The following is a 55,403-nucleotide window of genomic DNA, read 5'->3' on the forward strand; positions in this document are numbered from 1 at the left end:
GACAGGCTGCGCGCCCGCATCGCCCTCGCCTTCGCCGCCCTGTCGCTGCCGGCGCCCGCATCGGCGCTGCGCGGCGCCACCCGCAACCTCGCCGAGGAACTCGACCGCCAGATCCTTCCCGATGGCGGCCACATCTCGCGCAACCCGATGGCGGTGCTGGAAATCCTCGCCGATCTTTTGCCGCTGCGGCAGACCTACGCCAACCAGGCGGAAGCGCCGCCACAGGCACTGATCGGCGCCATCGACAGGATGCTGCCGGCGCTGCGCTTCTTCCGCCACCAGGACGGCAGCCTCGCCCGCTTCAACGGCATGGGCGCCACCATCCATGACCGCATCGCCAGCATCCTGCGCCACGACGACACCGCCGGCTCGCCGCTGCTGCATGCACCGCATTCGGGCTATGAGCGGCTGTCCATGGGTGGCGTCACCGTCATCGCCGACACCGGCCCGCCGCCGCCCGTCCACGTCTCCAATGCCGCCCATGCCAGCTGCCTTGCGTTCGAGCTGTCGTCGGGCCGCCAGCATTACATCGTCAATGCCGGCATCGACACCTATGGCGCTGCCGAATTCCGGCCCCTGGCCCGCGCCACCGCCGCGCATTCGACCGCCACCATCAACGACACCTCGTCGGCGCGGTTCAGCCATTCGCTGCGCATCAACGATCTTCTGGGGTCGCCTTTGATCGGCGGCCCGCAGCATGTGCAGTGCAAGCGTATCGACCAGAAGGGCGTTCAAGGCTTCATCGCCCGCCATGACGGCTATATCCAGCGCTTCGGTTTCCTGCACGAGCGCGAGCTGAAACTGTCCTCGAACGGCAATGTGCTGACCGGCAGGGACCGCTTCCAGCGTCCTGGAGGTGCGGCGATCCGCAACAATGGCCGCGATTTCATCACCGTGCGCTTCCACGTCCATCCCGACATCAACCTTTTGCAGGACGAGCATGACCGCCTGGTGCTGACCGCCGAGCAGGCCGACAGCTGGGTGTTCACCTGCACCGAGATGGTGCCGGAGGTCGAGGAATCGATCTACTTCGCCGGTCTCGGCGGCCCGCGCCGAAGCCGGCAGATCGTGCTTGCCTTCAAGCCGTCCGACATCGCCGAAGTCCACTGGCAGCTCACCCGCACCTCTATCGCCGGCTATTCCGAAAACAACTGACCGCGCCTGCGCTGACCGAGCTTGCGCCTTGATTTCCTGATCTCATATGATACGGCGCGGGCCTGCCCCTCCAGCCGTGAAAGCACGCCCATGGCCGTCGCCGCCAAGAACATTCCCGCTCCCGACCTCGTTCCCGTGCGTCGCGCGCTGCTCTCCGTCTTCGACAAGACCGGCCTCATCGATCTCGCCAGGGCGCTCGCCGCTTCCGGCGTCGAGCTGGTGTCGACCGGCGGCACGGCAAAAGCGATCGCCGATGCGGGCCTGGCGGTCCGCGACGTCTCCGAGCTCACCGGCTTTCCCGAGATCATGGATGGCCGCGTCAAGACCCTGCACCCGTCGGTGCATGGCGCCCTGCTCGGCGTTCGCGATGATCCCGATCACGCCGCGGCGATGCACAAATATGGCATCGAGCCGATCGACCTGGTCGTCTGCAATCTCTATCCGTTCGAGGAAGTCCGCCGCTCCGGCGCCGACTACGCGGCGATCGTCGAGAACATCGACATTGGCGGCCCGGCGATGATCCGCGCCTCGGCCAAGAACCACGCCTATGTCGCCATCGTCACCGATCCCGGCGACTATGCCTCCGTGCTCAATGCGCTGGAGATGAATATCGGCTCGCTTTCGCTGGATTTCCGCAAGAAGCTCGCGGCCAAGGCTTTTGCCCGCACCGCCAGCTACGACGCGGTAATCTCGGGCTGGTTCGCCGAGGCGCTGGAGATCGAGCACCCGACCTGGCGCGCCTTCGGCGGCAGGCTGGAAACCGTGATGCGCTATGGCGAGAACCCGCACCAGGGCGCCGGCTTCTATGTCAATGGCGACAAGCGGCCGGGCGTGGCCACGGCGCGCCAGCTCCAGGGCAAACAGCTTTCCTACAACAACATCAACGATACCGACGCCGCCTTCGAGCTGGCCGGCGAGTTCGACCCGGCGCGCTCGGCCGCCGTCGCCATCATCAAGCATGCCAACCCGTGCGGCGTCGCCGAGGGTTCGACGCTGAAGGCCGCCTACGCCAGGGCACTGGCCTGCGATCCGGTCTCGGCCTATGGCGGCATTGTCGCTGTGAATCGCATCCTGGACGCCGAGGCGGCCGAAGAGATCGTGAAGACCTTCACCGAGGTCATTATCGCGCCCGGCGCCACCGACGAGGCGGCAGCGATCGTGGCCGCGAAGAAGAACCTGCGCCTGCTGGTCGCGGGCGGCCTGCCGGATCCGCGCGCGATCGGCACAACCGTCAAATCCGTCGCCGGCGGCCTGCTGGTGCAGGGCAGGGACAACGCCGTCGTCGACGACCTCGAGCTGAAGGTGGTGACGAAACGGGCGCCGACGCCGGCCGAACTGGCCGACCTGAAATTCGCCTTCCGCGTCGCCAAGCACGTCAAGTCGAACGCCATCGTCTACGCAAGGGACAGCGCCACGGTAGGCATCGGCGCCGGGCAGATGAGCCGCGTCGATTCCTCGCGCATCGCTGCCCGCAAGGCACTCGACGCTGCGGAAGCGGCGGGCTGGGCCGAGCCGCTGACCAAAGGCTCTGTCGTCGCCTCCGACGCCTTCTTCCCCTTCGCCGACGGCCTGCTGTCGGCCATCGAGGCCGGCGCCACGGCGGTGATCCAGCCCGGCGGCTCGATGCGCGACGACGATGTGGTTGCCGCCGCCGACGAGCATGGCATCGCCATGGTGTTCACGGGCGTGAGACACTTCAGACATTGAGCGCCTCACCCTCCCCCTTGTGGGGAGGGTCGGCGAGCGATGTTTGCGAAGCAAAGCTCGTGAGACGGGGTGGGGCCAGCGCCGTCCCCCACCCCGCTCCGCTTCGCGGATCGACCCTCCCCACAAGGGGGAGGGTAAATCACTCCGCCGCCCGGTCCGCCGGATACGGCGTCCTGATCAGGATCGCCATGCCTATGGCCAGGAACAGGATGATAACCGCCATGCCGAGCCGCGCCGAATCGCTCACCGCCGTGATGGTCGCCACCAGGAACGGCGCCAGGAAACTGGTCGCGCGCCCGGCCAGCGCATAGATGCCGAAATAGCGGCCGGATTCCGACGCCGTAACGCTGCGCGCCATATAGGACCGCGATGACGCCTGCACCGGCCCGAAGGCGAGCCCGATCAGCAATCCATAGAGGATGTAGGCCTTTTCCGCGGCGGTGCCGAACAGGCCCCCGGAATCGGTGGTCGAGAGCTGGATAAGCCCGAGCAGCGTGAAGCCGGGGCCGGTCGAGACGACGCCGATGGTGGCGACCGAAAGCATGACCAGCGCGATCATCACCACCGCCTTGGAGCCGAGCGCGGTGTCGAGCCGCGCAGCGATCCAGCAGCCGAAGATGGCGACGACGTTGAGGATGATGCCGAACATGCCGATCTCGGTGATCGACCACTGGAACATGCCGGCCGCGAAGGTGCCGCCGAGCGCCAGCAGCGCATTGACGCCGTCCTGATAGATCATGCGGGCGACGAGGAAGCGGAAGATGCCGCCGCGCCTGCGCACCTCGACCAAGGTCGACTTCAGCTCCGACAGGCCTTCGCGCACCGCAGGCTTGATCGGGATGCCTTTGATGGCATCGGGAGTGAAGAGGAACATCGGCAGGATGAACAGGAAATACCAGCCGGCCGACAGCGGCCCGGTGGCGCGGGCATCCTCGCCGAGCTTCGGGTCCAGCCCGAACAGCGGGTCGAGGCCGATGATGGTCTTGCCGGTCTCCTGCGATCCGGCCAGGAACAGCACGACGAAGATCAGCGCGATCATACCGCCGAGATAGCCAAGCCCCCAGGCCATGTTGGAGATGCGGCCGATCTCGCTCTTCGGCACCAGGCGCGGCATCATGGAATCGTTGAAGACGGTGGAGAATTCAGCCGCCACCGAGGCCAGCGAGAACAATGCCACGATCAGGAACAGGTTCGAGCCGGGCGCGGCGAGCCACAGCAGCGCCAGGCTGGCGATCTTGATCGCCGCGAAGAAGGCGATCCACGGCTTGCGCGGCCCGGTCTGGTCGGCGATCGAACCGAGGATCGGCGACAGCACGGCGATGACCAGTCCGGCCGCGGCGATGCCGTAGCCCCAGACGGCCTGGCCGGTGGTCGGATCGCTGGCCATGCGCGAAACGAAATAGGGGCCGAAGATGAAGGTGGTGACGACCGTGAAGAAGGGCTGCGCCGCCCAGTCGAACAACATCCACCCCCAGATGCCGCGCCCGGACGCCCGCTGCACTGCTACTTCGGCCATGTCCCCTCCGGTCGCCTTCGTTTCGTTGGGCGGTTCACCCCATGTCTGCATGTTTTCCGCTGGTCATGCAAACGAACACGAGTCGCGCGGCCGTTCTTTGGCTTACCCGCCTTCATTCCGACGAGAGCAAGGGCGCCGACCCTAGCTCCCCCTTGTGGGAGGTCGGACCGAAGGTCCGGGTGGGCGTCCGGCGCCGCCCCTCCCCGCTGCTTCGCAGGGCACCCGCCTGGGAAGGGTACGTCAGGCGATGGCTCACATCCCTGTCAGATCGCTCATCAGGCCCGATGCCACCGACAGCCGCGACACGGTGATGTCGCCGCCCTCGGTCAGCGCCTGCAGCCGTTCGCGGGTGCGGCCGATCCTCTCCCCGCCGGCCTCCAGCCACGCCGCCACCGGGTCGGCTGCCCCGGCGTGGTTCACGAGTGCCGCCACCGCGATGCCGCGCCGCGCGGTCCCGATCGTGTCGGTGGCGCGCGACAGGGCGAGCTGGTCGTAATAGTCCGCCGGTGTGATGGAGCGGGCCGCCTCCTCGACGCGCGGAATACGGAAGGCGTCGCTGACCGCGAAGAAGGCCTTCGCCGCGGCGACGATGTCGGCGCCTGCCGTTCGCGCCGTCAGCGCGATGTCGGGGATCAGCTCCGCCACATCGGCCAGCGCCAGTTGCGCTGCCAGCCTGTCCGGCGCCCCGGCCTTGACCAGTCCATGCCGCTTCTCGTCGATCCGTTCGCGCGAATAATCGGGGAGCAGCGAAACGAGTTTCGGCTCCAGCGCCTTGCGAGCCTCCCGCAATTCGGCGATGCGCTGGGCAAGCGGCGCCGTGCCGGCGTCGTTCTTCAAGTACCAGCCGCTGGTCACGTAGATCAGCCGGCTGACCGCCTGGTAGAGATCGAGCTGCATCTGGCCGTCGATCTGATTGTCGAGTGCGTCGATCTCGCGGTAAAGCGCCGGCAAGGCAAAGCCGTCGCGCACCACGGCGAAGGTGCGCACCACGTCGGCGGCGGTGCGCCCCGTTGCTTCCCGCAACCGGTTGACGAAGGAGGGACCGCCGCGGTTGACCAGCTCATTGGCGACGACGCGGGCGATGATCTCGCGGCGCAGGCGATGGCCGTGGATCTCGGCGGCATATTTCTTCGCCATCCGGTCGGGGAAATAACCCATCAGGTCGCGGTCGAAATGCGGCTCGTCAGGCACGTCGCTTGCGACGATGTCGGAAAACAGCACGATCTTGGCATAGGCGAGCAGCACGCCGAGCTCGGCCCTGGTCAGCGGCTCGCCGCGCGCCTCGCGCTCGGCAAGGGCCGCCGGCGAAGGCAACGTCTCGACCGTGCGGTCGAGCAGGCCGCGCGCTTCCAGCGCCGACATGAAGCGGGCCTGGTGGGCGATGTCGGCGAGGCCGCGCTTGCGGGCGATGGAGAGCGCCAGCGTCTGCTGGTAGTTGTTGGACAGGACCAGCTCGCCGACCTCGCCGGTCATCTCGGCGAGAAGCTTGTCGCGCTCAGGCCGGGTCAACGACCCTTTGCGCATGGCGGACGCCAGCGCGATCTTGATATTGACCTCGACATCGGAACAGTTGACCCCGCCCGAATTGTCGATGGCGTCGGAATTGCAACGCCCGCCATTCATGCCGAATTCGATGCGCGCGCGCTGCGTCACCCCGAGATTGGCGCCCTCGCCGATCACCTTGGCGCGCACGTCGAGCGCGGTGATGCGGACGGCGTCGTTGGCGCGATCACCGACCTCGGCGTTGGTCTCGGTCGAGGCCCGCAAATACGTGCCGATGCCGCCGAACCACAAGAGGTCGACGGGCGCCTTGAGGATGGCGCTCATGATCTCGACCGGCGTGGCGGTCGTCTTGTTGAGGCCGATCGCAGCAGCAGCGGCGGCCGGCAAGGTGATCGATTTCTGGCCGCGCGAGACGATGACGCCGCCCTCGGAGAGCTTGCTCTTGTCGTAGTCCTGCCAGCTCGAACGGGGAAGAGCGAACATGCGCTGGCGCTCGGCCATCGATGCCGCCATGTCGGGATCGGGATCGATGAAGATGTCGCGGTGGTCGAAGGCTGCGATCAGCCTTGTCTTCGGTGACAACAGCATGCCGTTGCCGAACACGTCGCCCGACATGTCACCCACCCCGACGACGGAGAAGGGCGTGGTCTGGATGTCGCGGTTCATCTCGCGGAAATGCCGCTTGACCGCCTCCCACGCGCCCTTGGCGGTGATGCCCATCTTCTTGTGGTCGTACCCGGCCGAACCGCCGCTGGCGAAGGCATCGTCAAGCCAGAAGCCATGGCTTTCGCTGATGGCGTTGGCGGTGTCGGAGAAAGTTGCCGTGCCCTTGTCGGCGGCAACGACGAAATAGGGGTCGTCCTGGTCGCGCCTGACAACGCCGGCCGGCGGGATGACGCCGTCGAGGCCGATATTGTCGGTGATCGACAAAAGGCTGGAAACGAAGTTCTTGTAGGCCGATGTGCCGGCTTCGAAGATGGCGTCGCGGCCGGCGCTCATCGGCAGCTTCTTCGGATAGAACCCGCCCTTGGCGCCGACCGGCACGATGACCGCGTTCTTGACCTGCTGTGCCTTGACCAGGCCGAGCACCTCGGTGCGGTAATCCTGGGCGCGGTCCGACCAGCGCAGGCCGCCGCGCGCCACCGGACCGAAGCGCAGATGCACGCCCTCGACCTCAGAGCCGTAGACGAAGATTTCCCGCCACGGTCGCGGCTCGGGCAATCCGTCGACCGAACGCGAATCGAGTTTGATCGCCAGCGACTGGCCCTTGGCTTTCGTATCGGCAACGAAATGATTGGTGCGCAGCGAGGCTTCGATGAGATTGAGGTAGCGGCGGATGATGGCGTCGTCGTCGATGTTGGGAACGTCTTCCAGCGCGTCCCTGATCTTGGCCTTGAGATGCTTTGCCGCCACCACGCCTTCCGTCTCGGCTGTCGGGCCGAGCCGGGCGATGAACAGCGCGTGCAGGCCGCGTGCGATCTCGGGATAGCGGTTGAGGGCCGCGGCGATGAAATCCTGGCTCTGCGGAATTCCGGCCTGCTGCAAATACCGCCCATAGGCGCGCAGGATGGTGATTTCGCCCGACCACAGGCCGGCGGTCTGGGCAAGGCCGTTGTAGCCGTCATTGTCGACGTCGCCGCGCCACACCGACAGGAACGCGTCCTCGAACAGCGCGCCGCCATTGCTGAGGTCGATCGGCTTTCCGTAGCTGTTCTCCAGCTCCATGTCGTGGATGAAGACGGTGCCGGGCTGATCACTATTGATCATGCCGGGCTGATCCCTATTGCCGGCCTTGTCGTCGCTGACCTCGAAGGTGCGCTCGCTGATGACGCGGAAGCCGATATTTTCCAGCACCGGCACGCGCCGCGACAGCGCCACCGGGCTGCCATGGTGATAGATTTTCAGCGCCGCCTGGTGCGGCTTCTGCTCGGCATGGCGATAGTAATCGATGGCGATCGGATTGCTGGCGCTGATCCTGGCGATACGCCCGGCATCGACCAGCGCCACACCGGCGCTGAAGGAGTCCCGGTAGCTTTCCGGAAATCGTGCCGCGATCCTCTTCAGCGCCGGGTCGCTGCCGCTGGTTTCCGCCGCCTCGGAAAGGGCGTCCTCCCAGGTGCGCACGATGTCGCGGATCGCCGCCTCGATCGTTGCCTGTTCGACCTTCGGCGTCTTGCCGCCGGAGCGGCCGATGATGAAATGCACGCGCGCCAGCCCGCCTTCCGGGAAGGCCGGGTAGTAGGCCGACAGCCGGCCTTCGAACACCGTCTTAAGGTAGGTGCCGACCTTCTCGCGCACGACGCTGTCGTAACGGTCGCGCGGCACGAAGACGAGGATGGAGACGAAGCGGTCGAACTGGTCGGCGCGCACCAGTGCCCGCACGCGCGGCCTCTCGACGAGGCCCAGAATGGCCGCGGCATGCTTCCTCAGGATCGGCACCGGTACCTGGAACAGCTCGTCGCGCGGATAGCTCTCCAGCACGTTGATCAGCGCCTTGCCGGAGTGGTCGTGCCGGTCGAAACCGGATTTGGCGATGACGGTTTCGGCCTTCGACCTGAGATAGGGGATCTTCATCACCGAGCGCGTGTAGGCGGTCGATGTGAACAGGCCGACAATGCGCAGTTCGCCCGCCAGAGCGCCCTTGGCGGTGTAGGTCTTGATGCCGATATAATCGAGATAGATGCGCCGGTGCACGGAAGATTTGGCATTGGCCTTGGTGACGATCAGCGGCTCCGGCCCATGCAGGAAGGCTCGAATCTCCGGCGTTGTCGTCACCGCTTCGGTGCCGCGCCGCAGCACCAGCACGTCCAGGTCGGACAATATGCCCAGGCCAGGCTTGTCGGCACGCTCCAGCGTGCCGCTTTCCTCGCCGCCGACATATGTGAATTCGCGCATGCCGAGGAAAGTGAAATTGTCGTCGCGCAGCCACTCCAGGAAGGCGATCGCCTCGGCCACGCTCTTCTTGTCCAGGGGTACCGCCGAATAGCGGAATTCCGAGATCGCCTGGTCGAGGCGGGCCAGCATCGGCTTCCAGTCGCTGACGGCTGAATGGACCTGGCCGAGTATCTTGCGCAGCCGCTCGGCCAAGCCGTTCGCCTGCTCCGGGGTCAGCCGGGGAATATGGACGTGAATGACGCTCAGCCGGTCGTGGCTGCCGTCGTCCCTGGCGAAATTGCCGTCGCCGAGAATTTCCTCGACGCCGTCCTTGCCATGGCGGACGGTGATGACGGGATGGGTGACCAGGGTCGGCTCGCCGGCACTCTCGGTGATCTCGCCGAGTATGGAATCGAACAGGAAAGGCATATTGTCGTTGACGACGGTGACGATCGTGACGGGTCGGCCCTCGCGAACGACGCCGGAATCGGTGTCGACGGCGACGGCGCACGCGCCCTTCTTGTGACCGGCGACCGCGCGGCCGGCGAGATCCGCGGCACGTTCGAGGTCGGCCACCTCATAGGCGGCAATGTCTTCCGCCGGCGCGCGGGCGAGCAGGTAGTCGGCAAGCCTGGCCGGCCTTTCCTGCGTCTTCGGCATCGCCGTGGCTTTCTTCTTCGACCTACTCGCCGATTTCACGCTGGCCATGACGCTTCTTTCCTCCCGTCGTATGCTTTTGCGGACTATGTAGCAGATGACCGCTATTTGGCGACAAAGGTTTGACGGCGTGCCAAGAATTATCGCAATTCGGCGGCAGCCGGCGACAAACGAGGAGGAATGCCCATGACCGACAAGATCACCGCGCTCGATCTCGCCGCTGCTGAGCTGAGCGATGCGACCAGGACCTATTTCGCCAAATGCGAGGAGAAGCTCGGCCTGATCCCCAACGTGTTGCGCGCCTATGCCTTCGACGACAAGAAGCTGCGTGCCTTCACCGACATGTACAACGATCTGATGCTGGGCGATTCAGGCCTGTCGAAGCTGGAGCGCGAGATGATCGCGGTCGCTGTCTCCTCCATCAACCATTGCTACTACTGCCTGACGGCGCATGGCGCCGCCGTGCGGCAGCTGTCGGGCGACCCTTCGCTCGGCGAGATGATGGTGATGAATTTCCGCGCCGCCGATCTTTCATCGAAGCAGGTCGCGATGCTGGAATTCGCGGTCAAGCTGACAGAGGAGCCGGCCAAGATCGTCGAAGCCGACCGCGCGGCCCTGCGTATGGCCGGCTTCACCGATCGCGACATCTGGGACATCGCCTCCACGGCCGCCTTCTTCAACATGTCGAACCGGGTGGCGGCGGCAATCGATATGCGCCCGAACTCCGAGTACCACGCCATGGCAAGGTGACGAGCAGGGCCTGACTCGGCAGTATATTAGCTATCGCTCATTCTCATTGCTTGTATGTCGGTTTGGTCCGATGATCGCCGGGCGGCATGACCGCATGCCGGTTCGATGCCGCCGACAAGGGAGGAGAACATGGCGAAATTTCTCTATGTCTATCACGGCTCCGGCAAGATGCCGACCGAGGAGGCCGAACGCAAAGCCGCGATGGATGCCTGGAACGGCTGGTACGGCAAGCTCGGCTCGGCCGTGGTCGACGGCGGCAATCCGGTCGGCATGTCGAAGACGGTGCTGCCCGACGGCAAGGTCGAGAACAATGGCGGCAGCAACCCGACCGCCGGCTACACGATCGTGGAAGCCAGGGACATCGACGATGCCGTCGCCAAGGCCAGGGATTGCCCGATCCTGATGAACCCGGCCTTCAGCGTCGAGATCGCGCCGATCATCGAAATGATGTGACGGTCACGAGCGCGCCGCGATCGCCGCGGCTGCACCGGCCATGGTGGTGGCGCTGACGCGGTTGGCGATTCTCATGGCGCGCTTGCTCTTCAGGAGCTTGCGCGCCTGGGCGGCGGCAAGCACCCAGGCAAGGTCGATCACGACAAGCACCACCGCCATGGTCGCCGTCAGTTCGATCCAGCCAACCACCGTCACCGAAGCAAGGTCGATGATGGTCGGCAGCAGGGCCAGGTAGAACATCATGATCTTGGGGTTGCCGAGCGTCACGGCCATGCCGGCGAAGAACAGTTTGCCGGGCGAGTCCTCGCGCGGCATCTCGCCTTCTTTCGCTTCGACAGGCGCGGTCCACATCTTCCAGGCGAGGTAAGCGAGATAGGCGACGCCGACCCATTTGACGATGACGAAAGCGAAATGGAAAGTCTGCGCCACCACCGCCAACCCGAACACGGCCAGCGACAGCCAGATGCCCTCGCCGATCCACATGGCGAGCAGGAACGGGAACACGTCGCGAAACCCCTTGGCGATGACGCGGGCAACGAGTGCCGCGATCGAAGGGCCCGGCGAACCGGCGGCCACGAAGAGCGCGGCGGCGAAGATCAGGAGCGAGGTGAGGTGCATGGCGAGGATCTCGGCTTGAAAACCTTCAATGCCAGACATTAGCGCAAGCGATCGAGTTTCGGTAGCATCAACATGCTTGCCGGCCCGGCATCACGCGGCTAGATAGATCGCCGCGAAACAATTTCGAGCTTCACTTTGCCTACGTAACCGCCGGTCTCGTCAACTCCCCGACACAATGCATGGCGCCGCCACAACGGTGCCTTTTTCCATTTCATGTGTTCCTCTGGGCGGCGGTTCGAGACCGGTTTGGCACTGCTGAACCGCTGTCGCATGCGCCGCGACGCCTGATCCCAAGAACCGCAGCCTACCGCCACGCCGCGCCCGCCTGGGCATCTCGACATTGCCGACCTGATGAACTTCCCGACGGGAAGGGCTTATCGGCATGTCTTCTATTCTGCGCATCCGCTGGACGGTCGCGCCTCAAACCGCACCACGTCCCCTGATCACCTGCAATCGCTGCGGCGACATCAAAGCCTATCGCAGCAACGGAAAGTTCCGCGTCAACGCCAACGGCAAGCGCATTGACGTCTGGCTGATCTATCGTTGTATCAACTGCGACAATTCCTGGAATTTCGGCATTTTTGAGCGCCGCAACCGCCGCGACATCGAGCCGGCGCTGCTGCGGGCGCTGGAGAGCAACGATGCAGCACTTGCCCGGCGCCAAGCATTCGATGTGACCGCACTGCGCGGCCAGGTGGGGCGTGTCGAGGAGTTTCCCGACGTCGACGTGCACAAGACGGCGCTTGGCGGGACAAGCGAAGCTGCAAGCGTGCTGGAGCTCCGGCTCGGGCTCGAAATGCCGATATCGCTGCGGCTCGATCGTTTGCTCGCCAACGAACTCGGCATCTCACGGTCGCGACTTCAAGCCCTGGAGGAGAAAGGCCTGTTGGTTGTCGATTGCGACGGGGCCAAGGCTTTGCGCAAGCCGGCACGCGACGGGACGACGGTCCGCGTCGATCTGGCCGGCGAACCCGACCGGCAGGCCATCATATCTGCCGCCAGGGGATGAACGGCAGAGGGGCGAAGCACCTGGTGCTCCGCCCCTCCCGGATACGATCAGAAAGCAGAAATTACGCGGCGCCGACGGCCTTGGACGATTTCTCGAAGCGCTTGCGCTCGTTGGGATCCAGATAAAGCTTGCGCAGGCGGATGGTCTTCGGTGTCACCTCGACCAGCTCGTCGTCCTGGATCCAGGCCAGCGCGCGCTCCAACGTCATGCGGATCGGCGGTGTCAGCTTGACCGCCTCGTCCTTGCCGGCGGCGCGGATGTTGGTCAGCTTCTTGCCCTTCAGCACGTTCACTTCCAGGTCGTTGTCGCGGGAGTGGATGCCGATGATCATGCCCTGATAGACCTTGACGCCCGGGTCGATGACCATCGGGCCACGATCCTCCAGGTTCCACATGGCGTAGGCGACGGACTCGCCCTGCTCGTTGGAGATCAGCACGCCGTTGGTGCGACCGGGCAGTTCGCCCTTATAGGGCTCATAGGCATGGAACAGCCGGTTCATCACGGCGGTGCCGCGCGTGTCGGTCAAGAGTTCCGACTGGTAGCCGATCAGGCCGCGCGTCGGCGCGTGGAAGACGAGGCGCTGGCGGTTGCCGCCGGAGGGGCGCAATTCGACCATCTCGGCCTTGCGCTCGGACATTTTCTGCACGACGACGCCGGCATGCTCCTCGTCGACGTCGATGACGACTTCCTCGACCGGCTCCAGCAATTCGCCGTTCTCGCCCTTCTGCATGACCACGCGCGGCCGCGACACGGCGATTTCAAAGCCCTCGCGGCGCATGGTCTCGATCAGCACGGCAAGCTGCAATTCGCCACGGCCCGACACGAAGAAGGAATCCTTGTCAGGCGATTCCTCGATCTTGAGCGCGACATTGCCCTCGGCTTCGCGCAGCAGGCGGTCGCGGATGACGCGGCTGGTCACCTTGTCGCCTTCCGTGCCGGCCAGCGGCGAATCGTTGACGAGGAAAGACATGGTCACGGTCGGCGGATCGATCGGCTGCGCGTGCAGCGGCTCGCTCACGCTCAGGTCGCAGAACGTGTCGGCGACGGTGCCTTTGGACAGGCCGGCAATGGCGACGATGTCGCCCGCCTGCGCTTCCTCGATCGGCTGGCGCTCGAGGCCGCGGAAGGCCAGTATCTTGGAAATGCGGCCGGTTTCGATCTGGGTACCGTCATGATGCAGCACCTTGACCGCCTGGTTGGCCTTCAGCGTTCCGCTCTCGATGCGGCCGGTGATGATACGGCCGAGGAACGGATTGGCTTCCAGGATAGTGCCGATCATGCGGAACGGGCCGGGATGCACGGTCGGCGCGGGCACATGCTTGAGGACGAGGTCGAACAGCGGCGACAGGCCCTGGTCCTTGGGACCTTCCGGATTTTCCGAGACCCAGCCGTCGCGCCCCGAACCATAAAGGATCGGGAAGTCGAGCTGCTCGTCGGTGGCGTCGAGCGCGGCAAACAGGTCGAACACCTCGTTGACCACCTCGACATGGCGGGCGTCCGGCCGGTCGATCTTGTTGATGACGACGATGGGCTTCAAGCCGACCTTGAGCGCCTTGCCGACGACGAACTTGGTCTGCGGCATCGGGCCTTCGGCGGCGTCGACCAGCACGATCGCCGAATCCACCATCGACAGGATGCGCTCGACCTCGCCGCCGAAATCGGCGTGGCCGGGGGTGTCGACGATGTTGACGCGGGTACCCTTCCAGTCGACCGAGGTCGCCTTGGCCAGGATGGTGATGCCACGTTCCTTTTCGAGGTCGTTGGAATCCATGGCGCGTTCGGCGACGCGCTGATTGTCGCGGAAGGCGCCGGATTGTTTCAGAAGCTGGTCGACAAGGGTGGTCTTTCCATGGTCGACGTGCGCGATGATCGCGATATTGCGGAGGTTCATGATCTGGTCTCGGGAGCGTTGCAGGCAGCAGGCCAAAAGGCGCCGCCTCTTTCGTGTTGCGCGGCTCATACAGGGTTTTTCGCATTTGCGAAAGAGGAAGCGCGACACCAAATAATCATCAAATCTTAAGCATCGCCATGTGAAATGGTTTTGTTAACCAAGGCGGGAACCTTTTGCGGGCCCGGGCAGTTCGAACACCATGACCAACGCAGTCGTCAAATTTCGGCCGATTCTCGTAACTGCGGCTCTCGCCGTGCTGCTGGCTGCCGGCGCCGCCCAATCCGCGGCGACGCTCAAGGAAGCGCGGCCTGCTCTGCCGAACGATGTCCCGAGCGCCGAACAGGTCTTTGCGGATGCGCCCGATGGCGTCGATCCGGTGGTGACGGGGCCCGTCAGCGCGGCCTTCAAGCAAAGGCAGGAAAGCGCCAATTGCGATAGCGCGGTTTGGCCCAACGTCCCGTTGGTCTGCTATCCCGACTGATCGGCTGCGCGCCGTCGGCGAACTGCCGATCTCCCCCTTATTGAAAGATCGCCAATCTGACCGACGGCACACTCGTTCGAAGGCGCACTATGCCGCTTGCGGCTCCGGGTCGAACGCCGGCCGGCTGGTGTTGATTAGGAGCGAGATACAGGCGGCGGCAATCGCGGTCATGCCGGCGATCAGGAAGGCCAGTTCGTAATTGCCCTGCAGTTCGCGCATGGTGCCGCCGAAGAAGGCGGCGGTTGCCGCGCCCACCTGATGGCCGGCGACGATCCAGCCGAACACGATCGGGCCGCTGCGGTCGCCGAAGGCTTCATTGGCGAGCCGCAGCGTCGGCGGCACGGTGGCGATCCAGTCGAGACCGTAAAGCACGGCGAAGATGATCAGACTGGTCGCCGAAAAGCCGGAATAGGGCAGATAGATCAGCGACAAGCCGCGGATCGCATAATAGACGCCGAGCAGCTTGCGCGGATCGAAACGGTCGGTGAGCCAGCCCGACAGCGTGGTGCCGATCAGGTCGAAAATGCCCATCATCGACAACAGGCCAGCCGCCTGCACCTCGTTGATGCCCATATCGCCGCAAAATGCGATGAGATGCGTGCCGACCAGCCCGTTGGTGGTGAAACCGCAGACGAAGAAGGTGGCGAACAGGTACCAGAAGACGCGCGTGCCGGCGGCGCGGCGCAGCGTGGTCAGCGTGTGGGTCAGGAAATTGCCTTGTGCCGCCGGCGGTACCGGCGGCACGTCGTCGGCTTCCGCGCCGTAGCGCACCATGCCGATCGATGCCGGGCGTTCCGGCACCAGCAGCAGCACCAGCGGCACCAGACAGGCCGTTGCGACGGAGATGGCGGTGACGACCGGCTTCCAGCCGCCTGACTGCGCCAGCGAGGCCAGCAGCGGCAGGAAGACCAGCAGACCGGTGGCGCTGGAGGCCGACATCAAGCCCATGACGAGACCGCGGTTGGTCTTGAACCAGCGGTTGACGATCGTGGCGCCGAGCACGGTGGCGACCGCGCCGGAGCCGACGCCGGAAAACACGCCCCAGGTGATCAGCAGATGCCATGGCTTGGTCATCAGCAGGCTGAGCGCGGTGGAGGCCGACATCACGACAAGCGCGGCAAGCAGCGTGCGCCGCAGCCCGATCCGCTCCATCAGCGCAGCGGCAAACGGTCCGGTCAGGCCGTAGAGGAAGATGCCGACCGCGGCAGCCAGCGACACCACGTCGCGCCGCCAGCCGAAACTTTCCTCCAGCGGCAGCATCATGACGGCTGGCGCGGAGCGCAGGCCGGCCGCGATCAGCAGGCAGAGAAAGATGACGGCGACCACGACGAAAGCGTAGCGCTGGCCAAATGGACGGGATTGAGCTAGCATGTTACTGACCGGTACGTTGCAGGATGGAAACATGTATACGTACCGATCGGTAACAGTGTCAACCGAGACCGCGAATGCCACCAGACAATAAAATTGAACCGTCCATCAGCAGCGCTCACGCGTCGGCTCCGCCAAAGGCGGCGGAAAAGATACTCGGCGTGGCGCGCGATCTGTTTTACCGGCAAGGCATCAGGGCAATTGGCGTCGATGAGATCGTCAGGCGCGCAGGGGTCACCAAGCCCAGCCTCTATCGCAGCTTTCCCTCCAAGGACGAATTGGCCGCCTCTTATCTGCGCCGATACGACCTCGAATTCTGGGAACGCTTCGACGAGGCGGTGAACGCCCATCCCGGCGATCCGCGCGCGCAAATCCGAGCCTTCCTGACCCGCGTCGGCAAGCGCACGCAGAAGCCTGACTATCGCGGCTGCGGCATGACCAATGCGGCCGTAGAATATCCCGAGCGCGGCCATCCGGCGCGCGTGGTGAGCGAGGACAACAAGCAGGAACTGCGCCGCCGCCTGCGCGCCATGGCCGCCGCGATGAATGCCGCCGACGCCGACACGCTGGGCGACGGTCTGCTGCTTCTGATCGAAGGCGCCTATATCAGCGGCCAGTTGTTCGGCGCCGGTGGCCCGGCGGCGTCGGTGGCGATCAACGCCGATCTGCTGATCGAGGCGAGCTTGAAGAAATAGTGTTTGGCGATAGGCTGCTGCGACCTTCAACGGAGATGTCCGCGATGCGCAGCCTGGTTCTTCCGCTCGTTCTCGCCAGCGTCTGCCAGGCAGCGCATGCCGGCGAGATATCGAGCGCCTACACCGATCTTGACTGGAAGAACGACTGCGTCACCTATGCGCAAGCCGGGGACGGCGATGGCGACTGGGCCGACCTCGCCTGTTCGGGCTATCGTGGATATCCGGTGCTGATCGCCTATGACGATGCGCGCGAATCGCTGTTTTATGGTTTCCCGCCCGGCGGCGACATGACATCGGTCTGGGAAAGTTTCTCCGGCTTCAATTCCTCAGGCGCCAGGATCGAGTGGCGCATCGAGACCGACGGCGACAAGGCGGTGCCGTTCGCGGTCATTCACCGCCGCTCGATCAGCAATCCGGAAGACGAGAAGAAACCCACCGACGTGCTGCTCGTCTCCAAGGTCGCGCAAATGGATGCGCGCGACGGCTGCACGGTCGCACTGGTGCTGGCTACAGGAAATCCTGCCGCCAACGATCAGGCGCGCAAGCTTGCCGACGAGAAAGCACGGTCCTTCGCCTGCGGCAAGGACCGGCGCACCGTCATCGGCGAGGTACCGGCTTTCGGGCGCGTCGACAATTGAAGGACAAGCGTTCGCCGCTCGCCGACGTGTCAAATGCTTCTGTTTTCACGCGCCCTCGTCATCACCGTTGAGGAACAGCAATGTCTCGGAGCGCGCTGGTCTGCTTGTTGTGGGCTCAGCCGTAGATCTGCTTGTGGACCTGATAAAGCATTTCCGAGCGGTCGGCGCGCATGTCGGCCAGATCGCGGCTGGAGAAGCTGTCGATTTCAGCGACGAGGCGGTTGTAGTTCTTGCGCTTGGCGATGCTGCTGCGGGCGCGGGTCAAGAGGCTGTCGAGGATCATAGCGAGTTTCCTTCTGGGCCGCATTTGGCGGCCGGTTTCTTCCTCCCTTGATCGATACGGAGCATGACATAGGAATGGTGCATCGCAAAAAGAAGATGTTGCAATGCACCATTGCGCTATGTGCATAGCCGGTTAATGGCGCCTGAACGCCACCCCCGGCGCCGGCGCATTGCCCTTCCGTGATGGGAATGCCGGTTCCTGTCGTTTTGTCTTACAAATTGCGGAAATGTCATCGCCGCCGACCTTGCCATATCGATCTCCTGCTGGCTTGATCGCCGCCGGATTGCCAACGTTACCGGGAGGAAAGAATGGCCGCCGCCGACTACGAAATTCTCGATCCGCGTTTTGCGCGGCTGTTCAACGGCAATGCGCAAGTGGATAAGCTCTTCACCGGCTGCCGATGGGCGGAAGGGCCGGCCTGGTTCGCCGCCGGCCGCTATGTCGTCTGGTCCGACATCCCGAACAACCGCATGATGCGTTACGACGAGACCGACGGCAGCGTCAGCGTGTTTCGGCAGCCATGCGGCAATTCCAACGGCAACACCGTCGACCGGCAGGGCCGGCTGGTGACCTGCGAGCATTCGGGGCGCCGCGTCAGCCGCACCGAGTTCGACGGTTCGGTCACCACCATTGCCGCAAAATGGAAGGGCAAGCGGCTGAATTCGCCCAATGACGTGGTGGTCAAGTCGGACGGCTCGATCTGGTTCACCGATCCAACCTACGGCATCGACACCGATTACGAGGGCGACAGGGCCGAGAGCGAGATCGGCGCCTGCCATGTCTACCGGGTCGATCCCGGTACCGGCGATGTCGAGGCTGTCATCACCGACATGGTCAGGCCGAACGGGCTGGCTTTCTCGCTCGACGAGAGCAAGCTCTATGTCGTCGACACCGGCCGCACGCATGGCGCGCAGAACCCGGCGCATATGCGGGTATTCAATGTCGGCGAGGGCGGCAAGAAGGTCTCGGGTGAAAAAGTCTTCGCCGACTGCACCGCAGGCCTGTTCGACGGCTTCAGGCTCGACGATGCCGGGCGCATCTGGACCAGCGCCGCCGATGGCATCCATTGCTACGATCCGGACGGAACGCTGATCGGCAAGGTCAAGGTGCCCGAGGTGACGGCCAATTGCGTGTTCGGCGGCGCCAAGCTGAACTGTCTCTACATTGCCGGCACCACCTCGCTCTACATGGTCCGGCTGATGGTGAACGGCGCCAAGACCTACTGAGCTGAATTAAAGGGAGGATCGTCATGCCATTCGTCAACATCCGCATCGTCAAGGAAGTGATCGCCGCCGATCCGGCCGGCAAGAAAGCCGACATCGCCAAAAAAGTCACGGCGGCGATCATGGACGCCACCGGGCTCGGCAATGACGATGTCTGGGTGGTCTTCGAGGAGGTCAACGCCCGCGACTGGTACGTCGGCAAGACCGATGTCGAGACGCTGAGAAAAGGGTAGGCGCTAACGCGCGCGAATGAAATCCGCGAAAGCGGACAACGCATCGCGCGTTGCCAACGCGTTCGCCTGCTCCCCCAGGACGGCCTCCACCTCAGCTGGCTTCTTGCCGAGCAGCCCGATCTCCAGCCCGCCGTCATAAAGCGCGAAGGACATGGTGCGCATGATCTCCGCCAATGCGGCGCGGGCATAGAGCGAGCGCGGCGAGGCGTGCACCAGCATGGCCGGCTTGTCGACGGCGGCATCGCGCGACACCAGCCAGTCGAGCGCATTCTTCAGGCCGCCCGGCACGCCATGCGCATATTCCGGGCATGAGATGATGACGCCGTCGGCGGCGGTGACGGCATCGATCAGCCTGGACGCTTCGGACGGCGTCCGCTCACCCTCGTCGTCGGGGTTGAAGATCGGCAGCAGGCCGAGTCCTTCATGGATGGCGACGCGGCAGCCCTCTGGCGCGTTCCACGCCAGTGCCGCGACCAGGGCCGAATTGGTGGAGGCCGCCCGCAGGCTGCCGGAAATGGCAAGGAGGTTCAGCAAGGCGACGCTCGGACGAATCTTCCGCGCACGCTACCACATCGTTTGCTTGTATTCGTCGTCCAGCCAGCGGTCGGTCGCCTCGGCCGAATCGGCGAGCGCCAGTTGGTCGCGCAGGATCTGACCGAGCGTCGGCAGCGTGGCGCGGTCGTACCAGCTGTTGGGCTTCCACAAGTCGGAGCGCATGAAGGCCTTGGCGCAATGCATGTAGGCGGCCTTGACGGCGACCACGACGACGCTCTGCGGCTCCTTGCCGTCGACGGCCAGCCGTTCGCGCAAACCCGCGTCGACGGTGATGCGGGCGTCGCCGTTGACGCGCAGCGTCTCGTTCATGCCGGGAATGAGGAACAGCAGCCCGACCGACGGGTTGAGCAGGATGTTCTCCAGCGTATCCAGCCGGTTGTTGCCGGGCCGGTCGGGGATGGCGATGGTCCTGTCGTCAAGCACGGCGGCGAATCCTGGCTTGTCGCCTTTGGGCGTCACATCGGCATTGCCTTCGCCGTCGGAGGAGCCGATCAGCACGAAGGGGCTCTTGCCGATGAAGGAGCGGCAATGGCCGTCCAGCGCCTTCAATTCCTTGCGGATCGAACCATCCGTCGGACGCGGCGTCTTGTAGATCGTCCGCAGCTCTTCGCGCGTGGTAACGAATTCCATGGCACTCCCCCCAATTTGCAGGCCTTACTTGCCGGCCTTCTCTTCGCCGCCGGTCTTGTCGTCCAGCGAATGGCGCAGGATCAGCGGCATCTGGCTGAAGGTGAACAGAAGCGTGATCGGCATGATGCCCCAGACCTTGAAGGTAACCCAGGCATCGGTCGAAAAATTCCGCCACACCACCTCGTTGACGAGGGCCAGGAACAGGAAGAACAGACCCCAGCGGAAGGTGAGTTTTCTCCAGCCCTCGGCATCAAGCCTGAAGGCGGAATCGAAGACGTAGCCAAGCAGCGATCTGCCGAAGAACAACCCTCCGAGCAGCACGCCGCCGAACAGCGTGTTGACGATGGTCGGCTTCATCTTGATGAAGATGTCGTCCTGCAGGTAGAGCGTCAACGCGCCGAAGATGAAGACGACGACGCCCGACACCATCGGCATGATCGGCAGGGTGCGGGTGAGTAGCCACGACGCGACCAGCGCGATCGCGGTGGCGGCCATGAACAGGCCGGTGGCGACGAAGATCGGGCCGCCGAATTCAGCCAGCGCCGGGAATTTCTGCGTCAGCCATTCGCCTCGCGCATTGGCGAAAAAGAACACCAGCAGCGGCCCTAGCTCGAGAACGAGCTTGAGCAGCGGGTTGACGCCTTCCTTCTTCTCTTTCTGCGGGTCGGACGGATCGCGTTCGAGAATGGGTGGGTTCATATCTTCCTTCTTACGCACGATCCGGTTGAAGCAATCTTCCCCGGGATCATGCCGTTACGCAACGCCAGCGATCGCCCTGGCGAATTCGCTTGCCGAGAACGGTTCGAGGTCGTCGACCTGTTCGCCGACGCCGATGAAATAGACCGGCAATCTGTGTTTTGCCGCGATCGCCACCAGAATACCGCCACGCGCCGTGCCGTCCAGCTTGGTCATCACCAGGCCGTTGACCCCGGCGACATTGCGGAAGATCTCGACCTGGTTGAGCGCGTTCTGGCCGGTGGTGGCGTCGACCGTCTGCAGCACGGTGTGCGGGGCTTCCGGATCAAGCTTGCCCAGCACGCGCACGATCTTTTCCAACTCGGCCATCAGCTCGGCCTTGTTTTGCAATCGGCCGGCGGTGTCGATGATCAGCACGTCGGAACCCGCTTCCTTCGCCTTCTCGAAGGCATCGTAGGCGAGGCCGGCGGCATCGGCGCCGAGCTTGGAGGCGATGACCGGCGATTTCGTCCGCTCGCCCCAGATCTTGAGCTGCTCGATGGCGGCGGCTCGGAAGGTGTCGCCGGCGGCCAGCATCACCGACAGGCCGCCATCGGTCAGTTTGGCCGCCAGCTTGCCGATGGTCGTGGTCTTGCCGGTGCCGTTGACGCCGACCACCAGGATGACATGCGGTTTGTGGCTGAGGTCGAGTTCCAGCGGCAGGGCGACGGGGGTCAGCACCTTCTCGACCTCCTGCGCCATCACGGTGCGGACCTCGGCGTCGGAGACATCCTTGCCGTAGCGGCTGGCGGCCAGCGAATCGGTGACGCGCAAGGCGGTCTCCAGCCCGAGATCGGCGCGGATCAGCACGTCCTCCAGGTCCTGCAGCGTGTCGTCGTCGAGCTTGCGCTTGGTGAAGACGCCAGCAATGTTGCCCGACAATTCGCGCGAGGAACGGGCAAGCCCGTCCCGCATGCGCTGGAACCAGGAGCGCCGCGGCGCCGGCTCCGGCGCCTTCTGCGGCTCGGCCTTCTGCTCCACTTTTTTGGCGACCGTCACCTTGACGGGAGCGGGCGTGGGCTTGGGCGGCGCGGGAACTGCCTCAGGTTCCGGCGCGATCTCGGCGCGCACAGGCTGCGGCTCGATCGGCGCAGGCTGGCGAATTGGCGGCGAGATTTCGGCGGCAGTTTCGGCACTGGGTGCCAGGTTCTCGACAGGCTGGCGCCCCTCACCCTTACCCTCTCCCCATGAAGGACGGAGAGAGGGAGGCGTTGGCGATGGAACTTCTTCCTTCTCCCTGTCACTATACGGGGAGAAGGCGCCGGCAGGCGGATGAGGGGGGGCGCCGGCCTGTGACGGCTGCGCCGAAGACGGTGTCGTAGGAATCTCGATTGGCGCCGGTGTCTCGACCGGAACTTCGGCGGGCGTCGGTACTTCGGCGGGTGCCGGTTCCGGCAGCTGCTCCGGGCGCGACGGGACAATTTCCGGCTCGGCGGGCGCTGGCGGCGGTACCTCCTGCGGCCGCGGTTCGGGCGCAGGCTCCGGAATGGCCGGAGGTGTCGGAACTTCCTCAGGTGCCGGCGGCTCCGGGCGCTCGGGCGTCGGTGCCGGTTCCTCCTCCGGCCGCGGCTCCGGCAGCGGTTCCGGCTCGGGCGGAACAGTCGGCTCCGGCACCGGCGGAATGGCCGGGGCAGGCTCGGGTGTCGGCTCCTCGGGCGGCGCGGGCTCGACGGGAGGCTGAGCCTGGGTCTCCTCCCGCTTCAGGAATTCCGGAACGGCCTGCTCGGCCGCCGGCTTCAGCGTGTCGAGCTGATCCCATTTGATCGGCGGCAGCGGGGCGGTCTCGTCGACGCGCTCCTCGACGACCTCCTTCTTGCCGAACGAAAATATCTTCTTGAAGAACCCGGCCATCTCTTGCGTTTCTCAGGCGGCGCGGGCGGCAAGCGGGGCCGCGATCAGCCGGGCGCCGTCATGACCGGTGACTGTTGCTTCGACGATCTCGCCCGGCGCGCCGGTGGCGAGCGCGGCGAGCGTAAACCCTTCGGTGCGGCCGAGCCCGTCGCGCTCGATCAGGATCGACTGGCGCGTTCCGGAGAGCGACGACAGATGGCGGCGATATGCGGTCTCGCCGGCGGCGCGCAGGCGGGCTGCCCGCTGCTTGACCACTTCGCGGCGGACCTGCGGCATGCGCGCGGCGGGTGTGCCTTCGCGCGGCGAAAACGGAAAGACGTGCAGGTGGGTCAGCCCGCATTCCTCGACGATCTTTGCCGAATTTTCGAACATCGCCTCCGTCTCGGTCGGGAAGCCGGCGATGATGTCGGCGCCGAAGACGACGTCGGGGCGCAGCTTGCGCACGTCTTCGCAGAAGCGGATCGACTGATCGCGCAGATGCCGACGCTTCATGCGCTTCAAAATCATGTCGTCGCCCGATTGCAGCGACAGATGCAGATGCGGCATCAGCCGCGGCTCGGTGGCGATGACGTCGAGCAAATCGTCGTCGGCCTCGATGGAATCGATGGAGGAGAGGCGCAGGCGCTTCACGTCCGGCACCTGGCGCAGGATCGTCTTCACCAGCCTGCCGAGTTTCGGCGCACCCGGCAGGTCGGCGCCGAAACTGGTCATGTCGACGCCGGTCAGCACGATCTCGGCATAGCCGTTGCCGGTGAGCCGCTTGACCTGTTCGACCACGGCGCCCATCGGCACCGAGCGTGAATTGCCGCGGCCATAGGGGATGATGCAGAAGGTGCAGCGGTGGTCGCAGCCATTCTGCACCTGCACGAAGGCGCGTGCCCTGCCCTCGATGGCATCGACCATATGGCCGGCGGTCTCGCGTACGGAGAAGATGTCGTTGACGCGCGCCTTCTCGCTGTCGTTGACGCCGAAATCCGGCAGCGCGCGATAGGAATTGGCCTTCAGCTTCTCCTCATTGCCGAGAACGAGATCGACCTCGTCCATGGCCGCGAAATTCTGCGGCTCGGTCTGCGCCGCGCAGCCGGTGACGATGATGCGAGCTTCGGGGTTGTCGCGGCGCGCCTTGCGGATCGCCTGTTTGGCCTGGCGGACCGCTTCGCCGGTGACGGCGCAGGTGTTGAAGATGACGGCGCCGCCAGCCAGCCCACCGAGGCCCGCAGTTTCGGCCTCGCGCCGCATCACCTCGGATTCATAAGTGTTCAGCCGGCAGCCGAAGGTCACCAGTTCGATGCGATTGGGGCCCTTCCCCACATCGCCATCCTTGAAAGGAGCGGGCATCAGGCCGCGCTTTCGGTGTCGCGCGCCCAGGCGCCGCTCGAGGGATCGAAGCTGCCGGAAAACTCCCATTCGGCCGCACCGGTCAGGATGACATGGTCGTTTTCAAGCCATTCGACGTGCAGCGAGCCGCCGCCGGGGGTCAGTAGATTGACGCTGCGCCCGGTGCGCCGGGTGCGGGCCGCAGCCACGACGGCGGCGCAGGATGCCGTGCCGCAAGCCTTGGTCAGGCCGGCGCCGCGTTCCCAGGTGCGGATGATCATGCTGTCGGGCGAGGTCACCTGCGCGATGGTGATGTTGGCGCGCTCGGGGAAGATCGGATGGTTTTCGAGCAGCGGTCCGAAGCGGTCGAGTTCGTAGGACCAGACGTCGCGGTCGACCCAGAAGATGGCATGCGGATTGCCCATGGAGACGACCGAGGGCGAATGCAGCACCGGGGCGTCGATCGGGCCGACCTGCAATTCGATCATGCGGGTATCGCGAAACTCCTCAGCGAGCGGAATGTCCCGCCAGCCGAAGCGCGGCGTGCCCATGTCGACCGAGATCGAGCCGTCGGCATGTTCCTGCGCGTTGAGGATTCCGGCGACGGTCTCGAAGGTGAATGTCTTTTGTCCGGTCTCGGCCGCCAGCGCCTGGACGACGCAGCGCATGCCGTTGCCGCAGGCCTGCGCGCCCGAGCCGTCCGAATTCAATATGTCGATGAAATAGGCCGTACCCGGCGTCCGCGCCTCATGGATCGCCATGATCTGGTCGAACCGCGTCGAGGCATCGGCGTTGAGCGCGATCGCAGCTGTCGGCGTCACCCGGTCGGCACGGCCGCGCATGTCGGCAACGATGATCTCGTTGCCGATGCCGTTCATCTTGGCGAAAGGGGCGGTGCCTGCCATTTCTTCCGGTCATTCCGTACTGTTTGCCGCTATATGGCGGAAAAGGGCGGGAATTACCAGTGCATCGCGCCTTCAGGTGACGGCGAAGACGCCGAGCACGATCAGCAGGAATATGATCAGCACGATACCGATCAGGATGCGCGCGCCGGTGGCGGCCGCACCTGCTAATGCCGGCATGCCGAGCAGGCTCGCAGCGGCGGCGATAATCAGGAGAATGATGATCCATTTAAGCATGGAAATGCCTCGCAAAGCGATAGAAATCGAAGCCCCTTCAACAAACGCGCCGGTGGCGCTCGGGTTCCGCCGGCCGCGGCCGGCCCCGGTCAAAGCGCCGCTTCCTGCGGCACGTCCCAGACCTCACCTGGCCGCAAGGCGCGAAAACGTTCGCGCGGCAGGCCCTCGGCCTCCAGCGCCTCGTCGAGCTTGCGTGCCGGCTCGTCGATCGGTTCGTCGGTGAGCTGGAACGTGCCCCAATGGCAGCCGGCCGCATAGGCGGCGTTGCACAATGTCATGCCTTGCACCGCCTCCTCCGGGTTCTGATGCTGCGAGGCCATGAACCAGCGCGGCTCATAGGCGCCGATCGGCAGGATGGCGAAGCGGAAGCCGCCGTGCTTGTGAGCCATGAGCCGGTAGTTGATGCCGTCATGGAAGCCGGTATCGCCCGCGAAATAGATCCGGCCGGCCGGCGTCTCGATGACGAAGCCGGCCCATAGCGCCATGCGCCGGTCGCGTGTGCCGCGCGCCGACCAGTGATGCGCCGGCTCGACATGGACGGCCACGCCATCGCCGATGTCGACCCTGTCGCCCCAGTCATGCGCCGAGAGCCGCATGCCGGGAACCGCCCCGCCAATCAGGACGTCATTGCCGAACGGGGTCACCACCAGCGGGTCGTGCCTGGCCTTGAGCTGCTTCAGCGTCGCGATGTCGAGATGGTCGTAGTGATTGTGGCTGATCAGCACGAGATCGATCGGCGGCAGGTCGGCCAGGGCGATGCCCGGCGCATTGACGCGTTTCGGCCCAACGAAGGAGAACGGCGAGGCCCGCAGCGACCATACCGGATCGGTGAGGATGTTCAGGCCCGCGGTCTGGACCAGCAGCGTGGAATGACCGACCATGGTCACGGTCAGGCCGGCGCCCTCGACACGTGCGGGCGGCTTTGCCTGCGGAAAGGGGCTCGGATTGGTGGCCGGCCATTTCGAGCGTTGGCCATTGAACTGCCATTTCAGCAGATCGGCGAAACGCGCCGGCGGCTGGCCGCCGGGATTGAAGAACAAGGTTCCGTCGAAATGATCGCTGGGTGGGCCGTTATAGTAGCGATTGGCGGCTTTCGGTCTCGCAGCCAATTTGCGGCTCCAGCGAATTTCGTCTTGATAGACATAAGCCCTGTGCCGGCTGGCGCAAGCGTTTGCCGAACGAATGCCAACGGCCCGGGCGGCCGGCTTGAGTAGGATTGGATTGGGGAGGACGATGCTATGGCAATGAAGCGGACCAGGACACCATGGATGAAGGCCGGGGATTTCGGCCGCTCGCTGGCGCGCGGCATCGGCGTCAACCTGCTGGTGAGCGACATGGCGGCCATGGAAGCCTTCTGTCGCGACGTGCTCGGCGCCGATATCATCTATGCCGACGAGGATTTCGCGGCAATCGAGCTGCTGGGCTCGGTGTTCATGCTGCACGCCGACCATTCCTATCTCGACAATGCCATGACAGGGACGATCGCCGGCGCCGAGACACGCGGCGCCGGCGTCGAGCTGCGTCTTTACGGCGCCAACCCGGATGCGGTCGAGACCACGCGCGCGATCACGGCCACATCGTGCTGGCCGGGGCGATCGACAAGCCGCACGGCCTGCGCGAGAGCTATGTCGTCGGACCGGACGGCTATATATTCGTGCCAAGCGCTCCGCTGGCCGGATGATTGCGACAAATTTGCAACAATTCTTGGCGCAAACCCTATTTTAACCATATCGGGTTGAAATTTCGCCACCTTCTCCATCTTGGTGGAGGGCGACATTGTGCGGACGGCAGCCCCGCCGGATCCGACGGAGGTTGGAATGACTTTTTCGAAAGCCGGCCTGGTGGCCGTATCGCTGGCGGCGCTCGTTGCGAGCGGCTGCTCAACGTCACGGTTCTCCTCGATGGACGACCAGCAGCCGGCGCCGCTGCAGCCAGCACCGTCCGGTCAGGTGACGGCCAACCAGTTGCCGCCTCCGGCCTCTCCCGGCACCACCGATCCCTCGCAATTCCCGACCGCGCCGCAGAACAGCCAGGTCGCCTCCTTGCCGCCGGACGGTTCGGCGCCGGCGGGTGCGCCGGACCTGACCGCGGCCAGTGTCGCCGGCGTATGGAACGCCAGCGTTTCCGGCCAGAGCTGCAAGGTGGCGACGCCGCAGACCAAATTCGGCGCCGGCTTCCGTGCCGGACCGCTGCATTGCCCGGCGCCGATCGACGGCATCAAGTCATGGAACGTCGCCGGCAAGCAGTTGACGCTTTACGATGAGAATGGCGGCACGCTGGCACGGCTCTATTCCTCGGGCGGCTCGAAATTCGACGGCCAGACTTCCAATGGCCTGCCGATCTCGCTTACAAGGTAAGCCAAGCCCCTCGACAACGACGTGACCTATGCATCTGCGTGACGGCCTCCAGACCCATGTGACCGTCAGGCAGCGTTACGATCATCTGGTCGACACCGGTGCCATCGAGCGCGATCCGGCGCAGGAGCGGATCGTCACCGCTCTCGACCGGCTGGTATCAGAGATTTCGGTGAAGCGGCTGGCGCACAAATCGAGCGCGCTTGGCTGGCTCTTCGCCCGAAGGCGCGAGACGCACGAGGCGGTCAAGGGCCTCTACATCCATGGCGGCGTCGGCCGCGGCAAGACCATGTTGATGGACTTGTTCTTCGAGCTGCTGCCGGTGCGGCGCAAGCGCCGCGTGCATTTCAACGACTTCATGGCCGAGGTGCAGGATCGCATCCAGAAGCACCGGCAGGAGCGCAAGGACGGCACGGTGAGGGAAGACGATCCGATTCCGCCGGTGGCGCGGGCGCTTGCCGAACAGGCCTGGGTACTGTGTTTCGACGAGTTCTCGGTCACCGACATCGCCGATGCGATGATCCTGTCCCGGCTGTTTTCGGCGCTGTTCGCCAGCGGCGTGGTGCTGGTGGCGACGTCGAACGTAGCGCCGGAGAACCTCTATCGCGACGGGCTGAACCGTCAGCTTTTCCTGCCCTTCATCGGCATATTGGAACGGCATGCGCAGGTGCTCTCGCTCGATGCCGACAAGGACTATCGGCTGGAGAAGCTTGCCCGTACGCCAGTCTATGTGACGCCCGCCGATGCGGCGGCCGATGAGGCGCTGGACGCGGCTTGGCAAACGATGACGCGCGGCGCGCCGACGGCCGAGGCGTCGCTTGCCGTCAAGGGCCGGCAGTTGGCCGTTCCGCGCGCCGCCGGCGACGCGGCGCGTTTTTCCTTCGCCGATCTGTGCGAGAAACCGCTCGGCGCGCGCGACTATCTGGCCCTTGCCGACCGCTTCTCGACCATCTTTATCGACCACATTCCGGTGCTGGGTGAAGGCCAGCGCAACGAGGCCAAGCGCTTCATCCTGCTGGTCGACACGCTCTACGACCATCACATCAGGCTGGTGGTAAGCGCGGAAGCGCCGCCGCAGCAACTCTATGTGGCCAAGCGCGGCGTCGAGGTGTTCGAGTTCGAACGCACGGCTTCGCGGCTGATCGAGATGCAGAGCCGCGACTGGCTGGAGGATTGGGCGGAGCGGCGGAAGGCGAAGACGACGCCGGAGGCGCGGCAGGCGCCGGCTACGCCGCCTTCGTCCCAGGGCGGAGCGACGCAAAGCGAAGCGCGCACCCTAGGACGAAGATAGGCCGAACTCCTGTCAGCCTCGCTACAGTTGATAAACATACATGACGAAGCTCTCTGCTGACTCGTGCGTCTCCTTGCGCGACTCGTAAAGCGCGGGCGGCACGGTTGTCCGGCTCGGTGCCGACCCAGGCTTCTTCGCAGCCATTCTCCCTGCCGATCGCAAACATCGCGTCGAGCATCTTTCGCGCGATGCCCTGGCGCTGGAAGGCCGGCGATACGCCGACCTCGTCGATGTAGAGCTCCGTCGCCTTGTCGGGATGACGGTGGATGATGGCGGCGCATTGACCGACGGTCACGCCGTCGGCGAGCGCCACGACCATGAAGTGGCCGGGTTCCCTGAGATAGGCTGCCAATCGATCTGGCCTGACCGGTTCGTCGAACACATCCTCGGCAACCCGCATCACAAGGGCGTCATTGCCGGCATCAAGTCTTACGATCTCTATCTTCATCGTGTAGATTTTCCCCAGTCGAGTTTTCAAACTTTTACGTTTACGTAATTCCCGGTCACTCTAACCGATTGAAAACGCTCGCTCCAAAATAATCGTTTGAATTTACGCGGCGCCGGGGCTATTGGGTGCGGCGAAATCTCGCGGGATCCCCGCAGCATTCCGGTCTCTTCCTCGACGCCGTCATCAGATCGTCAGCGATTTGAGCGACATCACGAACAAAGGGAAACTATCCTGACATGGCACGCAACAAGATAGCGCTTATCGGCTCTGGCATGATCGGCGGCACGCTCGCTCACATGATCGGCCTCAAGGATCTCGGCGACGTGGTTCTGTTCGATATTGCCGAAGGCATCCCGCAGGGCAAGGGGCTCGATATCGCGCAATCGTCGCCGGTCGACGGGTTCGATTCCAGGCTGACCGGCGTCAACGACTATGCCGGGATCGAAGGGGCGGACGTCTGCATCGTCACCGCCGGCGTGCCGCGCAAGCCGGGCATGAGCCGCGACGATCTGCTCGGCATCAACCTCAAGGTCATGGAACAGGTCGGCGCCGGCCTGAAGAAGTACGCGCCGAAGGCCTTCGTCATCTGCATCACCAATCCGCTGGATGCGATGGTCTGGGCGCTGCAGAAGTTTTCCGGCCTGCCCAACACCCATGTCGTGGGCATGGCCGGCGTGCTCGACAGCGCTCGCTTCCGCTATTTCCTGGCCGAGGAGTTTAAGGTCTCGGTCGAGGACGTCACCGCCTTCGTGCTCGGCGGCCATGGCGATTCCATGGTGCCGATGATCCGCTATTCGACGGTTGCAGGCATTCCTCTGCCCGATCTCGTCAAGATGGGCTGGACCTCGAAGGAGAAGCTCGACCAGATCGTGCAGCGCACCCGCGATGGCGGCGCCGAAATCGTCGGCCTGTTGAAGACCGGATCGGCCTATTATGCGCCGGCCGCATCGGCGATCTCGATGGCCGAAGCCTATCTCAAGGACAAGAAGCGTGTGCTGCCTTGCGCGGCTCATCTTTCCGGCCAGTATGGCGTGAAGAACACCTATGTCGGCGTTCCCGTGGTGATCGGCGCCGGTGGCGTCGAGCGCGTCATCGAGATCGAGCTTTCCAAGCCAGAGCAGAAGATGTTCGACAGCTCGGTGGCGGCGGTGCAGGGCCTGACCGAGGCCTGCGTCAAGATCGCGCCGCAACTCGCCTCGAAGTGAACCCCAGCAGCTGATCCGGAGACGATCCAGATGAACATCCATGAATATCAGGGCAAGGCGCTGCTGAAGGGCTTTGGCGCGCCGGTGGCCCAAGGCGTGCCGGTGTTCAAGGCGGATGAGGCGGAAGCCGCCGCCAAGGCGCTGCCCGGCCCGCTCTATGTGGTGAAGAGCCAGATCCATGCCGGCGGCCGCGGCAAGGGCAAGTTCAAGGAGCTCGGGCCCGACGCCAAGGGCGGCGTGCGGCTGGCCAAGTCGGTCGCCGACGTCGTCGCCAACGCCAACGAGATGCTCGGCCACACCCTGGTGACCAAGCAAACCGGCCCGGCCGGCAAGCAGGTCAACCGGCTCTATATCGAGGATGGCGCCGACATCGAGCGCGAGCTCTATCTGTCTGTTCTGGTCGACCGTTCGGTCGGCCGCATCGCCTTCGTCGTCTCGACCGAAGGCGGCATGGACATCGAGGCGGTCGCCCACGACACGCCGGAAAAGATTATCACCGTCGCCATCGATCCGGAAAAGGGCGTTACCGCGGATGACGTGAAGAAACTCAATGGCGCGCTGAAGCTCGACGGCGATGCTGCCAGGGACGGCGGCACGCTGTTCCCGATCCTCTACAAGGCCTTCGTCGAGAAGGACATGAGCCTGCTCGAGGTCAATCCCCTGATCGTCATGAAAAACGGCCGGCTGCGCGTCCTCGACGCCAAGGTGTCGTTCGACAACAACGCGCTGTTTCGCCATCCGGATGTGCTCGAGCTGCGCGACACCACCGAAGAGGACGAGAAGGAGATCGAGGCGTCGAAATACGACCTCGCTTATGTCGCGCTCGACGGCAATATCGGCTGCATGGTCAATGGCGCCGGCCTCGCCATGGCGACGATGGACATCATCAAGCTCTACGGCGCCGAGCCGGCCAACTTTCTCGATGTCGGCGGCGGCGCGTCGAAGGAAAAGGTGACGGCGGCCTTCAAGATCATCACCAGGGATCCGGCGGTCAAGGGCATCCTGATCAACATCTTCGGCGGCATCATGAAATGCGACATCATCGCCGAGGGCGTCATCGCCGCGGTCAAGGAAGTCGGCCTGAAAGTGCCGCTGGTCGTGCGCCTGGAAGGCACCAATGCCGAACTCGGCAAGAAGATCATCAACGACAGCGGCCTCAACGTCGTGTCAGCCGACGATCTTGACGACGCGGCCAAGAAAATCGTGGCGGCGGTGAAGGGCTGATCAAGTGCCTCCACGCAAGATAAACCTCGTCGAGGCTGCGGATGCGAAGATCGCGGATGTCTTCGATCCGCATATCGCCGGCGACGTCAATGACAGCCAGGCGAAGGTCGCCAAGTTCGGCGCGGTTTTCGACTGGCACGCCCATGACAACGAAGACGAAGCCTTCCTCGTGCTGCGCGGCCGCATCGCCATCGATTTCCGCGACGGTCCGGTCGAGCTCGGCGAAGGCGATTTCATCGTCGTGCCGCGCGGCGTCGAGCACCGGCCGCGTTCGCTGACACCGGAACCGGTGGTGCTGATGTTCGAGCCGGCGACGACGCTCAACACCGGCAACGCCAAGAGCGCTCTCACCGTCACCGACCTGAAGCGGCTCTGAGCCATGAACGCGGCCTCCTTCTCCTCGCTCTCGCCTGATCACCAGCGCCTGCAGGCGCTGGTCGGCGCGTGGCGTGGCGAGGAAGAGGTCGCGGACACACAATGGGCCGATGGCGGCTCAGCGACTTCGGAAGTACTGGCAGAGGCACAGTTCGGCGGCCTGTTCGTAGTGCAACGCTATCGCCAGCGCCGCGACGGGACGATTTCGTTCGGCGCGCACAGCGTGTTCGGCTTCGACCGGCAAAACAGCCTTGTCACCATGCATCAGTTCGATTCGATGGGCTTTGTGCCGGCCTCGCCGGCCTCCGGCACGTGGGAGGGCAACACACTGACGCTGTTGCGCTCGTCGCCGCGCGGGGCCGCACGCGTGACCTACGCTTTCGACGGCAGCGACAGCTATCGCATGCGACTGCAATTCCAGCCCGTCGGCAGCGACGGCTGGCAAGACATGATGAGCGGCCTTTACCGGCGCGTCCCGCCTTCCGTTTTGGGGGATGGCTGAGCGATGGAAATCCTGGGCAAAGCGGTTGAAGAAAGACACATAATCACACATATATTGGCTGTGTGTTTATGTGGAGACGAGCGATGAAGAACGTCACCCTGGCCATGGACGAGGCACTGCTTGAGAAAGCGCGAGGCCTTGCCGGACGTCGCAAGACGACGCTCAACGCCCTCATTCGTTCACTGCTTGCGCATGAAGTCGAGCAGGAAGATCGGATTGCCTGGGCCAAGGCGGGAATGAAGCGGCTTATGGACGAGGCTGCGAAACGGAGCGACAGCGCCGACACCCCCTACAAGTGGGATCGAAGGGACGCCTATGCCGACCGGGAAGATCGACTGCTTTCTCGACACGAACGTCCTGATCTACGCGGCTTCGGAGAAGAATCGTGACCCACGTCGCGCGCCAATCGCAGAAGACCTGGTATCGAGCACTGTCTTTGGCGTGTCGGGGCAAACCTTGGCCGAATTCACAGCGGTGGCGCGAGGAAAATCCCTTCTGGGGGATGATCTGCTCGACCAATGGCTGGTCCTCCTCGGCACTTGTCCGCTGGTGCCTGTCGACGAAAGCTATGTTCGCGCAGGACTGGACCTCGCACGCCGCTACGGAATTCACTACTACGACGCCGCGCTTCTTGCCGCAGCCGGATATCTCGGCGCGCCGATTTTCTACACCGAAGATCTCAACCACAACCAGGTTTATGGCTCGGTGCGAGCCGTCAATCCTTTCTTGTAATCGCTGAATTCAGAGGCGTTCTCACCATGTCCATTCTCGTCGACAAGAACACCAAGGTGCTCGTGCAGGGCCTGACCGGCAAGACCGGCACCTTCCACACCGAACAGGCGCTGGCCTATCACGGGACCAAGATGGTCGGCGGCATCCATCCCAAGAAGGGCGGCGAGACCTGGACCGGCGCCAAGGGCGAGAACCTGCCGATCTTCGCCACCGTCGCCGAGGGCAAGGCCAAGACCGGCGCCAACGCTTCCGTCGTCTATGTGCCGCCGGCGGGTGCTGCCGAAGCCATCATCGAGGCCATCGAGGCCGAAATCCCGCTCATCGTCTGCATCACCGAAGGCATTCCCGTCATGGACATGATCAAGGTCAAGGCGCGGCTCGACCGTTCGACGTCGCGGCTGATCGGCCCGAACTGTCCCGGCGTGCTCACCCCCGACGAATGCAAGATCGGCATCATGCCCGGGAACATCTTCCGCAAGGGTTCGGTCGGTGTTGTTTCGCGCTCGGGAACGCTTACCTATGAAGCCGTGTTCCAGACCACCAATGTCGGCCTCGGCCAGACCACCGCTGTCGGCATCGGTGGCGATCCCGTCAAAGGCACCGAATTCATCGACGTGCTCGAAATGTTCCTCGCCGACGACGAGACCAAGTCGATCATCATGATCGGCGAGATCGGCGGCTCGGCCGAGGAAGACGCCGCGCAGTTTCTCAAGGACGAGGCCAAACGCGGCCGCCGCAAGCCGATGGCGGGCTTCATCGCCGGACGCACGGCGCCGGCCGGCCGCACCATGGGCCATGCGGGCGCGGTTATCTCGGGCGGCAAGGGCGGCGCCGAAGACAAGATCGCGGCAATGGAATCGGCCGGGATAAAAGTTTCGCCATCGCCGGCCCGGCTGGGCACGACGCTGGTCGAGGCAATTAAGGGCTAGTGAGTAGTCAATAGTGAGTAGTGAAAAGGGAAGAACGGGTGAGTAGCAGCTGAACGGGAAAGTCTTCATTTTTCCTACTCCTTACTGACTACTCACTATTCCCCTCGAAAGGAGACGGAGCCAGGCTCCGCAGACAAAATGGCACGACAAGATCAGGCCAACGACCAATTTTCGCTCACCTCTTTCCTCTATGGCGGCAATGCCGATTATATAGACGCGCTCTATGCGGCGTATGAGGACGATCCAGCCTCGGTCAATCCCGAATGGCAGGAGTTCTTCGCCGGCCTGAAGGACGATGCCGGGGATGTCCGCAAGAACGCCAAGGGCGCCTCGTGGGCCAAGCCCTCCTGGCCTCTGCAGGCCAATGGCGAGCTGGTGTCGGCGCTCGACGGCAATTGGGGCCTGGTCGAGAAGCACATCGAAAAGAAGGTCAAGGAGAAGGCAGCCGTCAACGGCGCCGTCCCCTCCGACGCCGACGTGCACCAGGCGACGCGCGATTCCGTGCGCGCCATCATGATGATCCGCGCCTATCGCATGCGCGGCCATCTGCACGCCAATCTCGACCCGCTCGGCATCGCCACGCTCGAGGACTACAACGAGCTGTCGCCAGAGAATTACGGCTTCACCGAAGCCGACTACGACCGGCCGATCTTCCTCGACAATGTGCTCGGGCTCGAATTCGGCACCATCCGCCAGATGCTCGACATCCTGACCCGCACCTATTGCTCGACGCTGGGCGTCGAGTTCATGCATATCTCCGATCCGGAAGAGAAAGCGTGGATCCAGGCGCGCATCGAGGGCGCCGACAAGGAGATCTCCTTCACCGCGACCGGCAAGAAGGCGATCCTGCAGAAACTGATCGAGGCCGAGGGCTTCGAGCAGTTCGCCGACGTCAAGTTCAAAGGCACCAAGCGCTTCGGCCTCGACGGCGGCGAAGCGCTGATCCCGGCGCTGGAGCAGATCGTCAAGCGCGGCGGTCAGCTCGGGCTGAAGGAGATCGTGCTCGGCATGGCGCATCGCGGCCGCCTCAACGTACTCTCCCAGGTGATGGCCAAGCCGCACCGCGCCATCTTTCACGAATTCAAGGGCGGCTCGGCCGCACCCGACGACGTCGAGGGCTCCGGCGATGTCAAATACCATCTTGGCGCCTCCTCGGACCGCGAGTTCGACGGCAACAAGGTGCACCTGTCGCTGACCGCCAATCCCTCGCATCTGGAAATCGTCGACCCTGTGGTGATGGGCAAGGCGCGCGCCAAGCAGGATTATCTGTTCGGCCGCGGTCGCGAGGAGATCGTGCCGCTGGAAGAGCGGGCCAAGGTGCTGCCGCTTTTGCTGCATGGCGACGCAGCCTTTGCCGGCCAGGGTGTCATTGCCGAAATCCTCGGCCTATCGGGCCTGCGCGGCCACCGCGTTGCCGGCACATTGCATTTCATCATCAACAACCAGATCGGCTTCACCACCAATCCGCGCTTCTCGCGCTCGTCGCCCTACCCGTCCGACGTCGCCAAGATGATCGAGGCGCCGATCTTCCACGTCAATGGCGACGATCCGGAAGCCGTGGTGCACGCCACCAAGGTGGCGATCGAATTCCGCATGAAATTCCACAAGCCTGTCGTGGTCGACATGTTCTGCTACCGCCGCTTCGGCCACAATGAGGGCGACGAGCCGGCCTTCACGCAGCCGATCATGTACCGCAACATCCGCAACCATAAGACAACGGTGCAGATCTATGCCGACCGGCTGATCGCCGAAGGCCACTTGACGCAGGCCGAGTTCGACAAGCTCAAGGCCGACTGGCGGGAGCATCTGGAATCCGAGTGGGAAGTCGGCCAGCATTACAAGCCCAACAAGGCCGATTGGCTGGATGGCGCCTGGTCGGGCCTGCGTACGGCCGACAACCAGGATGAACAGCGGCGCGGCAAGACCGCGGTGCCGGCCAAGACACTGAAGGAGATCGGCAAGAAGCTGACCGAGGTGCCGAAGAATTTCGAGGCGCACAAGACGATCATCCGCTTCCTCGAAAACCGCCGCCAGGCCATCGAATCCGGCGAAGGCATCGACTGGTCGACGGCCGAGGCGCTGGCTTTTGGCGCCATCCTGCTCGACGGCAACCCGATCCGCCTCTCCGGGCAGGATTCGGAGCGGGGTACCTTCTCGCAGCGCCATTCCGTGCTCTACGACCAGCGCGACGAGACCCGCTACATCCCGCTCAACAATCTGTCGGCGGCGCAGGCCGGCTATGAGGTCATCAACTCAATGCTGTCCGAAGAAGCCGTGCTCGGCTTCGAATATGGCTACAGCCTGGCCGAGCCTAAGGCGCTGACGTTGTGGGAAGCTCAGTTCGGCGACTTCGCCAACGGCGCCCAGGTGGTGTTCGACCAGTTCATATCCAGCGGAGAGCGCAAGTGGCTCCGGATGTCGGGCCTCGTCTGCCTGCTGCCGCATGGTTATGAAGGCCAGGGACCGGAACATTCGTCTGCCCGGCTCGAGCGTTTCCTGCAGCTCTGCGCCGAGGACAACATGCAAGTGGCCAACTGCACGACGCCGGCCAACTACTTCCATATATTGCGCCGGCAGTTGAAGCGCGACTTCCGCAAGCCGCTGATCCTGATGACGCCGAAGTCGCTGCTGCGCCACAAGCGGGCGGTGTCGACGCTGCCGGAAATGTCGGGCGAAAGCTCGTTCCACCGGCTGCTGTGGGACGATGCCCAGCTCTTGCCCAACCAGGCCATCAAGCTGACCAAGGATTCCAAGATCCGGCGTGTCGTGCTGTGCTCGGGCAAGGTCTATTACGACCTCTACGAGGAGCGTGAGAAGCGTGGCATCAACGACATCTATCTGCTGCGCGTCGAACAGCTCTACCCGTTCCCGGCCAAGGCGTTGATCACCGAATTGTCGCGCTTCCGCAATGCCGAAATGGTGTGGTGCCAGGAGGAACCCAAGAACATGGGCGCCTGGTCGTTCATCGACCCGTATCTGGAATGGGTGCTGGCGCATATCGACGCCAAGCACCAGCGGGTGCGCTACACCGGCCGGCCGGCATCCGCCTCGCCGGCGACCGGGCTTATGTCCAAGCATCTCGCCCAGCTCGCCGCCTTGCTCGAAGACGCGCTCGGCGAGTAGGCAGAGTTGAGCGAATAGAACAGACAGACAACAAACGGACAGGCACAATGGCTACCGAAATCCGCGTTCCCACTCTCGGCGAATCCGTCACCGAGGCAACCATCGGCAAATGGTTCAAGAAGGTGGGCGATGCCATTGCCGCCGACGAGCCGCTGGTCGAGCTCGAAACCGACAAGGTGACGGTCGAGGTTCCCTCGCCGGGCGCTGGAACCTTGGGCGAGATCGCGGCCAAGGAAGGCGAGACGGTCGGGGTCGGCGCGCTTCTGGGCTCCATTTCGGCCGGCGGCGCCGCCGCACCAGTGACCAAGCCGCAAGCCGTGGCGCAGGCATCGAGCCCCGACGCCGCGCAGACCACCAAACAGGCCGCCGCCGAGACCGCCAAGGTCGCCGGCGACGCCGGTCCGGTCGAGCCGCGCACCATGCCGCCGGCGCCGGCAGCGGCGAAACTGATCGCCGAGAACAATCTGTCGGTCGACCAGCTTTCCGGCTCCGGCAAGCGCGGCCAGGTGCTGAAGGGCGACGTGCTCGACGCCATCTCCAAGGGTGCGCCGTCGCAGCCGGCCGAGACGCCGAAGGCGGCCCCGGCCCCGGCAGCGCCGGTTGCTGCCCGTGCGCCGTCCTCAGGCAACGACGCGGCGCGCGAGGAGCGCGTGCGCATGACCAAGCTGCGCCAGACCATCGCGCGCCGGCTCAAGGAAGCGCAGTCGACCGCCGCCATGCTCACCACCTTCAACGAGGTGGACATGTCAGCGGTGATGGCGCTCAGGACCAAGTACAAGGACGTGTTCGAGAAGAAGCACGGCGTGAAGCTCGGCTTCATGGGTTTCTTCACCAAGGCCGTCACGCACGCGCTGAAGGAAATCCCCTCGGTCAACGCCGAGATCGATGCCACCGATATCATCTTCAAGAACTACGCCCATATCGGCGTCGCCGTCGGCACCGAGAAGGGTCTGGTCGTTCCGGTGGTGCGCGATGCCGACCAGATGTCTATCGCCGAGATCGAGAAGGAGATCGGCCGGCTCGGCATCGCCGCGCGCGACGGCAAGCTGTCGGTCGCCGACATGCAGGGCGGCACGTTCACGATTTCCAATGGCGGCGTCTACGGGTCGCTGATGTCCACGCCGATCCTCAACGCGCCGCAGTCGGGTATTCTGGGCATGCACAAGATCCAGGACCGGCCCGTGGTGGTCGGCGGCCAGATCGTGATCCGGCCGATGATGTATCTGGCGCTGAGCTACGATCACCGCATCGTCGACGGCAAGGAAGCGGTGACCTTCCTGGTGCGCGTCAAGGAAAGTCTGGAGGATCCGGAACGGCTGGTGCTTGATCTGTGAGGCGGTCGGATGGCGGCTCGCGGTCGGAGTAGCCAATAATGGCCCTGTTCCCTGGGCCTGCCAGACCGATAGCGCTGGCGGCCGGTATGGCATTCGCCGCTGTCCACGCTAATGCCGCATGCCCGGCCGAACTCGCCGTCTACGGCGATGCCCAGAGCGGCAGTGAGATCAATTTTACGCCGACCGGCACGTCGGCGACCGTCACCAACACGTTCCGCTTGATCCTCGACAACGATGTGGTGCTGAACGGCATCGTCCAATGGAACGAAGGTGTTTCGCGGCCGAACGGGGCGCTGATGTACAAATGCCCGGGAGGCGACGTTACCGGCACCGAGCTTGCCGCCTGCACCTTGTGGAACGGCGTCATCTATACGTCGGATGAAAAGGGCAGCATCGGCCTGTTGCCGGCCGAAGGCGTCGAAGCACCGAAGACGCTGATCCTGCCCGATCTCGGTCCGGTGTTGCATCAATCCACCGCCTATGGCGGCGCCGGGTTTTCGAAAGTGCCGTCGGACGTGTTTGCCTTGAAGGGATGCCAGGAATGAGCGGGACGCAAAAGGTGCTGCTGGTCACCGGTGGCAGCCGCGGCATCGGCGCCGCGATCTGCCGGCTCGGGTCGAAGGCTGGCTATCGCGTAGCGGTCAACTACACCTCCAACCAGACCGCCGCCGAGGCACTGGTCGGCGAAATCAAGGCCGCAGGCGGCGAGGCCTTTGCGGTCAGGGGCGATGTCGGCGTCGAATCCGATATCGTTGCCATGTTTGAAGCCGTCGACCGCGGCTATGGCCGGCTCGATGCTTTCGTCAACAATGCCGGCATCGTCGACGTCAAGGCGCGGGTCGATGAGATGGATGTTTCACGGCTGGAGCGCATGATGCGCATCAACGTCGTGGGGTCGCTCCTCTGCGCCCGCGAAGCGGTGAAGCGGATGTCGAGCCGTCACGGTGGGTCGGGTGGATCCATCGTCAACATCTCGTCGGCTGCGGCAATTCTGGGCTCGCCGGGCGAATATGTCGACTACGCCGCGTCCAAGGGCGCGATCGACACCTTCACCATGGGGCTCGCCCGCGAGGTGGCGCTGGAAGGCATCCGCGTCAATGCGGTGCGGCCGGGCATCATCGATACCGAAATCCATGCCTCGGGCGGGCAGCCGGACCGGATAGAGCGGTTCCGCGATCTTCTGCCAATGAAAAGAGCCGGCACCGCGGATGAAGTCGCGGGCGCGGTTCTCTACCTGTTGTCCGATGCCGCGTCCTATACGACCGGCGCGATCCTGAATGTCAGCGGCGGCCGCTGAGCGCCCCAAGAAAAAGGGAAACAAACATGGCTTATGACGTCGTAATCATCGGCTCGGGACCGGGCGGCTATGTCTGCGCCATCAAGGCGGCGCAGCTCGGGCTGAAGGTCGCGGTGGTCGAGAAGAACTCGACCTTCGGCGGCACCTGCCTCAACATCGGCTGCATTCCGTCCAAGGCGTTGCTGCATGCCTCCGAGATGTTCGCCGAAGCCGGCCACTCCTTCGACACACTGGGTGTCGAAGTGACACCGAAGCTCAATTTGAAGAAGATGATGGCGCACAAGGACGCCACGGTGACGGCGAACGTCAACGGCGTCGCCTTCCTGTTCAAGAAGAACAAGATCGATAGTTTTCGCGGCATCGGCACGGTGGTCGCGGCGGGCAAGGTGTCGGTGACGAGCGAGGACGGCAAGGTCGAGGAAATCGAGACGAAGAACATCGTCATCGCCACCGGCTCGGATGTCGCCGGCATTCCTGGCGTCACGGTCGACTTCGACGAAAAAGTCATCGTGTCCTCGACCGGCGCGCTGTCGCTGGACAAGGTGCCTGGCCATCTCGTCGTGGTCGGCGGCGGCGTCATCGGGCTCGAGCTCGGCTCGGTCTGGGCGCGGCTCGGCGCCAAGGTCACCGTGGTCGAATTCCTCGACACCATCCTCGGCGGTATGGACGGTGAGGTCTCCAAGCAATTCCAGCGACTGCTCTCCAAGCAGGGCTTCGAATTCAGGCTCGGCGCCAAGGTCACCGGCGTCGCCAAGGCCAAGAAGGGCGCCAGCGTCACTTTCGAGCCTGTGAAAGGCGGCGCGGCCGAGACGATCGAGGCCGACATGGTGCTGATCGCCACCGGCCGCCGCGCTTTCGCCGACAGCCTGGGCCTGAAGGAAGCGGGCGTCGAGGTCGATGAGCGCGGCCGGGTCAAGACGGACGCGCACCTGAGGACCAACGTACCAGGCATCTATGCCATCGGCGATGTCATCGCCGGGCCGATGCTGGCGCACAAGGCCGAGGATGAGGGCGTAGCGGTCGCCGAGACGATTGCCGGCCAGGCCGGCCATGTGAACTACGACGTCATTCCGAGCGTCGTCTACACCAGCCCGGAGATCGCTTCGGTCGGCAAGACCGAGGAGGAATTGAAGAAGGCCGGCATCGACTACAAGGTCGGGAAATTCCCGTTCACCGCCAATGGCCGGGCGCGCGCCATGCTGCACACCGACGGCTTCGTCAAGATCCTGGCCGACAAGGCCACCGACCGCGTGCTCGGCGTTCACATCGTCGGCTTCGGCGCCGGCGAGATGATCCACGAGGCGGCGGTGCTGATGGAATTCGGCGGCTCGTCGGAAGATCTCGCCCGCACCTGTCATGCCCATCCGACCATGTCGGAAGCAGTGAAGGAAGCGGCATTGGCGACGTTCTTCAAGCCGATCCATATTTAGAACGATCCAGGAAAACCGTGAAACGGTTTTCCCGGGCAAGCGCGTAGCGCTTCCCTTGAGGGAATTGCCTCCTTGCCTGCCCCAAACAGAACGGCCCACCGGAAGGCGGGCCGTTCTTCGTTGAAAGCCGTGGCCCGATTACTGGGCCGGTGCGGGAGCTGGGGCCGGCGCAGGAGCCGGTGTCGCCGGTGCAGGGGCCGGCGCGGGTGCTGGGGCAGGGGCAGGGGCAGGAGCCGGTTCGGCGGGCTTCATCGGCTCCGCGGGCGCTGGCGCCGGGGCCGGTGTGCTTGCGGCGGGCGGTTCGGTCGCCGGATGCTCACCACTTCTTCCGAAAACATAATACGCGACAATCGCCAGAATAACGACGACCAATGCAATCAGCCAAGGGCTGCCGCCGCCACCTGATCTGGGCGTGTCGTTTGATGGATTCGCCATAAAAGTGTCCTCCGTGGATGAAAATGATCAATCAACAGCCATCAACGCGCAACCGTTGATGGGGTTTCACGCTAGGGAAGGAAAGCGCCGAAAACGCGGCGCCTGATTCCTCCGCTGCCCACGCGACTCAATCGACAGCGGTGACAGTATAGCCGGCTTTGCGGAAATCCTCGACCAGGCCCTCGGGACCGGGCAGATGCAGCGCGCCGACGGCGATGAAGGCACTGCCTTTGGCGAGGAATGGTCCGGCATGATCGACCATCGCCTTGTTGCGGCTGGTGATCATGGTCTGCTCGAACGCCGCGTAGCCTGTCGCGTCGCCCGTCTCGCCGGGCAGCACGGCGCGAAACAGCGGCCAGAACATGCCGGTCTCGCCGCGCTGGTAGAGCACGATCATGGTTTCGTTGACGTCGTTCATCTTGTCGCCGAGCTTCAGTGTGTCGACCAGTCCCTTCATGTGGAACGCCATCGGCAGCGAAGCCATGGCGCGCAGCTGGTCGGCGACGGTCTCCAGCCCTTCGACGGATTTTCCGGAGGCCTTGGCATCCTCGGCAAGCTTGACGTCGAGCACCGGCGCGCCGCCGGCCTTGCGGGCGAGCTCGCAGGCTGGAAGCGCCACCATGGCCGACAGCATCCACGGCTTCATCTTGGCGACGGTTGCCGGCGGGATGCCGCGTTCGTCGAGCGCCTTGTCGACCGCCGCGGCGTCGTCGGGCGACAGCAGCGACGACAGCGTGGTGCTGTCGGTGAACATCATCAGCTCCGGCTGCTTGAGCAGGGCCGCCATCATCTTCTGCTGGTCGAGCACTTCGGTGGTCTCGATGACGATGGTGCCGGCGCCGTCATAGGCCTTCTGCGCGGCCGGCGGCAGCGCGGTGACGCGCGGGTCGGTCATATGCATGGTGCCGAACAGGAAGGACGGCTGTTCGCCCGTCTTCTCCAGCTTCCACAGCAGGCCCTTGCCGTTCGGCGTTGCGGCGGCTTCCGCCTCGATCTTGCGGTAGGTGGACGGGTCACTTTTCTGCAACGCCGACAGCATGTCGGCGCCGGTGCAGGACGGGATTTCGGCATGCGCCTTGCCCGCCGCAAACAACAGCACGGCGAGCAGAGACAGGAAGAACAGCACATGGAACGCCAGGAGCAGCTTCAGCGAGAAGAGCGCAGCGCGGTCGGCGATGACGATGACCCGTTTCATGGTCCTTTCCTAAGCTGGAAAAACGGCAAAACGGTTAACCCGGAGAACGAAATTGTCTTCGGTTCAATCAGTTTTGACTATCGCTCGAATTACTGAACGGCTTGCGGTTGGTTGAGCCGCCCACCCCTCATCATCCCGTGGCGAAGTCCGGAAGCCTCGCGCAACCCCAATACTTCACGCCCTCGGGTGAGCCGATTCATAGATCTCCAACAGCCTCGACGTATCGACGCCGGTGTAGATCTGCGTGGTCGACAGGCTGGCATGGCCGAGCAGTTCCTGGATGGTGCGCAGGTCGCCGCCGCGGCCGAGCAGATGCGTGGCGAAGGAATGGCGCAAGGCGTGCGGCGTTGCGGTGTCCGGCAGGTTGAGCGCCGAGCGCAGCTTGGCCATCTCGCGCTGGACGATGGCCGGGTTGAGCGGGCCGCCGCGCGCGCCGCGAAACAACCGGCCCTTGGGGTCGAGATGGTAGGGGCACAGCCGGCGGTATTCGGCAACCGCCCTGAGCGCCACCGGCAGCACCGGCACCAGCCGCGTCTTGCCGCCCTTGCCGGTGACGCGCAGCACCGTGTCGGCCTCCGACGCCAGTTCGGCGCCGGCAAGGCCGAGCGCCTCGGAAATGCGCAGGCCCGAGCCGTAGAGCAGCGTCAGCACGGCGGCGTTGCGGGCGGCGATCCAGGGTTCCTCCGCCAATTGACCCTCGACGGAAACGACATGTTTTGCGTCACTGGCCGTCAGCGGTTTCGGCAGTGACTTTGGTTGGCGAGGCGCGCGCAGGGCCGCCGCGCCCGCTGCGTTGGCGAGACCACGCCGTTCCAGAAAGCGCAAGAGTGAGCGAATGCCGGCCAGCCCCCGGCCGAGCGTGCGGGCGCCTGCGCCTTCATTGCGGCGGGCGGCCAGAAAGCCGCGCAGGTCGGCCGGGCGCAGATCGGCGATGTCGGCTATGCCGGGCGGGCCGCCATTATGACCCGTCAGGAAATGCAGGAACTGCCTGGTGTCGCGCTCGTAGGCTTCCACCGTCTCGGGCGACAGCCGACGTTCTCGCGCGAGCATCTTGAGCCAGCTTTCGCGCGCCGCCTGGAGGTCGGGCTTTGCCGGGATAAGGAATTCCTGCATGGCGTCGTTCCGGTTCGCCGTCATTTTCCGGCAGCCGGGTTAGGAAGCGGTGAAGAGGCGTCATTGAAATGACAATCCGGTGGGGCTAGGAGTCGACCGGCGGCAAGTCAAAACCGTGGTGATTGGCCAAACGGGGTATCCGCAAATAGAGAGTTGCAGGGACGAGACCCGTGAGCCTTTCTGAACTGCCGTCGGTTTTGATCACAGTAACGGAAGGGATCCACGGGTCTGCGCAGTCGCTTCGTGCCTGCTCCGCCCATGGATGACGAAGGTAAAAGCGCGCCATGAGCAAGCCCCAGAACCCCGTCCAGATGGCCGTGATCGGCGCCGCCCACGGCATCAAGGGCGAATTGCGCGTCAAAACCTTCACCGGCGATCCGCTGGCGCTCGCCGATTACGGGCCGCTTTATGCGAAGGACGGCCGCGCCTTCCAGATCATCGACATAAGGCCCGCCAACACCGTGGTCGTGGTGCGCTTCAAGGGCGTCAGCGACCGCAACGCGGCCGAGGCGCTGGCCGGCACGGAGCTGTTCGTCGATCGCTCCATGCTGCCCGATGACGGCGAGGAAGACGAATTCTATCATGCCGACCTGATCGGTCTGGAGGTTCGGGACGATACGGGAGCCGTCCTTGGTAAGGTCGTCGCCGTGCACAATTTCGGCGGCGGCGACATCCTCGATGTGACGCTGGCCGGACGCAAGGGCGTGTTGATCCCGTTCACGCAGGCCGCGGTGCCCGAAGTGTCCATCGCCGAGGGTTTTGTGCGCGTCAACCAGGCGGCGGCCGGACTGGTCGAGGACGAGGACGGCGAAGCGCCGCGCGAGGAAGGCTTCGACCCGAAGGGCAGGCCGCGCGGCCCGAGGGACGCCGGGGGCAACCGGTGAGCTTCTCCGCCTCCGTGCTTACGCTCTACCCGGAAATGTTTCCGGGTCTGCTTGGCCTGTCGCTGGCCGGGCGGGCGCTGGAGGCCGGTACATGGTCGCTGCAGGCGATCCAGATCCGCGACTTCGCAACCGACCGCCACCGCACTGTGGACGACACGCCGGCCGGCGGCGGCGCCGGCATGGTCATGCGCGCCGATGTCTTGGCCAGGGCGATCGACCATGCCTCGCCCGAAGGCGATTTGCGGCCACGGCTGCTGATGAGCCCGCGTGGAAAGCCGCTGACGCAGGCGCGCGTGCGCGAACTGGCCGCCGGGCCGGGCGCCGTCATCCTGTGCGGCCGCTTCGAAGGCATCGACCAGCGGGTGATCGACGCGCGAGGATTGGAGGAAGTCTCGGTCGGAGACTTCATTCTGTCCGGTGGCGAGCCGGCGGCGCTTGTGCTGCTCGACGCGGTCGTGCGGCTGCTGCCCGGCGTCATGGGCAATGCCGTGTCGGGTGAAGAAGAGAGCTTTGAAAACGGCCTGCTCGAACACCCGCACTACACGCGGCCGCAGGATTTCGAGGGCCGGCCTATTCCCGAGGTGCTGACCTCGGGCAACCACGGCAAGATCGCGGCGTGGCGGCGGGCACAGTCGGAGAAGCTGACTCGAGAACGGCGGCCGGACTTGCTCGGCTCTCCTCAGCCCTTGGCGAAATAGTAGAAAGCCAGGAACAGCCCGACCGCGACGACGAAGCCACGCACCACGTTCTGCGGCACGCGCTTGGCGATCCACACGCCGGCATAGCCGCCCAACGCGCCGCCGGGGATCATGATGATCGCTTGCGGCCAGGCGACGACGCCACCCGAGACGAAGACGACGATGGCGACCGCTGCGATGACCATGGCCAGCATGTTTTTCAGCGCGTTCAGGCGGTGGTAGTCGCCGGCCTGGGTCAGGCCGAGCGTCGCCAGCATCATCACGCCCATGCCGGCCCCGAAGAAGCCGCCATAGATGGCGGTGACGAACTGCGCCAGCGAGCCGGCCAACGAGCCCACAGAAGCCTCATGCCCCGGCTTGGGTGCGGGCTTCAGCCACGGCCCGGCGGCGAACAGCGCCGTCGCGGCCAGCAGCAGCCACGGCACCAGGACGCGAAATGACGGATTGTCCAGCGCCAGCAGGATGAGTGCGCCGGCCAGTGCGCCGAGCGCCGATATCAGGCAGAGCAGCAGGGCGCCACGCCAGAAATGGCGGATGTCGTCCCGGTAGGCCAGCGTCGAGGTGATGTAGCCGGGAAATTGCGTCACCGAGGAGGTCGCGTTGGCGACGATCGGCGGCAGGCCGACCAAGGTCATGGCACCGAAGGTGATGAAGGTGCCGCCGCCCGCGACCGCATTGGCGGCGCCGGAAAGAAAACCCGCCATGAATAGCAGGACCGCGTCGAAAAAGGACATGAGGATGCCGCCGGAGAACTATGGTTGCCCCGCCTTAGGCAGCTTGAAGGGCCCTTGCAACCCGGTAGTGGACAGATACGATGGTGCACGCGAGCAAAAAAGACGCGGCCAAGACGTGACAAAGCGTCGAAATAGCTGTATGTGCCCGCCGAACCGGGAGAAATCTGCCGGACCCGTCAACAATGGCGGTGTAGTCGCCCCTGCCCGATGTTTTCGAACAAAGGGCATAGCCGAGCGGTCATTGGAACTGCAAGGCGAGCGCCGGGCGCTCTGACTGTCGGAAGAACAAGAAGTGGATTATTGAGATGGATCTCATCCGTCAGCTCGAGGCCGAACAGGCCGCCAAGATCGAAGCCAAGCGCAAGCTTCCCGAATTTCAGCCCGGCGACACCGTGCGCGTCCAGGTCCGCGTAACCGAGGGCACCCGCACCCGCGTCCAGGCCTATGAAGGCGTCGTCATCGCCCGCGCCGGTTCGGGCTTCCAGGAAAATTTCACCGTCCGCAAGATCTCCTACGGCGAAGGCGTCGAGCGCGTCTTCCCGGTGTTTTCGCCAATGGTCGAAGGCGTCGAGATCGTGCGTCGCGGCAAGGTGCGTCGTGCCAAGCTCTATTACCTGCGCGACCGTCGCGGCAAGTCGGCCCGTATTTCGGAGAACACCGGCGTGCGCGCCCGCAAGCTCAACGATGAGGAGCGCGATGCGCTGAACGCCGAGAAGGCGCGCATCGAGGCCGAGAAGGTTGCCGCCGCGCAGGCGCTGGCCGCCGAGACGGCCGCCAAGGAAGCCGCCGAGAAGAAGGCCGCCGACGAAGCCGCCAAGGCTGCGGAAGCCGCTGCCGCCGAATAAGGCTTTCGACAGAGACTTCTGAAAAAGGCGGCTTCGGCCGCCTTTTTTTCGTTTCGGAGCCCGCCCTTTGCCACATGCGGGCTTCCAAAGCGGGATTGACTCCTATAATACGGTATACTAATTAATCGTGTACAAATTAATTTTGGAGACTTGATATGCCCGCACTCTATTCGACCCAGGCTCGTGCCGTCGGCGGCCGCGCCGGCCACGTCCAGACCAATGACGGCCTGCTCAGCGTCGACCTCGCAATGCCGAAGGAGCTTGGCGGCAAGGGTGGCGCCACCAATCCCGAACAGCTTTTCGCCGCCGGCTATGCCGCTTGCTTCGAAAGCGCCATGCGGTTTCTCGCCGGCAAGCAGAAACTGCCGCTGCGCGATGCCTCGGTGACGGCCACTGTCAGCCTCCATCCCAACGGTCAGGGCGGTTTCCTGCTCGGCGTTTCCCTAGCGGCCGAGACGAAAGGTCTTGATCAGGCGGCCGCCGAAGCGCTTGTATCGGCAGCGCACCAGATCTGCCCCTACTCCAACGCAACCAGGGGCAATATCGAGGTGGCGATTTCGGCAAAGGCGACATGACGGCGAAAACCAAAGACACGGCCAACCAGGTCCCGGCGGGTGACGCCGGGACAAGCGCGGTCCCAAGGCTCAGCGACCAGCTCTGCTTCGCGCTCTATTCGGCGAGCGGATTGATGACGAAGCTCTACCGGCCGTTGCTCGATCCGCTTGGCCTGACCTATCCGCAATATCTGGCCATGCTGGCGCTGTGGGAGCGCGCGCCGAGCACGGTGGGCGAGCTCGGCGAGGCGCTGGGCCTCGATTCGGCGACGCTGACGCCGCTGCTCAAGCGGCTCGAGGCCGGCGGCCTGGTTACGCGCCGGCGCGATCCTGCCGACGAGCGCCGCGTGCTGGTCGAGCCGACAGCCAAGGGCCAAGCCTTGCGCGAGCGCGCCAGGGACATCCCCGCCGCCATGCTCTGCAGCATGCCGCTCGACCCAGCCGAGTTGAAGTCGCTGCATGGCACGCTGACCCGCTTCGTCGCCGGGCTGCGCGAGGCCGATGCCGGAGCGCCGCAGCGCGGCTGATCGGCCACGGCAAGGATCGTTCCCCAGAATCCCGGCCGAAAGTATCTATTTGCGTTTTTCGCCGGCCGTGGCGCAGCGGAGCGTCTTGCATGGCGCTTGCGGAGAGCTAAAGTCGGCGCCGGATTCCTTTGCAAGCCCGGCCCGTGTCCGGGCGCTTTCACTTCCGGGGAGTGTGTCATGACAAAATCGAAACTGCTGCTGGCCGGCCTGCTTGCCGTCATGCTTGCGCCCGTTGCCGCCTTCGCCCAGGCGCTGCCCGATCTCGGCGGCAAGAAAGTGGTGGTGGTGACGGAAAACGCCTATCCGCCGCTACAGTTCATCGATGCCAAGACCGGAAAACAGATCGGCTGGGAATATGACGCGATGAACGAGATCGCCAAGCGGCTGAATTTCACCGTCGAGTACCAGAACACGTCCTGGGACGCGATGATCCAGGCGGTTTCCGACAACCAGTACAACATCGGCATGACCGGCATCACCATCAAGGACGACCGCAAGCAGAAGGTGGATTTCTCCGACCCCTATATGCGCTCGGAACAGTTCATGTTGGTGCGCGGCGACGAGAGCCGCTTCACCGACGCCAAGACCTTCGGCGCCTTCAAGGACGGGCTGATCGGCGCGCAGGCCGGCACGACGCCCTTCTACACCGCTGTCTACAGCGTGCTGGACGGCAATGAGCAGAACCCGCGCATAAAGCTGTTCGAGACGTTCGGTGCCACCGTGCAGGCGCTGAAGACTGGCGACGTCGATGTGGTGCTCACGGACGGCACTGCGGGCAAGGGCTATGTCGACGCTTCCGAGGGCAAGCTGAAGCTGATCGGCGGCCCGCTCGGCACCGAGGATTTCGGCTTCATCTTTCCCAAGGGCTCCGACCTGGTGAAGCCTGTCAACGCCGCGATCGCCGCGCTCAAGGCCGACGGCACGTTCGATGCGCTGAACAAGAAATGGTTTCTTGATTACAAGATGGGGCAGTAGTTCGTCTTGATGCGGGCGGTGCGCGTGCGGGAACTCGCGCTGAGTTTGCGCTTGAACGCCCCCCTCTGCCCTGCCGGGCATCTCCCCCTCAAGGGGGGAGATTGGCAGCTTGGCCTTCGTCCCACATGCAGCATCGATGAAGATTGGCGAAGGTCGATGAGACATCTGATCTCCCCCCTTGAGGGGGAGATGTCCGGCAGGACAGAGGGGGGCGCCTTGGCGCCTGCCTTGCGCACTATGCACCTCGCCGGCCACGCCTGATGGCCCCCCCACCATCCTCCGTCAAACCTGAATTCCCCTGGTGGCTGGCCGCCGCCCTTGTCCTTGCCTTGGCCGCCGCGCTCGCCATCGCCGCCAGCGATCTTTATGCCCAGGTCTTCGCCACTGTCGCCAAGGGCATCGGCGTCACCGTCTTCGTCACCATTGTCGCCTTCGCGCTGGCCTCGATCATCGGCCTCGGCATCGCGCTGATGGGATTGTCGGGTTCGCAGTGGCTGCGGCAGATCGCGCGTTTCTATGTCGAGATCATCCGTGGCGTACCGATCCTGGTGCTTTTGTTCTGGATCGCGTTTGCCGGCGCACCGGCTTTCGTCGCAGCCTGGAACGCGCTGACCGCGCCGCTGCAGAGCACCGGCTATCTCGGCGAGTTGCAGGTGCGCGACGTCTCGCTCTTGTGGCGCGCCGTCATGGCGCTGACCATCGGCTATTCCGCCTTCATCTCCGAAGTGTTCCGGGCCGGCATCCAGGCGGTCGAGAAGGGCCAGATCGAAGCGGCCAAGGCGCTCGGGCTCACGCGGGCGCAACGTTTCCGGCTCATCGTCTTTCCGCAGGCGATCCGTACCATCCTGCCGCCGCTCGGCAATGACTTCGTCGCCCTGGTCAAGGATTCCTCGCTGGTCTCGGTGCTCGGTGTCGCCGACATCACGCAGATGGGCAAGGTCTATGCCGCCGGTTCCTTCCGCTTCTTCGAGACCTATTCGATAACAGCCTACATCTATCTCATCCTGACCGTCGGCTTGTCTTTGGCGCTCCGGGCGCTGGAACGGCGGCTGCGCCGCCAGCATCAGGAATAGTCTTTCGGCAAGGACGGCGTTACGCTCCGGTTGCGCACTGGAGGAGGAGCATGCCCATGAACGTCGACAAGGCCAATGCAGCGCTGGACTCGGTCTATACGGCCGATACGCCCGAAACCCTGGCGCAGGCCTATGCCGCATGGGCCGCGACCTATGACAGCGAGACCGCCTCGCTCGGTTATCTCCTGCCGTTCCTCATTGCCGCCTGGGTGGCGCGCCATGTGCCTGCGGGCGAAGGGCCGCTGCTCGACGCGGGCTGCGGCACCGGCCTGTCGGGGCCGTCGCTGAAGGCGCTGGGCTACGGCGATATCGCCGGGCTCGACCTGTCGGACGACATGCTGAAGATCGCCGGCAGCCGCAACGCCTATGGCGAGCTGAAGCAGGCAATGCTGGGCGGCCCGCTGCCCTGGCCCGACGGCCATTTCCGCGCCTTCTTCTCGACCGGCGTGTTCACCATCAGCCATGCGCCGGCTTCCGGCCTGCACGAACTGGTGCGCATCACGAAGAAAGGCGGCCACGCCATCTTCACCGTACGCGACCAGGTGTTCGAGAGCGGTGGTTTCCAGGCCGTCTTCGACGAGCTGGAACGGACAGGAAAATGGCGGCTGGTCGAGCAAAGCCCGTGGTTCCGCTGCTATGCGATTGCCGAGCCGGATGCGCTGGTGAAGACGTTTGTCTTCGAGGTGCTTTGAACCGCGGGTCCGCCAAGCTTGGTGCGCATCCCCCGGAGGCGTGGACGCGAGGACGAGGAACCCAGGTCCCGCGCAGCCACCGCCAATTGCCGAAAAGCCAAAACATTGCTATCTACCCCGCCATGGAAGAGCTTTTTGGCGATCCGGCCTACAAGGGGTTCGTGCTGCAGGACAGAAAACGCCTGCCGTCGCGCTTCTCCGCGCGCGTCTGTGGCGCGCCGACCAGCCGACTTACGCGGGCCGACTGATCAACTCGTTTCGCCTGACATCTTGGCGTCTGCCCTTCCCTTTCTCATATCGACGGATTTACGCACATGAGCGCACCGCGCACCCTCTATGACAAGATTTTCGACGACCACGTCGTCGACCGCCAGGACGACGGCACCTGTCTGCTCTATATCGACCGCCACCTCGTCCATGAGGTGACCAGCCCGCAGGCCTTCGAGGGCCTGCGCATGAGTGGTCGCAAAGTCCGTCATCCCGAAAAGACGCTGGCCGTGGTCGACCACAACGTCTCGACCTCGCCCGAGCGCAAGTTCGGCATCAAGAACGAGGAAAGCCGCATCCAGGTCGAGGCTCTGGCCAAGAACGCCAAGGATTTCGGCGTCGAATATTATTCGGAGAATGACATCCGCCAGGGCATCGTCCACATCATCGGGCCGGAACAGGGTTTCACCTTGCCCGGCATGACCATCGTCTGCGGCGACAGCCACACCTCCACCCACGGCGCCTTCGGCGCGCTGGCGCACGGCATCGGCACGTCGGAGGTCGAGCACGTGCTGGCGACGCAGACGCTGATCCAGCGCAAGGCCAAGAATATGCTGGTGCGCGTCGACGGCCAGTTGCCGGAAGGCGTCACCGCCAAGGACATCATCCTCGCCATCATCGGCGAGATCGGCACCGCCGGAGGCACCGGCTATGTCATCGAATATGCCGGCGAGGCGATCCGCTCGCTGTCGATGGAAGGCCGCATGACGATCTGCAACATGTCGATCGAGGGCGGCGCGCGCGCCGGCCTGATCGCACCCGACGAGACGACCTTCGCCTATGTCAAGGACAAGCCGCGCGCGCCCAAGGGCGCCGCCTGGGACGCCGCGCTCGCCTACTGGAAGACGCTGCAATCCGACGAAGGCGCGCATTTCGACAAGGTGATCGTGCTCGATGCGGCCAAACTGCCGCCGATCGTCTCCTGGGGCTCTTCCCCGGAGGATGTTGTCTCGGTGCAAGGGATTGTGCCGAACCCGGAAGACATCACCGACGAAAACAAGCGCACCTCAAAGCAGCGCGCGCTCGACTATATGGGCCTGACGCCGGGAACGAAGATCACCGACATCGCCCTCGACCGTGTCTTCATCGGCTCCTGCACCAACGGCCGCATCGAGGATCTGCGCGCCGCCGCCAAGGTGGTCGAGGGCAGAAAAGTCAATCCGCGCGTCAACGCCATGATCGTGCCGGGCTCCGGCCTGGTCAAGGAACAGGCCGAGGCCGAAGGGCTGGACAAGATCTTCCTCGCCGCCGGCTTCGACTGGCGCGAGCCGGGTTGCTCGATGTGCCTTGCCATGAACGACGACCGGCTGAAGCCGCATGAGCGCTGCGCCTCGACCTCGAACCGCAATTTCGAGGGCCGGCAAGGCTTCAAGGGGCGCACCCATCTGGTGTCGCCGGCCATGGCTGCGGCGGCGGCGATCGCCGGCCACTTCGTCGATATTCGCGACTGGAAGTAAATCGCGGCTGGTTCGATCGAAACGCAAGGGCCCGGACCGCGATGCGATCCGGGCCTTCTGCTTGAGCGTCCAGAGCATGTTGGAGCTTCACCGGTCGTCGCGGCGGATGATCTCGTGGAACTGCTCGCGGCGCCCTGGTTCTTCGGCGGCAACCACCAGGGCCAGCCCGCGTTCATCGAAGAGTTTGAACCATTCGTCCCACTCGACCAACTCATAACCTCCGGCATTGATCGGGCGCTCCGGCTGGTCTTCGTCCTCATAGGCGTGCTGGCCGAACACCAGCCGCAGCATCGCCTGCGTGCCGGCCTCGGGCGACACGTCGACAATGGCCGGAAAGCCGGCGCGTGAAGCGGCCCATGAACGGATTGCCTCGTGATCGGTCAGGGTGATTGTATCGGCCATTATCGGTTCCTCTTCTGCGCTGGACAAACGCAGGTCCGGCGCGCCGGTTCCACGTCACGCTCCGCACCAGCGTGACGCATATTCGCTTTCGCTTAACCGCTTGTTTGGGCTTGCAGCCTAAGGTCTTTCCCGACGTCAAGCGAGGGGAAGTCACGGTCCTTTGGACACCGGCCTGCTGATAGCGTTGCTAAACCCGACGATCGCGCTGGCCCTCGGCGCGGCGTTCCTCGTGCTTTGGTTCTATCAGCGCCACCGTCCCTATCTGGCCGTGCTGGCGGTAAGCTATTCGCTTGCGGCGGCCGGGTTCCTGTTCCAGCATTTCACGCTGCCCGTTGGCCTGGCACCGTCGAAGCTGCTCTCCAACCTATGCTTCTGCGTTGCCGGATCCTGCCTGGCCGGCGCGATCGTGGCGCGGCATGGCCAGCGAGTGCCCTATGCCGGGCTTTGCGTCTTGGCGAGCGGCGGCATGGCCGCCTTTTGCTGGTTCCTGTTCGTCCAGCCGGACCTGACATGGCGGGTCCTCGTCATCAATTTCGCGCTCGGCGGCATCAGCCTGGTGGCGGCCGCCGAATTGCGCAAGGTGCGTGGCAATGGCCCGACGGAAAAGATCCTGTTCGTCCTGGCGTTGCTCGCGGGGCTGAATTTCTTCGTGCGCACGCTTGCCGTCATCGTCGCGCACGGGCCTTTCGCGACTTATGACGAGCTCTATACATCATCCTATTGGACGACGGCGTTGCTGTCGCATGCGCTGCTGTCGCTGCTGATCGCGCTTTGCCTGTTCTCCGCCGCCGCGCTCGACGTGATGAAGGCGTTGAAGGTCGAAACCTACACCGATCCGCTGTCTCGCCTGCTCAATCGGCGCGGCTTCGAGCAACGGGCGGCCCTGCTCTTGCAACGCTGCGCGGCGGCGAAATTGCCGGTGGCCCTTGTGCTGGCCGATCTCGACCACTTCAAGGCGCTCAACGACCTGCATGGGCATGCCGCGGGCGACCGGGTGATCGCTGACTTCGCCGCCAGGCTTCGCGCGGCCGCCGGTGCGCGCGGTGAGGCTGGACGTATCGGCGGCGAGGAATTCGCGGTGCTCCTGCCCTTGACCGATCTTGCCGCCGCGCGGCTGTTCGCAGAGGCCGTGCGCGTGGCCTACTCGGCCGGCGGCGTCGACGGACTTCCGCCCGGCACCAAGGTCACCGCCAGTTTCGGCGTGGCGGCGCGCAGCGGCGACGAAGCGCTGGAGCCGTTGATGCGCCGCGCCGACGAGGCCCTCTACAAGGCCAAGAAAAACGGCCGTGACAGCGTGCGCCTGTCCTATGAGCGGCCGGAAACGCTGTTCGTGCCGGAGCCGCTCAAAGCCGGCTGAAGGCGATCGGCCTGACGCCTTCATCATCCAGGACCCGCGCCGCACCGCTTCGTTCCTTGCTTCCCTGAAAGGCGATGGCAAACATCGTTCGGCCAATGTCCGAGGCGTGCGCGAGCCTCGATATGACCTCACGTTAACTTCTTTTTCGCCCGTCGATGGTTTGCTGCCGTCAGGGGCTTGGGAAATCATGGGCGGCGCGGACTTCATCCTTGTCATCAATCTGTTCGTTGCCGGGCTGCTGGCGGCGGCCTTCATGGCGATCGCCGTCTATGACATCGGACGCGTCTCGGCACGCTGGCTGGCGTTCGGCTATGTGCTGGGCATGGCCTATTTCGTCGTTGAGTTCAGCATTCCCGCCTTCGACAATGCGCGGCTGGTGGTCGTCGCAGCCTTTGCCGTTTTCCTTGGCGCCACCATCGCCTTCAACGGCGGGCTTGCGCATAGATACGGCGTGACGCCGCCCTGGTCGGCGATGCTCCTGATCCTGGCCGTTGCGTCTGTCGCGGTCTATTTCGCCCAGGATCTGCCGCGCCAGTCCCTAGTCAGCAAGATGGCCTACCAACTGCCCTACGCCGTCATGCAGCTTACCGGGTTCGGCATTGTCTGGTCGTCCAGGCAAAGGCGTGGCCGGCTCGATCGGATGCTGATGGCGGTGCTGGCGGCCAGCGCC

The 55,403-nt window shown here is 64.4% G+C and carries 55 protein-coding genes (2 of these 55 cut by a window edge); 36 read left to right on the forward strand and 19 right to left on the reverse strand.

The window, feature by feature from the left end; genetic code table 11:
* Both FJ959_RS01710 and purH read left to right on the forward strand, forming a co-directional pair.
* On the forward strand, positions 1 to 1,155 hold the 3' portion of the coding sequence (locus FJ959_RS01710) for a heparinase II/III family protein (RefSeq protein WP_140628139.1). The gene continues 570 nt to the left of window position 1, outside the view; the window shows 1,155 of its 1,725 coding nt (coding positions 571-1,725); its start codon lies beyond the left edge, outside the window; it ends in the stop codon at positions 1,153 to 1,155.
* Between the two features lie 90 nt (positions 1,156 to 1,245).
* Positions 1,246 to 2,862, forward strand: a complete 1,617-nt coding sequence (gene purH, locus FJ959_RS01715) for a bifunctional phosphoribosylaminoimidazolecarboxamide formyltransferase/IMP cyclohydrolase (RefSeq protein WP_140566713.1) — start codon at positions 1,246 to 1,248, stop codon at positions 2,860 to 2,862.
* Between the two features lie 139 nt (positions 2,863 to 3,001).
* On the opposite strand, the gene FJ959_RS01720 is transcribed toward purH, so the two are convergent.
* Positions 3,002 to 4,378, reverse strand: coding sequence for an MFS transporter (locus tag FJ959_RS01720; RefSeq protein WP_140518061.1), 1,377 nt, complete (start codon positions 4,376 to 4,378; stop codon positions 3,002 to 3,004).
* A 252-nt stretch (positions 4,379 to 4,630) separates the two neighbouring features.
* Complete coding sequence (locus FJ959_RS01725) at positions 4,631 to 9,463, reverse strand: NAD-glutamate dehydrogenase (RefSeq protein ID WP_140628142.1); 4,833 nt, start codon at positions 9,461 to 9,463, stop codon at positions 4,631 to 4,633.
* 135 nt (positions 9,464 to 9,598) lie between these two features.
* Between FJ959_RS01725 and FJ959_RS01730 the strand changes: the two genes are divergently transcribed.
* Positions 9,599 to 10,162, forward strand: a complete 564-nt coding sequence (locus tag FJ959_RS01730; RefSeq protein WP_140560727.1) for a peroxidase-related enzyme — start codon at positions 9,599 to 9,601, stop codon at positions 10,160 to 10,162.
* A gap of 129 nt (positions 10,163 to 10,291) precedes the next feature.
* Positions 10,292 to 10,615, forward strand: a complete 324-nt coding sequence (locus tag FJ959_RS01735) for a YciI family protein (RefSeq protein WP_140518064.1) — start codon at positions 10,292 to 10,294, stop codon at positions 10,613 to 10,615.
* Positions 10,616 to 10,618: 3 nt separating this feature from the next.
* Here the strand turns inward: FJ959_RS01735 and FJ959_RS01740 are convergent, their stop codons facing one another.
* A complete protein-coding gene (locus tag FJ959_RS01740) occupies positions 10,619 to 11,233 on the reverse strand; it encodes a LysE family translocator (RefSeq protein WP_140628809.1) in 615 nt (204 codons plus the stop codon).
* 382 nt (positions 11,234 to 11,615) lie between these two features.
* Here FJ959_RS01740 and FJ959_RS01745 point away from each other — a divergent pair, with 382 nt between their 5' ends.
* Positions 11,616 to 12,242 (forward strand): DUF1062 domain-containing protein, encoded by a 627-nt coding sequence (locus FJ959_RS01745; protein ID WP_140628145.1) that lies wholly within the window; start codon positions 11,616 to 11,618, stop codon positions 12,240 to 12,242.
* Between the two features lie 61 nt (positions 12,243 to 12,303).
* Here the strand turns inward: FJ959_RS01745 and typA are convergent, their stop codons facing one another.
* Positions 12,304 to 14,133, reverse strand: coding sequence for a translational GTPase TypA (typA, locus tag FJ959_RS01750; protein WP_140492867.1), 1,830 nt, complete (start codon positions 14,131 to 14,133; stop codon positions 12,304 to 12,306).
* A 199-nt stretch (positions 14,134 to 14,332) separates the two neighbouring features.
* Here typA and FJ959_RS01755 point away from each other — a divergent pair, with 199 nt between their 5' ends.
* Positions 14,333 to 14,614 (forward strand): hypothetical protein, encoded by a 282-nt coding sequence (locus FJ959_RS01755; protein WP_181171955.1) that lies wholly within the window; start codon positions 14,333 to 14,335, stop codon positions 14,612 to 14,614.
* 87 nt (positions 14,615 to 14,701) lie between these two features.
* Here FJ959_RS01755 and FJ959_RS01760 read toward each other — a convergent pair whose 3' ends face one another.
* On the reverse strand, positions 14,702 to 15,985 hold the full coding sequence (locus FJ959_RS01760; RefSeq protein ID WP_140880322.1) for an MFS transporter: 1,284 nt from the start codon (positions 15,983 to 15,985) through the stop codon (positions 14,702 to 14,704).
* A 74-nt stretch (positions 15,986 to 16,059) separates the two neighbouring features.
* On the opposite strand from FJ959_RS01760, the gene FJ959_RS01765 reads away from it, so the two are divergent.
* Positions 16,060 to 16,677: a TetR/AcrR family transcriptional regulator gene (locus tag FJ959_RS01765; protein WP_140524978.1), complete on the forward strand. Its 618-nt coding sequence runs from the start codon at positions 16,060 to 16,062 to the stop codon at positions 16,675 to 16,677.
* Positions 16,678 to 16,721: 44 nt separating this feature from the next.
* On the forward strand, positions 16,722 to 17,315 hold the full coding sequence (locus tag FJ959_RS01770) for a hypothetical protein (RefSeq protein ID WP_140554860.1): 594 nt from the start codon (positions 16,722 to 16,724) through the stop codon (positions 17,313 to 17,315).
* Between the two features lie 115 nt (positions 17,316 to 17,430).
* Here the strand turns inward: FJ959_RS01770 and FJ959_RS01775 are convergent, their stop codons facing one another.
* Positions 17,431 to 17,598, reverse strand: a complete 168-nt coding sequence (locus FJ959_RS01775; RefSeq protein ID WP_140492852.1) for a hypothetical protein — start codon at positions 17,596 to 17,598, stop codon at positions 17,431 to 17,433.
* 308 nt (positions 17,599 to 17,906) lie between these two features.
* Here FJ959_RS01775 and FJ959_RS01780 point away from each other — a divergent pair, with 308 nt between their 5' ends.
* On the forward strand, positions 17,907 to 18,824 hold the full coding sequence (locus FJ959_RS01780; protein ID WP_140518068.1) for an SMP-30/gluconolactonase/LRE family protein: 918 nt from the start codon (positions 17,907 to 17,909) through the stop codon (positions 18,822 to 18,824).
* A gap of 23 nt (positions 18,825 to 18,847) precedes the next feature.
* A complete protein-coding gene (locus FJ959_RS01785; protein ID WP_013892236.1) occupies positions 18,848 to 19,054 on the forward strand; it encodes a 4-oxalocrotonate tautomerase family protein in 207 nt (68 codons plus the stop codon).
* Positions 19,055 to 19,057: 3 nt separating this feature from the next.
* Here the strand turns inward: FJ959_RS01785 and FJ959_RS01790 are convergent, their stop codons facing one another.
* The 8 genes from FJ959_RS01790 to FJ959_RS01825 form a co-directional block, all read right to left on the reverse strand.
* Entirely contained in the window at positions 19,058 to 19,588 is a 531-nt protein-coding gene (locus FJ959_RS01790) for an NADPH-dependent FMN reductase (RefSeq protein WP_140524976.1), read from the reverse strand.
* 30 nt (positions 19,589 to 19,618) lie between these two features.
* Positions 19,619 to 20,239 carry a pyridoxamine 5'-phosphate oxidase family protein gene (locus FJ959_RS01795; RefSeq protein ID WP_140492842.1) on the reverse strand — a complete coding sequence of 207 codons (621 nt, stop codon included), beginning with the start codon at positions 20,237 to 20,239 and terminating at the stop codon, positions 19,619 to 19,621.
* 24 nt (positions 20,240 to 20,263) lie between these two features.
* On the reverse strand, positions 20,264 to 20,938 hold the full coding sequence (locus tag FJ959_RS01800; protein ID WP_140492839.1) for a septation protein A: 675 nt from the start codon (positions 20,936 to 20,938) through the stop codon (positions 20,264 to 20,266).
* A 54-nt stretch (positions 20,939 to 20,992) separates the two neighbouring features.
* The gene (gene ftsY / locus FJ959_RS01805; RefSeq protein WP_140628148.1) at positions 20,993 to 22,825 is read right to left on the reverse strand and encodes a signal recognition particle-docking protein FtsY; all 1,833 of its coding nucleotides are present in this window, start codon (positions 22,823 to 22,825) and stop codon (positions 20,993 to 20,995) included.
* A gap of 12 nt (positions 22,826 to 22,837) precedes the next feature.
* Positions 22,838 to 24,163, reverse strand: a complete 1,326-nt coding sequence (gene mtaB / locus FJ959_RS01810) for a tRNA (N(6)-L-threonylcarbamoyladenosine(37)-C(2))-methylthiotransferase MtaB (RefSeq protein ID WP_140492833.1) — start codon at positions 24,161 to 24,163, stop codon at positions 22,838 to 22,840.
* On the reverse strand, positions 24,163 to 25,047 hold the full coding sequence (gene dapF / locus FJ959_RS01815; protein WP_140518073.1) for a diaminopimelate epimerase: 885 nt from the start codon (positions 25,045 to 25,047) through the stop codon (positions 24,163 to 24,165). The genes mtaB and dapF overlap by 1 nt, the downstream gene beginning before the upstream one ends.
* Before the next feature lie 72 nt (positions 25,048 to 25,119).
* Positions 25,120 to 25,281: a DUF1328 family protein gene (locus FJ959_RS01820; protein WP_140518074.1), complete on the reverse strand. Its 162-nt coding sequence runs from the start codon at positions 25,279 to 25,281 to the stop codon at positions 25,120 to 25,122.
* A gap of 89 nt (positions 25,282 to 25,370) precedes the next feature.
* Positions 25,371 to 26,390: an MBL fold metallo-hydrolase gene (locus tag FJ959_RS01825; RefSeq protein WP_140559281.1), complete on the reverse strand. Its 1,020-nt coding sequence runs from the start codon at positions 26,388 to 26,390 to the stop codon at positions 25,371 to 25,373.
* Between the two features lie 129 nt (positions 26,391 to 26,519).
* On the opposite strand from FJ959_RS01825, the gene FJ959_RS01830 reads away from it, so the two are divergent.
* The 3 genes from FJ959_RS01830 to zapE all read left to right on the forward strand — a co-directional run bounded on the left by FJ959_RS01830 (position 26,520) and on the right by zapE (position 28,926).
* A complete protein-coding gene (locus tag FJ959_RS01830; protein ID WP_246678984.1) occupies positions 26,520 to 27,020 on the forward strand; it encodes a hypothetical protein in 501 nt (166 codons plus the stop codon).
* A gap of 78 nt (positions 27,021 to 27,098) precedes the next feature.
* Positions 27,099 to 27,638 carry a protease inhibitor Inh/omp19 family protein gene (locus tag FJ959_RS01835; RefSeq protein ID WP_140628151.1) on the forward strand — a complete coding sequence of 180 codons (540 nt, stop codon included), beginning with the start codon at positions 27,099 to 27,101 and terminating at the stop codon, positions 27,636 to 27,638.
* A gap of 28 nt (positions 27,639 to 27,666) precedes the next feature.
* Positions 27,667 to 28,926: a cell division protein ZapE gene (gene zapE, locus FJ959_RS01840; RefSeq protein WP_140628154.1), complete on the forward strand. Its 1,260-nt coding sequence runs from the start codon at positions 27,667 to 27,669 to the stop codon at positions 28,924 to 28,926.
* Here the strand turns inward: zapE and FJ959_RS01845 are convergent.
* Positions 28,862 to 29,404 carry a GNAT family N-acetyltransferase gene (locus tag FJ959_RS01845; RefSeq protein WP_246680756.1) on the reverse strand — a complete coding sequence of 181 codons (543 nt, stop codon included), beginning with the start codon at positions 29,402 to 29,404 and terminating at the stop codon, positions 28,862 to 28,864. The genes zapE and FJ959_RS01845 overlap by 65 nt on opposite strands.
* Positions 29,405 to 29,610: 206 nt before the next feature.
* Here FJ959_RS01845 and mdh point away from each other — a divergent pair, with 206 nt between their 5' ends.
* The 12 genes from mdh to lpdA all read left to right on the forward strand — a co-directional run bounded on the left by mdh (position 29,611) and on the right by lpdA (position 41,525).
* Complete coding sequence (mdh, locus tag FJ959_RS01850; RefSeq protein WP_140492808.1) at positions 29,611 to 30,579, forward strand: malate dehydrogenase; 969 nt, start codon at positions 29,611 to 29,613, stop codon at positions 30,577 to 30,579.
* 30 nt (positions 30,580 to 30,609) lie between these two features.
* Positions 30,610 to 31,803, forward strand: coding sequence for an ADP-forming succinate--CoA ligase subunit beta (gene sucC / locus FJ959_RS01855; protein WP_140492804.1), 1,194 nt, complete (start codon positions 30,610 to 30,612; stop codon positions 31,801 to 31,803).
* A gap of 4 nt (positions 31,804 to 31,807) precedes the next feature.
* Positions 31,808 to 32,179, forward strand: a complete 372-nt coding sequence (locus FJ959_RS01860; RefSeq protein WP_140524969.1) for a cupin domain-containing protein — start codon at positions 31,808 to 31,810, stop codon at positions 32,177 to 32,179.
* A 3-nt stretch (positions 32,180 to 32,182) separates the two neighbouring features.
* Positions 32,183 to 32,680, forward strand: a complete 498-nt coding sequence (locus FJ959_RS01865; RefSeq protein ID WP_140492799.1) for a DUF1579 family protein — start codon at positions 32,183 to 32,185, stop codon at positions 32,678 to 32,680.
* Positions 32,681 to 32,763: 83 nt separating this feature from the next.
* Complete coding sequence (locus FJ959_RS01870; RefSeq protein ID WP_140492797.1) at positions 32,764 to 33,069, forward strand: hypothetical protein; 306 nt, start codon at positions 32,764 to 32,766, stop codon at positions 33,067 to 33,069.
* Positions 32,996 to 33,412: a PIN domain-containing protein gene (locus FJ959_RS01875; protein WP_033838548.1), complete on the forward strand. Its 417-nt coding sequence runs from the start codon at positions 32,996 to 32,998 to the stop codon at positions 33,410 to 33,412. The genes FJ959_RS01870 and FJ959_RS01875 overlap by 74 nt, the downstream gene beginning before the upstream one ends.
* A 26-nt stretch (positions 33,413 to 33,438) precedes the next feature.
* On the forward strand, positions 33,439 to 34,341 hold the full coding sequence (gene sucD, locus FJ959_RS01880; RefSeq protein WP_140518080.1) for a succinate--CoA ligase subunit alpha: 903 nt from the start codon (positions 33,439 to 33,441) through the stop codon (positions 34,339 to 34,341).
* Positions 34,342 to 34,479: 138 nt separating this feature from the next.
* Positions 34,480 to 37,464 (forward strand): 2-oxoglutarate dehydrogenase E1 component, encoded by a 2,985-nt coding sequence (locus FJ959_RS01885; RefSeq protein ID WP_140518081.1) that lies wholly within the window; start codon positions 34,480 to 34,482, stop codon positions 37,462 to 37,464.
* 47 nt (positions 37,465 to 37,511) lie between these two features.
* Positions 37,512 to 38,798, forward strand: coding sequence for a 2-oxoglutarate dehydrogenase complex dihydrolipoyllysine-residue succinyltransferase (odhB, locus tag FJ959_RS01890; RefSeq protein WP_140524967.1), 1,287 nt, complete (start codon positions 37,512 to 37,514; stop codon positions 38,796 to 38,798).
* An 86-nt stretch (positions 38,799 to 38,884) separates the two neighbouring features.
* On the forward strand, positions 38,885 to 39,343 hold the full coding sequence (locus FJ959_RS01895) for a hypothetical protein (protein WP_181165200.1): 459 nt from the start codon (positions 38,885 to 38,887) through the stop codon (positions 39,341 to 39,343).
* Positions 39,340 to 40,095 carry an SDR family oxidoreductase gene (locus FJ959_RS01900; RefSeq protein WP_140628156.1) on the forward strand — a complete coding sequence of 252 codons (756 nt, stop codon included), beginning with the start codon at positions 39,340 to 39,342 and terminating at the stop codon, positions 40,093 to 40,095. Before FJ959_RS01895 ends, FJ959_RS01900 begins: the two co-directional genes overlap by 4 nt.
* A 26-nt stretch (positions 40,096 to 40,121) precedes the next feature.
* Complete coding sequence (gene lpdA / locus FJ959_RS01905) at positions 40,122 to 41,525, forward strand: dihydrolipoyl dehydrogenase (protein WP_140628159.1); 1,404 nt, start codon at positions 40,122 to 40,124, stop codon at positions 41,523 to 41,525.
* A 562-nt stretch (positions 41,526 to 42,087) separates the two neighbouring features.
* On the opposite strand, the gene FJ959_RS01915 is transcribed toward lpdA, so the two are convergent.
* Together FJ959_RS01915 and FJ959_RS01920 are read right to left on the reverse strand one after the other, a co-directional pair.
* Positions 42,088 to 43,155: a TraB/GumN family protein gene (locus FJ959_RS01915; protein WP_140559275.1), complete on the reverse strand. Its 1,068-nt coding sequence runs from the start codon at positions 43,153 to 43,155 to the stop codon at positions 42,088 to 42,090.
* A 174-nt stretch (positions 43,156 to 43,329) separates the two neighbouring features.
* A complete protein-coding gene (locus FJ959_RS01920; RefSeq protein WP_140492761.1) occupies positions 43,330 to 44,268 on the reverse strand; it encodes a tyrosine recombinase XerC in 939 nt (312 codons plus the stop codon).
* Positions 44,269 to 44,552: 284 nt separating this feature from the next.
* On the opposite strand from FJ959_RS01920, the gene rimM reads away from it, so the two are divergent.
* Both rimM and trmD read left to right on the forward strand, forming a co-directional pair.
* Positions 44,553 to 45,152 carry a ribosome maturation factor RimM gene (gene rimM / locus FJ959_RS01925; RefSeq protein WP_140518088.1) on the forward strand — a complete coding sequence of 200 codons (600 nt, stop codon included), beginning with the start codon at positions 44,553 to 44,555 and terminating at the stop codon, positions 45,150 to 45,152.
* Positions 45,149 to 45,850: a tRNA (guanosine(37)-N1)-methyltransferase TrmD gene (gene trmD, locus FJ959_RS01930; protein ID WP_140492755.1), complete on the forward strand. Its 702-nt coding sequence runs from the start codon at positions 45,149 to 45,151 to the stop codon at positions 45,848 to 45,850. The genes rimM and trmD overlap by 4 nt, the downstream gene beginning before the upstream one ends.
* Here trmD and FJ959_RS01935 read toward each other — a convergent pair.
* Positions 45,832 to 46,584, reverse strand: coding sequence for a sulfite exporter TauE/SafE family protein (locus FJ959_RS01935; RefSeq protein ID WP_140518089.1), 753 nt, complete (start codon positions 46,582 to 46,584; stop codon positions 45,832 to 45,834). The genes trmD and FJ959_RS01935 overlap by 19 nt on opposite strands.
* Before the next feature lie 305 nt (positions 46,585 to 46,889).
* Here FJ959_RS01935 and rplS point away from each other — a divergent pair, with 305 nt between their 5' ends.
* The 7 genes from rplS (at position 46,890) to leuC (ending at position 52,974) form a co-directional block, all read left to right on the forward strand.
* A complete protein-coding gene (gene rplS, locus FJ959_RS01940) occupies positions 46,890 to 47,429 on the forward strand; it encodes a 50S ribosomal protein L19 (RefSeq protein WP_140492749.1) in 540 nt (179 codons plus the stop codon).
* Between the two features lie 155 nt (positions 47,430 to 47,584).
* Positions 47,585 to 48,004, forward strand: a complete 420-nt coding sequence (locus tag FJ959_RS01945; protein WP_140518091.1) for an organic hydroperoxide resistance protein — start codon at positions 47,585 to 47,587, stop codon at positions 48,002 to 48,004.
* Positions 48,001 to 48,510, forward strand: coding sequence for a MarR family transcriptional regulator (locus FJ959_RS01950; protein WP_140518092.1), 510 nt, complete (start codon positions 48,001 to 48,003; stop codon positions 48,508 to 48,510). Before FJ959_RS01945 ends, FJ959_RS01950 begins: the two co-directional genes overlap by 4 nt.
* A 177-nt stretch (positions 48,511 to 48,687) precedes the next feature.
* Complete coding sequence (locus tag FJ959_RS01955; protein ID WP_140492740.1) at positions 48,688 to 49,485, forward strand: transporter substrate-binding domain-containing protein; 798 nt, start codon at positions 48,688 to 48,690, stop codon at positions 49,483 to 49,485.
* A gap of 260 nt (positions 49,486 to 49,745) precedes the next feature.
* Positions 49,746 to 50,558: an amino acid ABC transporter permease gene (locus tag FJ959_RS01965; RefSeq protein ID WP_140492737.1), complete on the forward strand. Its 813-nt coding sequence runs from the start codon at positions 49,746 to 49,748 to the stop codon at positions 50,556 to 50,558.
* Between the two features lie 56 nt (positions 50,559 to 50,614).
* Positions 50,615 to 51,250 (forward strand): class I SAM-dependent methyltransferase, encoded by a 636-nt coding sequence (locus FJ959_RS01970; protein ID WP_140518095.1) that lies wholly within the window; start codon positions 50,615 to 50,617, stop codon positions 51,248 to 51,250.
* 314 nt (positions 51,251 to 51,564) lie between these two features.
* A complete protein-coding gene (gene leuC, locus FJ959_RS01980) occupies positions 51,565 to 52,974 on the forward strand; it encodes a 3-isopropylmalate dehydratase large subunit (protein WP_140518096.1) in 1,410 nt (469 codons plus the stop codon).
* Positions 52,975 to 53,061: 87 nt separating this feature from the next.
* Here the strand turns inward: leuC and FJ959_RS01985 are convergent, their stop codons facing one another.
* Positions 53,062 to 53,376 carry a hypothetical protein gene (locus tag FJ959_RS01985; RefSeq protein WP_140492726.1) on the reverse strand — a complete coding sequence of 105 codons (315 nt, stop codon included), beginning with the start codon at positions 53,374 to 53,376 and terminating at the stop codon, positions 53,062 to 53,064.
* Positions 53,377 to 53,536: 160 nt separating this feature from the next.
* Between FJ959_RS01985 and FJ959_RS01990 the strand changes: the two genes are divergently transcribed.
* Positions 53,537 to 54,733, forward strand: coding sequence for a GGDEF domain-containing protein (locus FJ959_RS01990; protein WP_140518097.1), 1,197 nt, complete (start codon positions 53,537 to 53,539; stop codon positions 54,731 to 54,733).
* 187 nt (positions 54,734 to 54,920) lie between these two features.
* Positions 54,921 to 55,403 carry the 5' portion of a GGDEF domain-containing protein gene (locus FJ959_RS01995; protein WP_140518098.1) on the forward strand. 720 nt of this gene lie beyond the right edge of the window, so 483 of the gene's 1,203 nt are visible here — the first part of the coding sequence; it begins with the start codon at positions 54,921 to 54,923; its stop codon lies beyond the right edge, outside the window.

This window comes from Mesorhizobium sp. B2-2-4, assembly GCF_006442375.1.
Lineage (GTDB): Bacteria > Pseudomonadota > Alphaproteobacteria > Rhizobiales > Rhizobiaceae > Mesorhizobium.

Excerpts from the sequence above, each read along its gene's own strand:
- FJ959_RS01915 (WP_140559275.1), bottom strand. The coding sequence starts at position 43,155 with ATGAAACGGGTCATCGTCATCGCCGACCGCGCTGCGCTCTTCTCGCTG.
- FJ959_RS01945 (WP_140518091.1), top strand. The coding sequence starts at position 47,585 with ATGCCCGCACTCTATTCGACCCAGGCTCGTGCCGTCGGCGGCCGCGCC.
- FJ959_RS01865 (WP_140492799.1), top strand. The coding sequence starts at position 32,183 with ATGAACGCGGCCTCCTTCTCCTCGCTCTCGCCTGATCACCAGCGCCTG.
- FJ959_RS01870 (WP_140492797.1), top strand. The coding sequence starts at position 32,764 with ATGAAGAACGTCACCCTGGCCATGGACGAGGCACTGCTTGAGAAAGCG.
- FJ959_RS01770 (WP_140554860.1), top strand. The coding sequence starts at position 16,722 with ATGCGCAGCCTGGTTCTTCCGCTCGTTCTCGCCAGCGTCTGCCAGGCA.
- odhB (WP_140524967.1), top strand. The coding sequence starts at position 37,512 with ATGGCTACCGAAATCCGCGTTCCCACTCTCGGCGAATCCGTCACCGAG.
- FJ959_RS01780 (WP_140518068.1), top strand. The coding sequence starts at position 17,907 with ATGGCCGCCGCCGACTACGAAATTCTCGATCCGCGTTTTGCGCGGCTG.
- FJ959_RS01740 (WP_140628809.1), bottom strand. The coding sequence starts at position 11,233 with ATGCACCTCACCTCGCTCCTGATCTTCGCCGCCGCGCTCTTCGTGGCC.
- FJ959_RS01795 (WP_140492842.1), bottom strand. The coding sequence starts at position 20,239 with ATGGAATTCGTTACCACGCGCGAAGAGCTGCGGACGATCTACAAGACG.
- FJ959_RS01970 (WP_140518095.1), top strand. The coding sequence starts at position 50,615 with ATGAACGTCGACAAGGCCAATGCAGCGCTGGACTCGGTCTATACGGCC.
- ftsY (WP_140628148.1), bottom strand. The coding sequence starts at position 22,825 with ATGGCCGGGTTCTTCAAGAAGATATTTTCGTTCGGCAAGAAGGAGGTC.
- FJ959_RS01735 (WP_140518064.1), top strand. The coding sequence starts at position 10,292 with ATGGCGAAATTTCTCTATGTCTATCACGGCTCCGGCAAGATGCCGACC.
- FJ959_RS01730 (WP_140560727.1), top strand. The coding sequence starts at position 9,599 with ATGACCGACAAGATCACCGCGCTCGATCTCGCCGCTGCTGAGCTGAGC.
- FJ959_RS01725 (WP_140628142.1), bottom strand. The coding sequence starts at position 9,463 with ATGGCCAGCGTGAAATCGGCGAGTAGGTCGAAGAAGAAAGCCACGGCG.
- FJ959_RS01965 (WP_140492737.1), top strand. The coding sequence starts at position 49,746 with ATGGCCCCCCCACCATCCTCCGTCAAACCTGAATTCCCCTGGTGGCTG.
- mtaB (WP_140492833.1), bottom strand. The coding sequence starts at position 24,163 with ATGCCCGCTCCTTTCAAGGATGGCGATGTGGGGAAGGGCCCCAATCGC.
- FJ959_RS01830 (WP_246678984.1), top strand. The coding sequence starts at position 26,520 with ATGGCAATGAAGCGGACCAGGACACCATGGATGAAGGCCGGGGATTTC.
- FJ959_RS01800 (WP_140492839.1), bottom strand. The coding sequence starts at position 20,938 with ATGAACCCACCCATTCTCGAACGCGATCCGTCCGACCCGCAGAAAGAG.
- FJ959_RS01820 (WP_140518074.1), bottom strand. The coding sequence starts at position 25,281 with ATGCTTAAATGGATCATCATTCTCCTGATTATCGCCGCCGCTGCGAGC.
- FJ959_RS01785 (WP_013892236.1), top strand. The coding sequence starts at position 18,848 with ATGCCATTCGTCAACATCCGCATCGTCAAGGAAGTGATCGCCGCCGAT.
- FJ959_RS01895 (WP_181165200.1), top strand. The coding sequence starts at position 38,885 with ATGGCATTCGCCGCTGTCCACGCTAATGCCGCATGCCCGGCCGAACTC.
- FJ959_RS01920 (WP_140492761.1), bottom strand. The coding sequence starts at position 44,268 with ATGCAGGAATTCCTTATCCCGGCAAAGCCCGACCTCCAGGCGGCGCGC.
- FJ959_RS01835 (WP_140628151.1), top strand. The coding sequence starts at position 27,099 with ATGACTTTTTCGAAAGCCGGCCTGGTGGCCGTATCGCTGGCGGCGCTC.
- rimM (WP_140518088.1), top strand. The coding sequence starts at position 44,553 with ATGAGCAAGCCCCAGAACCCCGTCCAGATGGCCGTGATCGGCGCCGCC.
- dapF (WP_140518073.1), bottom strand. The coding sequence starts at position 25,047 with ATGGCAGGCACCGCCCCTTTCGCCAAGATGAACGGCATCGGCAACGAG.
- sucC (WP_140492804.1), top strand. The coding sequence starts at position 30,610 with ATGAACATCCATGAATATCAGGGCAAGGCGCTGCTGAAGGGCTTTGGC.
- lpdA (WP_140628159.1), top strand. The coding sequence starts at position 40,122 with ATGGCTTATGACGTCGTAATCATCGGCTCGGGACCGGGCGGCTATGTC.
- leuC (WP_140518096.1), top strand. The coding sequence starts at position 51,565 with ATGAGCGCACCGCGCACCCTCTATGACAAGATTTTCGACGACCACGTC.
- FJ959_RS01745 (WP_140628145.1), top strand. The coding sequence starts at position 11,616 with ATGTCTTCTATTCTGCGCATCCGCTGGACGGTCGCGCCTCAAACCGCA.
- zapE (WP_140628154.1), top strand. The coding sequence starts at position 27,667 with ATGCATCTGCGTGACGGCCTCCAGACCCATGTGACCGTCAGGCAGCGT.
- typA (WP_140492867.1), bottom strand. The coding sequence starts at position 14,133 with ATGAACCTCCGCAATATCGCGATCATCGCGCACGTCGACCATGGAAAG.
- FJ959_RS01885 (WP_140518081.1), top strand. The coding sequence starts at position 34,480 with ATGGCACGACAAGATCAGGCCAACGACCAATTTTCGCTCACCTCTTTC.
- FJ959_RS01950 (WP_140518092.1), top strand. The coding sequence starts at position 48,001 with ATGACGGCGAAAACCAAAGACACGGCCAACCAGGTCCCGGCGGGTGAC.
- mdh (WP_140492808.1), top strand. The coding sequence starts at position 29,611 with ATGGCACGCAACAAGATAGCGCTTATCGGCTCTGGCATGATCGGCGGC.
- FJ959_RS01985 (WP_140492726.1), bottom strand. The coding sequence starts at position 53,376 with ATGGCCGATACAATCACCCTGACCGATCACGAGGCAATCCGTTCATGG.
- FJ959_RS01755 (WP_181171955.1), top strand. The coding sequence starts at position 14,333 with ATGACCAACGCAGTCGTCAAATTTCGGCCGATTCTCGTAACTGCGGCT.
- sucD (WP_140518080.1), top strand. The coding sequence starts at position 33,439 with ATGTCCATTCTCGTCGACAAGAACACCAAGGTGCTCGTGCAGGGCCTG.
- FJ959_RS01955 (WP_140492740.1), top strand. The coding sequence starts at position 48,688 with ATGACAAAATCGAAACTGCTGCTGGCCGGCCTGCTTGCCGTCATGCTT.
- FJ959_RS01875 (WP_033838548.1), top strand. The coding sequence starts at position 32,996 with ATGCCGACCGGGAAGATCGACTGCTTTCTCGACACGAACGTCCTGATC.
- FJ959_RS01935 (WP_140518089.1), bottom strand. The coding sequence starts at position 46,584 with ATGTCCTTTTTCGACGCGGTCCTGCTATTCATGGCGGGTTTTCTTTCC.
- FJ959_RS01775 (WP_140492852.1), bottom strand. The coding sequence starts at position 17,598 with ATGATCCTCGACAGCCTCTTGACCCGCGCCCGCAGCAGCATCGCCAAG.
- purH (WP_140566713.1), top strand. The coding sequence starts at position 1,246 with ATGGCCGTCGCCGCCAAGAACATTCCCGCTCCCGACCTCGTTCCCGTG.
- FJ959_RS01720 (WP_140518061.1), bottom strand. The coding sequence starts at position 4,378 with ATGGCCGAAGTAGCAGTGCAGCGGGCGTCCGGGCGCGGCATCTGGGGG.
- rplS (WP_140492749.1), top strand. The coding sequence starts at position 46,890 with ATGGATCTCATCCGTCAGCTCGAGGCCGAACAGGCCGCCAAGATCGAA.
- FJ959_RS01760 (WP_140880322.1), bottom strand. The coding sequence starts at position 15,985 with ATGCTAGCTCAATCCCGTCCATTTGGCCAGCGCTACGCTTTCGTCGTG.
- FJ959_RS01900 (WP_140628156.1), top strand. The coding sequence starts at position 39,340 with ATGAGCGGGACGCAAAAGGTGCTGCTGGTCACCGGTGGCAGCCGCGGC.
- FJ959_RS01765 (WP_140524978.1), top strand. The coding sequence starts at position 16,060 with ATGCCACCAGACAATAAAATTGAACCGTCCATCAGCAGCGCTCACGCG.